Origin of the sequence: Ligaoa zhengdingensis (assembly GCF_014384885.1) — a bacterium.
In the GTDB taxonomy this organism is placed as follows: domain Bacteria; phylum Bacillota; class Clostridia; order Oscillospirales; family Ruminococcaceae; genus Ligaoa; species Ligaoa zhengdingensis.
Genome location: NZ_JACRST010000001.1, coordinates 56,157 through 113,827, shown reverse-complemented (window position 1 = coordinate 113,827; position 57,671 = coordinate 56,157). Strand labels below are relative to the sequence as shown.

The following is a 57,671-nucleotide window of genomic DNA, read 5'->3' as shown; positions in this document are numbered from 1 at the left end:
TTGTTGCAAAGAAAAAGAGAGGATGGGACGCATCCTCTCTTTCAAAATTCTATTGCTTCGGATTATGCGCGGCAAAGTTCAACTGCAACTTCTGCCGCGGTGGAAGCGTCCGGGGTGTATCTGTCTGCGCCGATCTGCTGGCAGAATGCGTCGGTTACCGGCGCGCCGCCGACCATGATTTTGACTTTGTCACGCACTCCGGCGGTTTCAGCCGCGGCCACAACGTCCTTCATAACGCCCATGGTCGTGGTGAGCAGTGCAGAGCAACAGATGACAGTACATCCTTCGTTGATAGCTGTCTCGATATATTTTTCGGGCTCGACATCGGTGCCGAGATCGATCACTTCGAGACCCTTGCCCTCCATCATCATTTTGACCAAGTTTTTGCCGATATCATGCAGGTCGCCCTTGACCGTGCCGATGCACACCTTTCCGCTCGCCTCAACGCCAGCCTCCGTCAACAGGGGCTTCAGCAGGGTGGCGCCAGCGTTCATAGCGCGCGCTGCGATCAAAACCTCGGGGACATAGACTTCGTTGTTTTTAAACTTTTCGCCGATAATACCCATGCCGGACAGCAGGCCGTCCTCCAGGATTTCCTTTGCAGAAATGCCCTGTGCGATGGCGTCCTCCACAAGCTGTTTGACGATTTTGGCCTTACCCCTTTGCAGATTCTCAGAGATTTCGGTTAAAATACTCATATAGACTGACTCCCTTTTTCTAAATTTTCTCTTTGTTTTGATTCAGCGGACTGATACGCCCGCGCGACTCGCGATATTTGCCCGGTGTGACTCCGGTCAGCTTTTTAAAGACCTTGGAAAAATAGCTCTGATCTTCAAAACCGACCAAGCCAGAGATGTCTACCATTTTAATTTTATCGGAAAGCAGCATTTTTTTGCTCTTTTCGATGCGAATCCGATTCAAATAGGTGTTAAAATTGCAGTCCATTTCCTCTTTAAAAACCTTGCTGAAATAGGAAGGAGAGAGGTAGACATAGGAGGCGACCTCCTCCAACGTAATTTTGGCTGCATAGTTTTTTCGAATATATTCGGCCGCCTTGCGGATCACATCCACGTGTTTGACATCAATAAACTTAAAGACAAGATCAGTATAGCTGTTCATCACGCCTGACAACCAATAGCAGAGCTCATCCACCGATCTGATCTGCTCAATCTGCCCCATATAACGGTGATTGAGCCGCAAAACATGGGTAGTTTCAGCTCCGCCTTCTATGGCAGCGCGGGAAAGCAGTACGATCAACTCGTAGACGCGCGTTTTAATGATCCGAAAATCGCCGCCAGAGGAAAAGAAAATGTGCCCGAGTAACTCGTTGAGCAACCTCTGTGCATTTGTCTGATCGGAATCTGCGATCGCCTGCATCAACTCATTTTCCTTCTTTAAGGGGTAAGGGGGAATGGCGTCCTGGTTTTCCAACTTGAGCTGATGGATGAATTCTCCGATCTGACCTTGGATCGCATCGGAGTTTTGCGTTTGCAGCATCTGGTTGCAGGCTGCCACATTGTTGAGAAATCCCACTGAGAAAAAGAGCAGATCGGACATCCGGGTGACCCGTTCCGGGCTGACATATGGAATCTGTTGGACGACCTCCAATATTTGTTTTGTCTGAACAGGGGAGAGGTCAAACTTTCCCATCAGGTCAAAATTGATGTAGTCGTCCACTTCCACCATCAGCAACGGACCGGCCGTGACCAATGCCACCCCTTCATTTTCGCTGAGAATCGGCGACACAAAGCAGGTGAGGCCCATCGGACAGTAATAGATGTACTTTCCACCGAACCGCTCGGCTTGCATCATACCGTAGAGGTGTGCATCCCGGCAGGCCAGCTTGGGGTCCCGTCCTTCCTTGATAACGGAACAGATTCCACATTGGGCACAACTGTAGCCGACATTATGTAAAACATTGCCCGATAAATCGGATACTGCACAACCAATTCCGGTGGAGGCACAAAAGGCGTCGGCGCATTCGGTCGCAAGTTTGAGATTAAAGTTGCCGACTGGTTCCTCAAAGATCTGCGGCATAGGAGCACCTTCCTTTTCCTTCAGTTTAGCACAGCAGTTGAACAGCATTCTTACACTTATCTTGCTTTTTTGGTAATTTTTTAAGACGATTATTTCCGCTTTTGTACATTTTTAAGGAGGCAATTCATCATTTTTCGACTGGGATCACCCGCACCGGGATCCCGTGGCGGATGCAATATAGAATGGCGGAACGCGTTCCCGGGGAGTTCATGTTCCAGAACGCAAGCACCAATTCCGCATGGCGGCAGATTTCATAATTGCGTAAAATTGGTGCGCGCCGTCCGTACCGATTGTAGTTCGGGCGCAAACACAGTAGGGGCAAAGATCGCGCTTCTGCGACCTTTTGTGCTAAAAAATCGACGCCTTTCGCTCCTCCGCTGATCAATTGTGTGGTATTTTTCGGAAGATATGGTATAATAAAGTCAGGGGTCAATCCACAGATATCGCGGGACCCAATCACTGCGACTCTCATCCAATTCCCTCCTCAGAAAGATGAAATCAAATTCATTTTAACTTGCTAGCACCGCCCTGTCAAAGAAACATTTTCGTTTTTCAAAATTGCTAACCAATTTGATTACTTTTTGCCTTTCATAAAAATCTGAGCCTCGTTAAGAATAGTTTTGTCGAACCATACTTTTAACGATGTGAGGATGAAATGAAATGAGAAAGGTAATTCACGCCGCAACAGGCATTTTGGCGTGCTGCGCCGCCCTGTTGTTGGGTTTTCTATTTTATATGAACAGCAATCTGCCCGATAAGTATATGGTGTCTGAGGGTGGAATCTTCTCCATCCCGGCCAAGGCTGAGATTACTGCAACTGTAGAGCAGACGAAGTCTTCCCGACAGGTGTTAACGCAATCAGGTAATATCTATCAGGCGCAGCTCAAACTTTTTGGCGTGGTTCCCCTCAAGCAGGTGACAGTCGAGGTTGTAGAAAAACAGATGGTGGCTGCCTGTGGTAACCCGTTTGGCATTAAAATGTTTACAGAAGGGGTTATGGTTGTCGGACTCAGCGATATGGACACCGAATCTGGGAGCGTCAATCCGGCGCGAAATGCCGGTATAAAAATTGGTGATGTGGTGATGCGTATCGATGGAAAAGAGGTCTACTCTAATGAGCAAGTTGGCGAAATAGTAGAGGCGAGCGGAGGAAAACCGCTCAAGATCAGCCTCAAGCGAAAAAATGAACCGATGACAGTGACCCTAACCCCCTGCAAAAGCACCGTGGACGGCGGCTACAAGGCCGGCATGTGGGTGCGCGACTCCTCTGCGGGAATTGGCACCATGACCTTCTATGACCCTGTGTCGGGCGTTTTTGGCGGATTGGGTCACGCTGTATGCGATGTGGACACTGGCGAAATCCTGCCGTTGATGAGCGGCGAAGCGGTACAGGTGACCATTACCGGCTGTATCAAAGGGGAATGCGGCGCACCTGGCGAACTACAGGGAAACTTTTATCAAAACGGAAAGATGGGTAACCTGTATTTGAATACGGAAACAGGTATTTATGGCACACTCAATAACAAGATTACGCCCCCCGTGCTGATGCCCATTGCCTTCCGTCAGGAAGTTAAGGCCGCTCCAGCCACCATATTGACCACATTGAATGGAAGCACGCCGCAGGAGTATGACATCTTAATTGAAAAGGTGAATTTTGGCGATAACAACCCGACAAAAAATATGGTAATCCGCATCACAGACCCCGAACTTTTGGCAAAAACCGGCGGTATCGTACAGGGAATGAGCGGCAGCCCGATATTGCAGGATGGCAAGCTGATTGGTGCTGTAACGCATGTGTTTGTCAATGATCCGACACGCGGATTCGGCATATTTGCAGAAAATATGTACTATTCCATCGACAATGTTGAAAATGCCATGTCCGCCGCATCGTGATATTTGACAAATTTTTATGTGAATGTTATAAATAATGATGATAAGAAATTTTGAAAAATATGTTGCCAAATTTGGTAATTTATGGTAATCTGTAGGGGACGGAAATAACAGAGAATTTTTGGAGGTTTATTATGGAAAGCAGGCTTAAAGTAATTATTGCGGATGACAACAAAGATTTTTCGGTGCCCTGTTCCAACTTACTGAAAACCTACGGATTTGAAACTTGTGTCCTTGAGAAGGATGGAGCCGCACTGTTAGAAAAGATTGAGGAGATCAAGCCTGATGTTGTCCTATGCGACATTTTTATGCCGTATTTCGATGCAATTTCTGTCATGAAACAGGTCAAAGCCAACGGAGTGGCAAAGCCCCTGTTTATGGTGATGTCAACTTTTGACAATCCCACCCTGCAAAAAGAGGTCATGGATTCCGGCGCATCTTATTTCTTCCTCAAGCCGTTTGACATAGAAGTGCTCGCGGAGCGGATGATTCAAATCACAGGGGCGCGCCGCCAAGGCGCCTCTGGAAACGCACCAGTGCTTCCGTTTGTGAAATCCGAACCGGATATCGAGATGATGGTGACCGAGATCATCCATCAGATCGGCGTTCCGGCCCACATCAAGGGTTATCATTATCTTCGGGAATCGATCATGCTCTGTATCGAGGATCACGATATCATCAATTCGGTGACCAAGCAGCTTTATCCAACCGTTGCGAAGCGGTTTAATACAACATCCTCCCGTGTCGAGCGCGCTATTCGCCATGCGATTGAGGTCGCGTGGGACCGCGGTGATGTGGATACCCTTAACAGCTATTTCGGCTATACCATTCACAATCAGCGCGGAAAACCGACCAACAGCGAGTTCATCGCTTTGATTTCGGATAAGCTCACTTTGCGCCTCAAAGGCATGAAAAACGATTCGGAAGCAGCCGGTGCTGTTCGCTGAAAATAAATATCTAAAGCGGGATTGCAATTAGTTTGCAATCCCGCTTTTTTTGAAAAAACAGGGTTTGTGAAAAAATGTGCAATCAATACAGTTTTAAATTTTTTCGTGATTGAATTCTTATCACTTATTTTTCGTCTGCTTTCGTTGTGTGAAGCGCTAAAAGATGCTATAATAAAGGTTAATCTGGATTTACCAAAAAACGCGTGCTTGAAACATAAGACGGTTCTATAGTACAATATTCGATAGGGGATTTTAACAGGATGAAACGGATAAAAAGTACATGATAGTTACATCGTAAGTCCCCTTGTTTCTACAATATACGGTATGCCGGGCATACCATGCAAAAAAGCCGGACAACCGGCTCGTGAGAAAGGTGTTATTCCCTGTGATTCAATATTGTAAACGCCTCAATATCATCTGCGGCCACTATGGCAGTGGCAAAACCAATCTGGCCGTAAACCTTGTGCTCGACTTGAAGCGCCAGGGGAAAGACGTCACTTTGGTTGATCTGGATATTGTCAATCCTTATTTTCGTTCGGCGGACTTCACCGAAGCCCTCGAGTCGAACGGAATCCATACCATCAACCCGATGTACGCCAATACCAATCTGGACATCCCAGCGATCGGCCCGGAGGTCGCATCCGTGCTGGAGCAAAAAGACCGCACTGCGGTGATAGATGTCGGCGGGGATGACGCTGGGGCGGCCGCGTTGGGCCGATATGCACAACAGATTTTGGAGGACGGCGATTATGCCTATTTCTACGTGATCAACCGTTGCCGTTATCTCACCCGCACACCCGAAGAAGCTGCGGAGATTCTGCGCGAGATCGAATTCACCTCCCGGCTGAAAGCTACTGGTGTGGTCAATAACTCCAATGTATCTTATCAGACAACATCTGATACTATAATCTCTTCCATAGCGTATGCAGAGGAGGTCGCCCAGAGGCTCAATCTTCCATTGGTTGCGACCGCTTACGACAGACGCCTGGGCAAGCAACTGGAAGCAGCGGGTCTGGTGTCCAATGGCTATCCGGTGGAGATTTTTGTCAACCCCCCTTGGGAAGAGAAGACAAAAGTTGAGCTATAATGAAAGTGGAGGTGTTCTTATGGCAAAGGTAACCATCAGCGAGGTTATCTGTAAGGGATGCGGGCTGTGTGTCAGTACCTGCCCCAAAAAAATTATTGAACTGGATAAAGGCAGACTAAACCCGAAGGGTTATCATCCGGCGCGGGTATTCGATCCCGCAAATTGTATTGCTTGTGCGATGTGCGCAATCATCTGCCCAGACAGCGCGATTAAAGTAGAAAAGTAGAAAGAAGGTTGTGCAGAAATGGCTGAAAAAGTTTTGATGAAGGGCAACGAAGCCCTCGCGGAAGCTGCCATCCGCTGTGGATGCAAGCGCTTTTTCGGATACCCGATCACCCCGCAGACCGAAGTCGCGGCATATATGGCGAAGCGTCTCCCCAAAATTGGCGGTACATATATGCAGGCGGAATCGGAAATCAGTGCGATCAATATGGTTTACGGTGCGGCTTCCGCCGGTGTGCGCGCTATGACATCCTCGTCCTCGCCGGGTATCTCCCTGAAAACAGAGGGGATTTCCTATCTGATCGGCAGCGATCTGCCCTGTCTGATCATCAATGTGATGCGCGGCGGCCCCGGCTTGGGCGGCATTCAACCCTCCCAGTCGGATTACTGGCAGGCGACCAAAGCGCCCGGTCACGGCGACGGCCATATACTGGTGTTCGCTCCCTCCACCATTCAGGAGATGGTGGACCTCGTATTTGATGCATTTGATCTCGCGGAGACCTATCGTATGCCCGCGATGATTTTGGCGGACGGCATGTTGGGCCAAATGATGGAGCCCGTCGTTTTCCCGGAAAAAGAGGTTGTCGAGCATGAAAAACCCTGGGCAGCCAACGGCCATCAGGGAAAACGCGAGCACAATATCATCAATTCCCTCTACCTCAAGCCTGATGAGCTGGAGCGGACCAACCGCGAACGCTTTGCGCGTTATGAGATCATCAAGGAAAAAGAGGCGCGTGTGGAGGAGTACCTCACCGAGGATGCTGATATTATCGTAGTTGCCTATGGCGCGACTTCCCGTATCGTCCGCGCCGCAGTCAAGGCTGCGCGCGAACAGGGGATCAAGGCAGGCATGGTGCGTCCGATCACCGTGTGGCCGTTCCCGGCCAAAGCGGTGGCAAAAGCCGCCGAAACCGCCAGCAGGATGCTGTGCGTGGAGATGAGCCTGGGCCAGATGGTGGAAGATGTCCGCCTGGCGGTCAACGGCAAGGTGCCGGTTGAGTTCTACGGCCGTACCGGCGGTATCATCCCCACTCCGGCTGAGGTACTGGAACAGATCAAGAAAATCGCGGGAGGTGCGAAATAATGGCAGTGGTCTATGAAAAACCCCATGCACTCACCGATGCCGTGCTGCACTATTGCCCCGGCTGTACCCACGGTATCATTCATAAATTGGTGGCTGAAGCGATTGACGAGCTCGGTTGCGAGGGAAAGACGGTTGGCGTCGCCCCGGTCGGCTGCGCGGTCATGGCTTACGACTATTTCCGCTGTGATATGCTTGAAGCGGCCCACGGCAGAGCGCCTGCGGTTGCCACCGGCTTGAAACGCAGCCTGCCTGATCGGGTGATCTTCACCTATCAGGGCGACGGCGATCTGGCCGCCATCGGCACCGCAGAGACCGTCCATGCGGCCACCCGCGGTGAGAATATCACCATAATCTTTGTCAACAACTGCATCTATGGCATGACCGGCGGCCAGATGGCGCCTACCACGTTGCCCGGTCAGGTGACGCAGACCACCCCTTACGGCCGCGACGTCAAGCTGGCCGGCTATCCGATCCGTGTCTGCGAGATGCTTTCCACCCTGGACGGCACCTACTACGCTGAGCGCGTCTCGGTGGATTGCGTGCCGAACATCCGCAAGGCGAAGGCGGCGATTAAAAAGGCGTTTCAGAACCAGATTGATGGCAAAGGATTTTCAATTGTGGAAGTGCTGTCCTCCTGCCCGACCAACTGGGGCCTCACCCCGGTGGAGGCGCTCCAGTGGCTGCGCGACAATATGATCCCGTATTATCCTCTCGGTGTCTACAAGGACAAAGACAAGGAGGCGGACAACAATGGCTGATTACAACATGGTTATGGCCGGCTTCGGCGGGCAGGGCATCCTGTTTTCCGGTAAGGTGACCGCCTATGCCGGTCTGATGGAGGAGAAAAATGTCTCTTGGCTGCCGTCCTACGGTCCGGAGATGCGCGGCGGCACGGCAAACTGCTCCGTCTGTGTTTCGGATGAACCGATTTGCTCCCCGTTGGTGGTTACGCCGAATGTGCTCATCGCGATGAACGAACCTTCCTACGATAAATTCATCGATGCTGTGGTGCCCGGCGGCACTGTGATTATCGACAGCACGCTGATCGCAAAGAAATGCGAACGCAGCGATGTCAATGTTTTTTATGTGCCCGCAACCGAGCTCGCCTCCGAAAAGGGGTTGGACGGCTTGGCAAACATCATTTTGGTAGGCAAACTGCTCAAGGAGACTTCCTTTTCAGCCTATGAATCGGTGCTGAAAGCGATCGATAAGTGCGTTTCCGCCCGCAAGGAACATCTGAAGGCAAAGAATATCGAAGCGATCAACCTAGGCATGTCCCTGTAAATAGCGCGACCCCGGCGAGCGACCTTTTGGGGCTGCCGCCGGGGATTTTTTAAAAAATTTGTTGAAAAAAATGATATCTTATGATATACTGAATAAAATTGTGTCCATAGATAAAAATAGGGAAGGGAAGATCGTCCAATGTTGTATGTTGCTTTGCGCCGCAGTATGTTGGGACGGCCATTTTTCTATTCCAAGGGATGTTGGCACTTCTGCTGATTCAGCGAGGGAGTGTCTATTTTTTTGTCCGATGGACGGGTGTGTGATCAATTTGAAAGACAGGAGGAGAGCCAAAATGAGCTCAAAAGGCGAAAAGAGGGAAAAACTGCACATTCCAGAAGAGGGGATTCGAGACGCGCGTCAACTCGGTATTCCCCGCATGTTGGTGCTGGGACTCCAGCATATGTTTGCTATGTTTGGCGCTACCGTGCTGGTTCCGCTGATCCTGGTCAATCAGTATGGGTTGCCGATGAGTATCCAAACGACGCTGCTGTGCGCGGGTTTGGGAACCCTGCTGTTCCATTTCCTGACCAAAATGAAGGTTCCGGCATTTTTGGGTTCCAGTTTCGCATTTCTCGGCGGATTTTCTGCGGTTTCCAATTTGGATAGCGGCATCTTTGCCAATATGACCGGTGAAGAGAAGCTCCCGTACGCGTTGGGCGGCGTTGTGATCGCCGGTTTATTCTACCTGGTGATGGCCCTTATCATCAAGCTGGTCGGCGTCAGACGGGTGATGGCGTTTCTTCCTCCGGTGGTGACCGGCCCCATCATCATTTCAATCGGCCTGATCCTCGCGCCCAACACCATCGTGGACGCATCCAACTGCTGGTGGCTCGCTGGGCTCGCGCTGCTCACCATCATTGTGGCGAACATCTGGGGCAAGGGCATGGTTAAGATCATCCCCATCCTGCTCGGCGTCCTGGTGCCGTATGTGGTCGCTCTGATCCTTTCGCTGCTCGGTGTCATCGATCCGACCAGCGGTGCGTATGTCAGCTTTGAAGGGGTGCGCGCAGCACAGGTGGTTGGTTTGCAGCAATTTGTTCTGCCCAAATTCAACATCAGCGCGATCCTGGTGATGGCTCCGATCGCGATTGCAACCATGATGGAGCATGTGGGCGATATCTCCGCGATCTCTGCAACAACCGGCAAGAATTTTGTGGAGGATCCCGGCCTGCACCGCACGCTCTTAGGCGACGGTCTGGCGACCAGCCTCTCTGCGCTGATCGGCGGCCCGGCCAATACCACCTATGGTGAAAACACCGGCGTGTTGGCGCTTTCCCGCGTCTACGATCCGGCGGTGGTGCGCATCGCGGCGCTGTTTGCGATCGTCCTCTCGTTCAGCCCCGCATTCGCGCAGATCATCCATTCGATCCCGACTGCGATCATCGGCGGCGTCAGCTTCATTCTGTACGGTATGATCTCCGCGATCGGTGTGCGCAACGTCGTGGAAAATCGCGTTGATCTCTCGAAGAGCCGCAATGTCATCATCGCAGCGGTGATCCTGGTGAGCGCTCTCGGCTTCACCAACGGGCTCTCCTTTACAATCGGCGGTACCACCATCACCCTCACCAGCCTGGCGATTGCAGCGATCCTCGGTATCGTGTTGAACGCTGTTCTGCCCGGCAAGGACTACGAGTTCCAGGGCGAAACCGGTGTGCAGTTCACCACCCCGCAAAAATAAAGTAAAATTCAAAAAAGAGGTCTCGGCAGACATCCTGCTGAGGCCTCTTCTCTTTGTTACAGCTTCTCGACAAAACCCCGAATGTCCTCCAGCTCATGGTAGAGCGACGCGCCAATCACGCGGGAGAGCGCCTGATTGAGCTCATCGTACTGGTTCTCGGTGGGTTCGGTGCAGCAGCTCCGATGTTCATCCAGGCGGCGAATCCGGTCGTCCAACTCGGCAATAATCTTTTTCTTAACATCCATCCTTGGGTGTTCCTCCTTTTTTCTTTTATTATTCCACCCACTTCTCCGACTTATCCGAATAAAACAGGCGCATCCTGAGAAGAAATCATCTCTCAAAATGCACCTGTTTCTTTATTTGATCAATTGTTTGACCTTATCCACTGAATTGGGGTTTCCCGCTACCACCAAGATATCGTATGGATGAAAAACCGCGTTGGGACCGGGCGAAAGATTGATGCGGCCGCCACTTTTGATGGCCACGATGGTGGCCTCGGTGTTCTGCCAGAACTCGAGTTCCCGCACACTTTTTCCGATGATGCCCGAATCGGGGGAAATTTCAAATTCATAGTTGCGCAACGGGTCGCTGCTTTTAAATCGATCGCCCAGATCGGTGATCTGATCCACCAGCGTGACAATGCGCGCATTGACCGCCTCCCGCTCGTCGAGTAAGCGCCTCAGCTCCGCTTTCAGCGAGCGGATATCCTTACCCGTCTGAAATTTCTCGATGTATTCGGTTGCCTTCTGCTTAGATAGCACTGTGGCGCCGATGTTCTGCTGCACGCTGATGATTCCCATATCCGAAAGCTGTTTAAACGCGCGGCGGATGGTCTCCTGCGAAACGCCGTATTCAGTCGACATCAGGGAACGACCGGTGAATTTGGTGTTTTCCTCCAACTCTCCGGAGGCGATTTTTGTGGCAATATCAAATGCAACTTGGGAATAGACCGGCGGTTTTGAGCTGTTTCTCATCGGTAGCACCTGCTTTGTCAAAATTTTAAAGGAAAAATATTCAAGCGCGTGCCCATTTCGTGGGCGGGGCCCATTTTTGCTGCCGCACTTGCGCGAAGCCCGGCGGCCAAAAAACTGTGTCTTTTGGCTTGCAATTATTATAGCACAAAGCAGTGAGCTTTTCATCTGTTTCGCATCACGATAGCTTTTCAACAGTGCAGGATTGGTAGACAAAATCTTGCGCTGTCCCAGACATCACCAGAGTGACCAGCTCGATCGGATCGCCTCCAGTGCGAAGCGCCTCGATCGTTTCGTAATGATCCAAAATCAGAGTGATATCGGTGCCGATCACATAGGAAGATACCGCATAGGGAAAGTCCTGCGGAAGAACGGTATTGGCGCTATGTTTGATATCTGGAAGGTTGATCGGATCCTCTGCTTTCCAAGAAAAATCCAGCAAGCCTTGCCATTCCTCGGTCAGCGGCAGGATATAGGCGCTCGTCTCCGCGGTGAATCCCCTGGAATCCGGCTTCGATTTGTTGTTTTATGCCGTTTCAAAGGCCAGGAGCAGGCTATCCATCCAGCTCTCCTCATAAGTATAGATTCCATTGATGGTATCAGATTGAACCGAGAGACAAGATGCCATATGGAAGCATTGAATTTCTAAATGACGTTGCCGTCAGGGAAGGCGTCCTCCAGACTGTCATAGTGCTCCAGCGCCGTAAAGCCGCAGAGCTGCTCCCAAAAAGCGGCGCGGGCAGCATCGTTGGGCAGTTGCTGCACCGCTCCTGTGCCGTTGAAAGCGACGGATACGCCGGTGATCTCCTTCAGGCCATCTTCCTGAATCGGCTGAAAAATCTGGATTCCGGGATTCCCGACCGGCTGTAGCCCCTGCCCACCGCCTCCGGTGCCGATATCCTCAACGATAAAATGGCCGGCATCATACTGTCTTACACGGAGTTCCAAGGTGCAGTCGCTCCATTCGTTTCCCACCTGTAGCCCGTTGGCGCTGATATGCCCAGTGCCGATGGTTTGCCAACTGTCGGGCAAGGTATAGCGGTATTTGATGCGAACCGCGAATTCTGAGAGGTCGCCTGCGAACAACCGGGCGTCGTCGATTTGATAGCTCAAAATCCGGTAGTAGTCCACGACGTTCTCCCCGATGTAACGGTCCTGTTGCTGCCGAAATAGCTGCTTCGCGATCTCAACCGGGTCGGTCTCCTTTGTAACCAGCACACTGGGGGATTCCTCGGTCGCGGCCGGTGCATAAATATATTGCATCGCACGCAGTTCGTTGTCAAAGGCGAACGCCTGTTCACAAGAATAGAAGGTATCTTCTATCTTTAAATAGGCATGATTGTTGTTTGTAGCAACCGCAATTGTGATTCGGTCCCCCTCCATGGGGTGAATCCAGATGGTATTGCCGGTTGAATAGGACTCAGCCTCCGGAATATCCTGCACTGTGAATGGGTCATTTAGGGACAGTTGACCGACTACATCGATCAGATGCTCGACGTCTTCCTGGTGAAGTACATCGATGGTGGTTCCATCCTCTGTTACAATCTGGATAAAACGCACTTGATCGGCTGTTAAAGTGCTCCAATCGGTTTTATTCTTTTGCCTGATGGAATTGGAATCGGTCGCAAAGCGGCACTTAACCAGGTATGCGCAATCCGCTACAGCCAGTTGTTCTGGGTGTTCCGCGATCTCTTCCGCCGTATACGCGGTGAGATTGCCGTCCAAGTCGCAATACAGCACGGACAACAGGAGCTCCTGATCGGGAAGGATCTCCATCTCTGTTTGTAGCGACACCTGTGAATAGCCTGAAAACTGACCGGACAAATCGGTGGTGAATTGAGAGGAAGACGTTCCGCCGTCATCCTGTAATGCGATCCTCCAATTCACCTGTTGATCGGTTTTGACGCAGGAAACCGAGATTTTCCCCTCGGTCCCGCCGACTCCATCCGCGAGAAACCCGTTGGTGTCCTCCTGTGCAACCCCGTTGTCGTAGCGCTCCAGCCAAAATTCCACGCTTTGAATGGGGTCGTCTACCGAATAGGAAAACAGATCCATTTCGGAATAGCCTCCGGTCAGTTGGAGCAGCTGCTTTTCTTCAGCGGACATCTCTATTGGCTTCAGCCAGTTTTGCGAACGGGGTTCTGAGCAGGCGACCAGTCCCCCCACCAACAGTGAACAGGCCAGCAAAAGTGAAATAGCGACGATACCGCGCCGTTTCGCCGATTGATCCAAAATTCCAGCCAAACGCGCCCGCAAGATGCGTTTTCCCCCATAAAAAGAGGTGGAAAGCGCGGTGATCTTGACCTGTTCCTTGCGCACCACCGCCAGGATCGTTTGGCTATACTGCTTACGGTAGGTAATATCCCCATCCCGCACCGCCTCTTCGTCGCAAGCGATCTCTAAGTCGCGGTTGGCAGCGCGCGTCATCGCCCATACCACGGGATTGAACCAATGAATCGCATTTGCGCACAACAGGATCAGCTTGTACCATAGATCCCCCCTGCGGCAGTGAATCATCTCATGCCGCAGAATGGCATCCAACTCCTCCGAGGTGTAATTCTCGTTGGGCAGCAGAATCACCGGTTTGATAAACCCGGTCATCATCGGGCTGGTGATGCGACTGCACACGGCGAGCTGGATAGGGCCGGCGATGCTGAGCTCCTGCTTCAATTGATCGAATGCCGCTGAGACTTCGGGCCGCGCCGCCGCTTTGCTATGGCGCCGTACGGTTCGGCGGAATATTCCATAGGAGCAAACCTGCCATCCCAACACACAGACGGATCCGGTCAACCACAAAATCGCCAGCAGATCGGTGGTATCCAGCGCCGCACGGCTGGATGGTTGCGGTACATAAGGCTCGGGCATCGCTCCCTGCTGCGGGATTTGTTGTGCCGGGACGGGGCTGTCAACCGGCTGAGCAGGTGATTGCACGTGATAGGGCAGGGCCTGCGTCGGGGTGTGTAGGGTCACCGGCGGACTGGGCAGGGTGATATTCAATGGAACCAACAAGCGCACCGCGAGAATGAGCCAGGCCCAATAGCGCCATTTCACCGAATAGATCCTGCGCAACAGAGGAGTGAGCAGCAGCAACAACAATCCGACCGCCGAGGTGGTCATTGTGACTTCCAGTATCGTGCGGAATAAATTGTTCAGCATTGCTACCCCTCCTTGGTATTTTCTTCAATAAATTGCGCGAGCTCCTCCAAATCTTCCTCGGAGATAGTGTGACCCTCGTACAGAGATGCCACCAGACTGCGGAAGGAATTGCCGTGCAAGCGCTCTAGAAAGGAACGGCTTTCGCTTTGCAGATAGGTCTGCTCCTCCACAAGCGGGTGATATTCATTGAACCGGCCGCGCTTCTCACAACATAAAAAGCCGCGGTCGCATAATCGGCTGAGTAGATTCAGCACGGTTGTTATCCCCCAGGTCTTGTGACCCTTGAGGCGTTCCATGAGGTCGGCCGAGGTCACCGGGCCGTCGGCGTGCCAGATCAATTTCATCAGTTCCAGCTCAGCATCGGGCAGGCGCTGGTTTTGCGACTGTAGTTTGGTCATAGCATCTCCTTCTTTCGACAAGTGTAGAATATCTTGTTTTTATTTTACAACTGTCGAACAAAAATGTCAACGAAAAATTCTAAAAATGGATTTGGAAGGAACTTTTGCCTTTCGGTTGACGCTCCGCAGAAGATGGGATATACTTTGTACGAGGTCGAACCCGCTCCGCACAAGCTATTTTGCGTTCGATATCGGGGGTTTGGTATGAAATTAGTGGAAGTAAAATCGCGGCCTTCGCGGCATCGAATCGCCGCAGTGGTGTTTTGGTGTGCGCTGGTTCTGCTGATTGTGCTGATGGGATTGCAACTGTTGGGTGGTTTGACCATTGTCGGCCGATGGACCCTGCCGCTCATCAATTTTGTCGTATTGCTTGCAGCATTTCTAGCGCTGCGCGGCAAGCGTTTCTGGTTGCGTGCGCTGCTAATTTTGGTGCTGTTGGGCAACCTCGCCTTTTTTCTGGTCTCCAATGACGGCGCGGAATATCGTTTTATCTCCCCGCAGGGCAGCAACACATTGGTAATCCGGGAAAAGAGCGCGTTGGTGAGCTCTGGACAAGCCGAGCTCTACCGCAAAGAGGGCATCTTCCTGCGCCGGTTGGAAGGGAATATCTCAGCGTTTGACAGCTATCAGCCGTTTGCACAGGGGCAATACCACCTGGAATGGGTGGATGAAGAAACGGTGCTGCTCGCCTATTACAACGGGCACGGTTACCAGCAGATGGAAATCAATCTATAGAAAGGGGGACGCTTGATGCCTGCCATTCCCAACGATATGCTGGAAACTCCAGCCACAATCAGCGGCCAGCTCATGCAGAAGCTGGACGAGCTCCTCTCTTATTTTAAAAATGGATTCGGCGAGTTCTTATGGAACCTGATTATGGTAGTTGCAATTCTGATGCTGGCCAAGCTGGCGCTGGCGTTGGTTTCTACTATGACCAAATCGGCTATGCAGAAGGAAAAATATCACCGCACCCCCGAGCAGGGCAAACGGGTGAATACCATGATGACGCTGCTGCGCAGCGCGGCGCGCTACGCCATCTATTTCATCGCCATTCTGCTCATTCTACGGGAGTTCAATCTGTTTGAGAGCATGAAGGGCCTCGTAGTCACCGCCGGTATCGGCAGCCTGGCGATCGGTTTTGGTGCGCAAAGCCTGGTCAAGGACGTGGTGACCGGCTTCTTTATGATGTTTGAAAACCAGTTCTCGGTAGGCGACTACATCAAAACTGAGGATGCAGAAGGGACAGTGGAGGCCACTGCGATGCGCGTCACCTATCTGCGCACCTTTGAAGGGGAACAGGTAATCATCCCCAACGGCTCGATCTCGCGGGTGGTCAACTATTCACGCGGGGATAATGTAGCTGTTATCACCATCTCCACCGCTTATGAGGCCGACACCCGCGCGGTACTCGAGGTGATCGAGCGGGCGGTCAGCCGGTATGCGCGTGAGAATCCCGATCTGGTGAAGGAGCCTCCGATTGTACAGGGCATCACCGCTTTTGCTGCATCCAGCGTGGATATCGGCGTCATCTGCAAAGTGAATACCATGAAACAATGGCAGGTGGAACGCGGGATGCGTCTGGCGGTCAAGGAGGAATTCGACCGTTGCGGGATAGAATTTCCCTATCCGCATGTCGTCACCATGCAGTACACGCCGTCTGAACATCAACCGATGCAAAATTTCAAACATGATGAGGGAACAACTCGCAGCGACCTGCCGGAATGGGCCAATGTGGAAGACGATTGATTACGACTGCAATCAGCTATCGCAAAGAGGTAGCTGGTTGCAATTTTTATTTCCCAAGCAATGGATATTGACATCGCACAGGAAATGATATATTTTAGATAAGCTAAACAAAGAATTCCATTTTCAATTGGAGAAATTTACATGAATGATTTGGAAGCCTACAACCGACGCGGAGCGATGTTTCACCTGACTTGGCCGATCTTCATTGAATTGACCCTGCAAATGTTGGTGGGCAACATGGACCAGATGATGGTAAGCCAATATTCGCAGAATTCAGTCGGAGCGATCGGCAATGCAAATCAAATTTTAAATGTGCTGCTGCTCACTTTCAGTGTCATCAGTATGGCATCTACCATTTTGGTATCGCAATATCTTGGCTCGGGTAATCAACGCCGTGTGGCCGAAACCTATACCATCGCTATCGTGGTGAACCTCGCCTTCAGCCTGATTGTCAGCGTCATTTTGGTCGGTTTTCATGAGCCGATCTACCGTTTGATGCAGGTGCCGGATGCGTTGATGGAGGAATCCAGCCAATATATCAGCACCATCGGTTCCTGCATTTCGTTGCAGGCGATCTTTCTGACCTTTTCCGCATTCTTTCGCAGCAATGCCTGGATGAAAGAATCGATGTATGTCTCGGTCGCCATCAATCTGCTCAACATCGCCGGCAACGCTATCCTGATCCCGCGCATCGGCGTAGTGGGCGCGGCGATCTCCAGCAATATCAGCCGATTGCTCGGCGTGGTGCTGATCGTTTTCATCTTTGTCCGCAAATCTTCTATCCATATCTCCCTGCGGTATCTCAAGCCCTTTCCCCGGCGCCAGCTCAAATCCCTGCTGGCCATCGGTCTGCCGTCGGGCGGGGAGTCGTTGTCCTACAACATGACGCAGATCGTCATCATGAGCTTTGCCAACACCTTCGGTACCGTGACTATCAACACCAAGGTATATGCGAGCATGTTCGCTATGCTCTCTTTTCTGTACGCTTCCGCTATCGGGCAAGCGCAGCAGATCGTGGTGGGATATTTTATCGGCGCTAAAATGTATGACGACGCTTACCATGGGGTACGCCGAACCCTGCGTTCTGCGGTGGGCGTTTCATTGTGCATCTCCTTGCTGTTGTTCGCTGGCAGCAACCTGATCTTCGGCATCTTTACCAGTGACCCGCAGGTGATCGCCCTCGGTCGGATCATTATGGGGATTGAAGTGGTTCTCGAGTTCGGCCGTGCAATGAATATCGTATTGGTGCGCGCATTGCAGGGGACAGGGGACATCAAATTTCCTACGCTGATCGGCGTTTTATGCCAGTGGGGGATTGCGGTGGGCGGTTCCTTCCTGTTCGGTATCGTGTTCCAATGGGGTCTCGTCGGTATCTGGGCGGCGATGGCGCTCGATGAATGCACGCGCGGCGTAATCTTCCTGATCCGCTGGAAAAGTGGAAAATGGAGAACTAAGGGTTTAATCAACGCCTGAACATCTGCAAAGCGGAATCCCTTTACAGCATTAATTTAATCGGTTATAATAGGAAAAGAAGCGAACCCAGTAGACATAACCGCTAAGTTGTCCCGCATAGCCTTAATTTGGGGTGATACGGGATGAATTTGATACAAAAAAAGTTTTTGCTCACTGCAACGGTGTTATCCTTCTTGGGGCTTTCTGTAGCCTATGGCGTGATGTTGGAGATGAACCAAACGCAACCGGTTCTGATGACCACGCCGGAATCGCTCCCCACTATCGTGATCGATGCGGGCCATGGCGGTATCGACGGCGGCGCTGTGGGAGTGCACAAGGAGATCGAAAAAGACATTAACCTGGCGATCGCCACAACTCTGAACACCATGCTGCAGGCGGGGGGATACCCCACCGTGATGGTGCGGAATTCCGATATTTCGATTCACGACCCGCAGTATACCTCCGTGCGCCAGCAGAAGGTTTCAGACATCAAAAATAGACTGAAGCTCGCGGAGGAGACCCCTAACGCGATTTACATCAGCATCCATCAGAATCAATTTGAACAGAGTCAATATCATGGGGCGCAGATGTTCTACAGTGTCAACAACCCCGAAAGCCAGATCTTGGCGGAGACGCTGCGTATGCAGTTTAAAACCCTGCTACAACCGGAAAATGAGAGGGAGACCAAGCCCGCTCAAAAGAACTTATATATACTGCACCATGCGACCTGTCCAGCCGTTCTGGTGGAATGCGGCTTTTTGTCCAACCCCGATGAAGCCTCGCTGCTCGCCACAGAGGATTATCAGCGGCAGGTTGCGTTTACCATCTACACCGGACTTCTAAATTATCAACAAAATGGTGCTGCTGGCCTTATGCAAGATGATGAGGACGTTGATTAGGCACAGCGGCATGGACCGCAGGAGGATGTATCGATGGCAGGAAAAATTAAAACCGTGTTTGTGTGCAATCAGTGCGGCTTTGAGACACCAAAATGGTATGGCAAATGCCCCGAATGCGGCGAATGGAACAGTTTTGTGGAGGAGACGCGGTCGGCCGCGCCGGTGAAATCATCCAGTCTCGCCAGCGCGCGGCAAGCGCTTCCGACCGTTTCCTACGATGCGGGCAGTGTCTCACAGCTCGCCGCTGTGGATTCCAGCGAGGATCAGCGCTATCGAACTGGCCTGCATGAATTTGACCGTGTGCTGGGCGGTGGACTGGTGCGCGGCAGCCTGGTGTTGCTGGGCGGCGACCCCGGTATTGGAAAATCCACCCTGCTGCTGCAAATCTGTCAGCAGCTCGGACAGGACTTGAAGGTGCTGTATGTGTCTGGTGAAGAGAGCAGGGCACAGGTGAAGCTGCGCGCCAACCGGCTGGGCGTCGTCACCCCCAATCTGCTGTTGATGGCTCACACCGATATCGAATATGTGGTCAGCGCGATCCAAGCAAACAAGCCGGAGGTCGTCATTGTCGATTCGATCCAGACCATGAGCGCTTCCCACATCAATTCCTCCTGCGGCAGCGTCTCTCAGGTCAAGGAGTGCACACAGATTCTGGCGCGGCTTGCCAAGGATTACAATGTCTCGATTTTTATTGTGGGGCATGTCAACAAGGATGGGGCGATCGCTGGACCTAAAGTGTTGGAGCATATTGTGGATACGGTGCTTTACTTTGAAGGGGAACGCAACCTCTTTTACCGTATTCTGCGTGCGGCAAAAAACCGTTACGGCTCTACCAATGAAATCGGCGTCTTTGAAATGAGTGGTTCCGGTCTGTGCGAGGTTGAGAATCCCTCCATGATGTTGCTTTCCGGAAAGCCAAGCGGCGTTTCAGGCACCTGTGTCGCCTGTGTAATGGAGGGCTCCCGCCCGATCCTGGCGGAAATTCAGGCGCTGGTGGCCAAATCCAACTTCGGTGTCCCGCGCAGAATGTCCACTGGCTTTGACTACAACCGTGCGGCGCTGATCATCGCGGTGCTTGAGAAGCGGGGCGGCTTTTTCTTCGGCAACCTGGACGCCTATATCAATGTGGTGGGCGGCCTGCGGTTGGACGAGCCCGCCGTCGATCTGCCGGTCGCGCTGGCTCTCATTTCCAGCCTGTTGGATCGGCCGATCGACGACAAAATAATCGCTTTCGGTGAGATCGGTTTGGCGGGTGAGCTGCGCTCTGTCACCGCCGTGGAGCAGCGGCTGAGGGAGGCCGAACGAATGGGTTTCGAGCGCTGTATCCTGCCCCAATCCTGCCTCAAGGGGCTCAAACGGGAACAGTTTGGCATGGAAATTGTAGGGATTCGGTCGATCGGGGAAGCATTCTCCTATGTTAAATTATAAAAATAACCCGGTAGACAAAAGTAACTGTCTGCCGGGCTATTTTTAGGTTGTTGTTTCTGTCGAGCCAAGGATTTGAACTGGTTCAGAGCCGGGCTGAACATAATAGAGGCAACCGTTCTCTTTGACTTTCTGGGGATCGGTGACACGGGTGATGCCTTCCAAGCAGCAATATCCATCCCGCTGATTTTGGCAGTTTCGATCGCAGGGAATCATCGACATCAGGAATCTTTCGCCCCTTTCCAGCAGCGGCTCGAAAACTTTCTTTTGTTCTCATAAACCGGCGCTTGCAAGACAAAATAAGTCTTGTGAAGAAAGCTGAAAGGAATGCCGCCTATGAGAGTGAAAGTCCTACTGTCCGCATTGACCCTATTTTTTGTTCTGTCCATCGCATTTATACCTTCGATGATCCTCTCCACGGCGACGAGAGTGGAGGTCACTCCGGTTAGGAAGCAAAACTATCAGGACACGGTGTACTGCAACGGCGAAATTATCGAAAAACGTGTCAAAGAAATCTATCTGGATACGCCGGTGATTGCAGAACAGATCAGCGTTGAGGTGGGGGATCGGGTTTGGAAAGGGCAGAGGCTGGCTTCGATTGACACCAAGCTGACCCAGACCGCCCTCGCCAACGGCGTGAATGCCACTGAACTGGACTACCCGGAAACCGCTGAGCTCTCCGCCGATGTAGCGACATTGGCGGCCCAGGTCGGGCTCAGTGGAACAGATATCCAAAGCGCTTTGAATCAATATCAGGAAGCGACAACCGCAGAAACACAATCATCGAAATCCACCTTTATTCCCAATGAAATCACAGCTCCAATGAACGGCATCGTCACTGCGATTAATCTACAAACCGACGTTCTTACCCGGACCAGTAAACCCGTGCTGGTGGTCAGCGATGACAGCGCGTACGCTGCCCGGGTCTCGGTCAACGAAGCCGATGTGGCGAAGTTGAGGGTCGGCAATTCTGCGGTCATCACCGGCACAGGCTTTGGGGATCATAAATATTCCGCAGTTGTCAGCAAGATCTATCCCACCGCCCGCAAATCGATCAGCGGAACCACGCAACAGGTCGTGGTGGACGTGGAACTGCAAATCCAGAAGGCAGATGAGCGGATCAAACCTGGATTCTCCGCCAAAGCGGTGATTGCGACTGAGGACGCAGGGGAGCGGCTCACCGTGCCATACACGGCGGTCTGCCAGGGGAATGATAACCGCGAATATCTCTATGTCTTTCAAAACAACCATCTGCAAAAGCGTTATATTGAAACCGGGATTGAACTGGCTGATTCCGTTGAAGTGGTGTCGGGTGTGAAGCTGGGGGAAGCCGTGGTGACCAATCCGGGCGATATCAAAGATGAAAGCCGCTTTGCCTATACTTTAACAGGAAAGGCGGGAGCGGTATGAGGGATACAGTCAAATGCGCTCTGCGCAATCTGGGCCGCCAAAAGTCCCGCACTGCGCTCACCATCACCAGCATCGCCATCGGCGTGACCTCTGTGGTGTTGATCTCGACCATCGGTGCGGTGGGCAAAAACGCAGTGAACCAGGAGTTTAACAGCCTTGGCATCGGCTCCCTCGCTGTAAGTGTCGACAAGCAGCGCACCGATATGAAACTCCAGGAAGGCGATCTCAAGGCGATCGAACAGCTGGAGGATGTGGAGAGCGCGGTTCCGATCATGATGGAGTATTCCAGCCTTTCGATGCGCGGATTGGTTGCCAATGTCGCCATCTGGGGTGTGGACGCTGGAGCCAATCAGATCATGCAATTAGAACCGCTCTATGGCAACCTGTTTCGCCGCGGGGATATCGTGGAGCAAAAAGCGGTGTGTCTGGTGGACACCAATACCGCTGTCGGCTTTTACGGCCGCGAGAATATTGTGGGCAAAAAATTGAAACTCTCCATCGGCGGAGGATATGAAGAATTTGAAATCATCGGTGTGGTGAATTCAGGCGGCAATGCGATGCAGAGCTTGATCGGTGAATACCTGCCGATGTTTGTTTATGTGCCTTATACAACGATGCAAACCTATGCTGGCCTGGATGGGTTCGAACAGATCGCGGTGAAAGTGAGGGATGAAATCGATACCGAGGTCGCCGCAGAGAAAATTGTGCGCGGTTTGGAAATACGCAACGAGCATCTCGGCGCGTTTAAAGCGGAAAATATTGCCAAACAAAAGGAGAAGCTCGACCACATGATGGAGCTGATCGCTGGAATTCTCTCTGCGATCGCCGGAATTTCCATGGTGGTCGCAGGGCTTGGTATTATGACGCTGATGTTGGTCAATGTAAACGAGCGCACGCGGGAAATCGGCATCAAAAAATCTATCGGTGCCAGCCGTTCCGTAATCCTATGGGAATTTTTAATCGAAGCTGCGGCCATATCATTACTCGGTAGCCTAATTGGAACCGCAGCAGGTGTAGCGTTGGCAGCGGCTGGCTGTTGGATGTTCAAAATAGAATTTTTACTAAACTATAAAATGATATTATTTTCGGTTCTGTTTGCGGTAATCTCAGGCGTCATATTCGGTGCGTATCCATCCTGGATTGCAGCCAAGCTCAAGCCGGTGGATGCGCTTCGCTATGAGTAAGTCTCCTTAACAGCGGGCAATTTGTGTGGTATACTAAAAGAAATTGAAAAAGTTCTCCCCTATAATTTCTCTAAATTTTTATTTAGCGAAATTAGTGCGTAAAAAAGTTCCACACAAATAAAGGATGATGACACTCTATGAATCAAAACCTGCTGGATGACTGCCCCTCCTACCTGCGAGATTTTTTATTTTATATGGAAACCATCAAGGGCCGCTCTACCAAAACGGTTGAGGCCTATTATATCGACCTGCGCACTTTCTTGCGGTTCTTAAAGCGATTCAGGGGTCTTGCGCCGTCGAATCTCGAATTTTCCGAAATCAGAATTGCGGATATCTCAATCGATGCGATCCGATCGGTTACTCTGTCGGATGTCTATGAATTTCTCAACTACACCTTGTCCGATCGGAAAAATGGCGCGAAGACCCGTTCCCGCAAGGTCTCTTCCCTGCGCTCTTTTTTTCACTATCTGACCACTAAGGCAAACCTGCTGGAGGAAAACCCCGTGCTCAATTTGGAGGTACCGGCAACTCGAAAGACCCTGCCGAAATATCTCTCGCTGGAGGAAAGTTTAGAGCTGCTCACCAGCATCGACGGCAAGGACAAGGAACGCGACTACTGCATTGTAACCCTCTTTTTAAACTGTGGAATGCGCCTCTCTGAACTGGTCGGGATCAACCTCTCGGATATCAAGGAAGATCACACGCTGCGAGTGGTCGGCAAAGGAAACAAAGAGCGTGTGATCTACCTCAATCGCGCCTGCTTAGATGCGCTCGAGGACTATCGGCGGGTGCGTCCGGTGGTGCAAACATCGGATAAAAACGCCCTATTTCTTTCAAAGCAAGGGCGGCGCATCAGCAACCGGCGGGTCGAACAAATTGTAAACGATTGCCTCAAACGCGCCGGACTCAGCGGAAAGGGTTATTCTGTCCACAAGCTCCGTCACACCGCCGCAACATTGATGTACCAACACGGCGGCGTGGATGTCCGCCTGCTCCAGGACATTCTGGGGCACTCAAATTTGGGGACTACGGAGATCTACACCCATGTCTCCAACAAGCAGCTCGAGGAGGCCGCGGTCAAAAATCCTCTCTCCAGCGTGAAGCCGCGCGGTAAAAAGAAAGACGCCGAGGAATAACCCTCAGCGTCTTTTTATTTACAATTATGTTCTTTTTACAGCATCTTTTTAACCGCAGCGACGATACCGTCTGCGCACAGCCCAAACTCTTTGAGCAAATCGACCGCGGGACCCGAATGGCCGTAGCAGTCGTTGACGCCGAGCTTTACAACGGGGGTCGGGCACTCCTGCGCCAGCGCTGCGCACACCGCATCGCCCAAGCCGCCGATCACATTGTGTTCCTCCACCGTAAGGATCTTGCCGGTTTCCTTCGCAGCCTTCACGATCAGGTCGGTGTCCAGCGGCTTGACAGTGTGGATGTTGATGAGTCGGGCGTCGATCCCCTCCTCTTCCAACGCCTTGACCGCTTTGAGGGCCTCCGAAACCATCAGGCCGGTGGCGACAATGGTTATATCCTTGCCGTCGCGCAGCGTAATCCCTTTGCCCAATTCAAACTGGTAGCCGTTATCTGGATCGTTGAAGCTCTCGACTGCCAAGCGCCCCAGACGGATGTACACCGGCCCATAATGATCCGCCGCCGCTTTGACAGCAGCCAGCATCTCGTAATGATCCGACGGGTTCAGCACCACCATGCCGGGGATCGTGCGCATCAGAGCAATATCCTCGCAGCACTGATGGGTTGCACCATCCTCACCCACAGAAATTCCCGCGTGGGAACCTACAATTTTGACGTTCAACTTGGGATAACCAACCGAGTTGCGAACCTGCTCGAAAGCACGTCCGGCCGAAAACATCGCAAAGGATGCTGCAAAGGGAATCTTACCGCAGGTGGCCAGACCGGCCGCAATACCGATCATATTGCATTCTGCAATGCCGCAGTCGATAAACCGCTCCGGGAATTTCTTTTTAAAGATGACGGTTTTGGTCGCCTCCGCCAGGTCCGCATCCAGCACGACCACATTCGGATTCTGTTCCGCCAATTCAGTGACTGCCATTCCAAAACTTTCGCGGGTTGCTTTTTTCATCATATCAGCCATTGTTATTTGCCCTCCAATCCGCTCAGAATCTGCTTCAGATCGTTCATTGCGATCTCATACTGCTCTGCATTCGGGGCTGCACCGTGCCAATTCACTTTATTTTCCATGAACGACACCCCTTTGCCCTTCACCGTTTTGGCGATGATGGCCGTTGGTTTTCCCTTTGTTTCCCTGGCCTTTACAAAAGCGGCTTCCAACTCGTCAAAGTTGTGGCCGTCTATCACAATCGTCTCAAAGCCAAATGCCGCAAACTTGCTGTCCAGCGGCTCGGGTCCGACCACTTCGCTGACCGGTCCATCGATCTGGAGTCCGTTGTTATCTACAATCACGCAGAGGTTGTCCAGGTGGTTGAACGCTGCGAACATCGCCGCCTCCCAGACCTGCCCTTCCTCGCACTCACCGTCGCCCAGCAATGTGTAGACACGGTAGCTCTTGCCGTCCAACTTGGCCGCTTTGGCCATGCCGCAGGCCGCGGAAATCCCCTGGCCCAACGAGCCGGAGCTCATGTCTACACCCGGCGTCCCCTTCATATCGGGGTGCCCTTGCAGCATCGCTCCGATGTGACGCAACTTTTTGAGCTCATCCGTCGCAAAATAACCCTTGAGCGCCAAGGCTGCATACAGGCCCGGAGCACAATGGCCCTTGGAGAGGACAAAACGATCGCGCCCTTCCATCTTGGGATCGGTGGGATCCACATTCATTTCCGCAAAATACAAATAAGCGTAAATATCCGCAGCGGAAAGAGAACCGCCCGGATGTCCGGATTTGGCGTTGAAGACGCCTTCGATCGCGCCCATACGGATTTTACAGGCCGCGATTTGCAGTTGCTTTCTTTTCAGGTCATCCATTTTCCTTCCTCCAATAATTTTTTATTTTAACTGTTGCCATGGGTTATCAAATAATCGATGAGGTCGCCCACTGCGCCTTCGCTGCTGTCGCAGACGATTCGATCTGCGAGCCGTTTTGCCGCTCCGATCGCATTTTCAGGGGCAGCCGAGAAACCAGCCGCCTGCAACAGGGAGAGGTCATTCTCATAATCGCCGATACCGATGGTGTGTTCCACCGGAATGCCCAACTGCTGCGCAACACGCAACAGCCCCTCCCCTTTGGATACGCCTCTGGGCACCATCTCATAAAAACTCCCGCTGGAGGCCAAAAACGAAACATCGGGGTATCGCTGTGCCTGTGCGAACGCGCGAAAGGCAGGCGCGTCCTCCACGGAGGTGACAAACAGCGCCTTTCGCCAACGCATCGCTGCAATCTGTTCCAGCTCGGCCCAGGGCACAGCATATTTGGAATAACGCGGATCGGACAGTTCCATATCCTCCCGCCGGTAGACCTCATAGACGCCGTTATCTTCGGTCATCAGACGGACGCTCAGAAGTTCGCGGCGACACTGCAGCTCTTTGACATAACGGATTGCAGTCTCATTTAAATATTGCTCGTAAGTGAATCGTTCCGCCACCGGATCGTAGATGCAGCCGCCATTCACCAAAATCAGCGGTGTGCGGATTTCAAACGCTTTCACCAGATGACGGACGATTTGAAGATGGCGGCCTGTCGCCAGGGTGAAACGTCCGCCTTCCTGTTGAAAGCGGCGAACTGCGTCCAGGTTGCGCTGGGGAATCACATTGTATTCGGGGCAAATGGTACCGTCGATGTCGGATACCAACAGCCAATTTTCAAATTTCATATGCTTCACCTCATTCCTTTAAGGTCGCCAGAAATTTGGTGAAATAGTCGGGCAGCGGAGAGGTAAATTCCAAGTATTCTCCGGTTACAGGATGCTGAAAACCGATTATCCTTGCATGTAGGCATTGCCCATTGAGGGCAGCGATCACTTTTTGGGGACCATAGACGTCGTCACCCGCCACTGGATGACCGATATACGCCATATGAACACGAATTTGATGGGTACGCCCGGTCTCCAACCTGCAACGAATGTGGGTGAATCCCTGATATCGTTGAATCACTTCGTAATGGGTCACGGCATGGCGAGAGCTGTGCTCGGTCACGCACATCTTTTTGCGATCCACCGCATGGCGGCCGATCGGGGCGTCCACCGTTCCAGCATCCTGTTTAACAGTTCCATAGACAACGGCCTCGTAAACACGTGTAAAGGTATGAGCCTTTATTTGTTCGGCAAGCGAAAGATGCGCGCGATCTGTCTTGGCCACAATCAGTAATCCACTGGTGTTTTTGTCGATGCGGTGGACGATTCCCGGGCGGATCACCCCGTTGATCCCGGAAAGCTGTCCCGCACAATGGTGCAAAAGCGCATTGACCAAAGTTCCGTCGGGATTCCCGGCAGCTGGATGCACCACCATTCCTTTGGGTTTATTGACCACCAGCAACTCGCCGTCCTCATATACAATATCCAACGGGATTTTCTGTGCGGCAACGTCCAATTGCTGTGGGTCAGGCACAGTAACCTCCAAACGATCCCCTGCACGCAGCTTGTAGTTTTTGTTAACCGGCTTGCCGGCAGCCAGAACCGCCCCATCATCGCACAAGCGCTGCGCCATCGTGCGGGTGACCCGACCGTCGCTGTGGTCGGCCAACCAACGGTCGATGCGCATCGAAGCATCCTGAGGCTCAATCTCAAACAGCAGATTCGTTGGCATTGCCGTCTCCACTTTCTTGTATTGTTTTTTTGTGCTTCTTTTCTTCCCAAAAGAGGATATAAAACGCCAAGAGGATGGTACCCACTACAACACAGCAGTCGGCAAAGTTGAACACCGGAAAATGAATCAACCGGAAATCGATGTAGTCCACCACAAAGCCGCGGCCAATGCGATCAATCAGATTGCCGACGCCTCCCGCAATAATCAGTGCGATCGACCAAATTGCCATTTTTTCCTTGACTTTTCCGGACAACAGAACAACGATAGCTGCAATCGCCACCACTGCAGTGATTCCGACCAAAAACCAGGTCTGTCCTTGAAGCATACTGAAAGCAGCTCCTCTGTTTTCCACATAGGTCAGATGCAGCACATCCTGAATCAGCGGGATAGTATCCACCGCAGTGAGGGTGTCGAGCGCCCAAAACTTGATTGCCTGATCTACGCCGATCAAAATCAACGCAGAGATCAAAGCGATGATAACCAAATACAGTTCCTCCAATCACACCGAAAAATCGATGCACCGAAATTTGCGGTGTGCCCAGCGACCCACCGCAAATTTCAGAATATTATTATTTGAGCACCGAAGCGCAGCGGGCGCACAGCGTGGGATGATCCTCACACTGGCCGACTGTTTCGCTGTAAATCCAGCAACGCTCGCACTTCTGGCCGTCAGCGGGCAGAACCGAAATGGTAAGCGCCTCGGTTTCCCCTGTGAATTCGCCGTCTCCGCCCTGCTCCACCGAAACTGAAGAAACGATGAATGCGCTGGCCAGCTCCTGCTGCACCGAAATAAGGAAATGGTAGAGATCGGTGTCCGCGCAGTGGAGCACAACTTTGGCTTCCAGCGATTTTCCGATTTGTTTGGCGTTGCGCTTCTGCTCCAGCGCCTTGTTGACATCGTCACGAACCGCATGAATGCGATCCCATTTGGCTATAAATTCATCCGACACGCTGACATCGAAGTGATCAGGCATCTGGTTAAACATCACCGATTCCGCATCCTCGCCCTTGCCGTGACGCATCGAGGCCCAAATTTCCTCCGCAGTAAACGGGATGATCGGGGCAATCAGGCGGGTCAATCCACTAAGGATTGTATGGATCGCAGTCTGGGCGCTGCGGCGCTCCTTCCCTTCTGTCTTTTCGCAGTAGAGGCGATCCTTGATGACATCGAGGTAGAAGTTGGACATATCGATGGTGCAGAAATTGTGCACCGCGTGGAACGCCACATGGAAATCAAAGGTCTCATATGCCTCTTTCACCTTTTCCGTCAAGGCGTTGAGCTGCACAATCGCCCATTTATCCAGCTCCATCATATCTGCAAACGGCACCGCGTCGGTGTCGGGGTTGTAGTCGTAGACGTTGCCCAGGATGTAGCGGGCGGTATTGCGAATTTTGCGGTACTGCTCGGAGAGCTGCTTGAGGATTTCCTTGGAAATACGGATGTCCGCATGATAATCGGAGGAGGCCACCCACAGGCGCAGGATATCCGCACCGTACTCCTTGATGATATCCTCCGGCAGGATGCCATTGCCCAACGATTTGGACATCTTCTTGCCCTCGCCGTCGACCACCCAGCCGTGGGTGCACACCGCCTTGTAAGGCGCTGTTCCCTTCCAAGCGACAGCGGTGAGCAACGAGGACTGGAACCAGCCGCGGTACTGGTCAGCGCCCTCCAAATAAAGGTCGGCCGGCCAGTGCACATCATCGCCGCGTTCAGTGAGAACCGAAGCGTGCGTACATCCCGAGTCGAACCACACATCCATGATGTCCTTTTCTTTGGTAAAGTGCTTGCCGCCGCAGTGCGGGCAGGTGAAGCCCTCGGGCAAAATCTCCTCCGCCGATTTCAGATACCAGGCATCCGACCCTTGCTCGTGGAACAATGCGGAAACCGCATGGATGCTTTCGTCGTTGACCACATATTTGCCGCAGTCGTCGCAGTAGAAGATGGGGATGGGCACACCCCAGACGCGCTGGCGCGAGATGCACCAGTCGCTGCGGTCACGCACCATATTGGTGATGCGCCCCTCGCCCCAATCGGGAATCCACTGAACCTTTTCGATGGCGTTGACCGTCTGATCTTTAAAATCTTCTACCGAGCAAAACCACTGCTCGGTGGCGCGGAACAGGATGGGGCTGTGGCAGCGCCAACAATGAGGATACTGGTGGATGATCTTTTGCAGCGCGAATAGCGCGCCGTTGGCATCCAGATATTTGGCAATGGCCTTGTTGGCTTCGTCGGTGCTGAGGCCTGCGAACTGGCCTGCCTCCTCGGTGAGACGGCCCTCGCTGTCCACCGGCACGATGATGGGGATTTCGGGATAGTGGTTGACACAGACCTCGAAATCCTCCACGCCGTGGCCGGGCGCGGTGTGAACGCATCCGGTGCCGCTCTCCAGGGTGACATGATCGCCCAGGATGATCGGAGATACACGATCCAAGAAGGGATGCTGGTAGGTCAAATATTCCAACTCGGTGCCGGGCATTGAGGCCACGATCTCATAGGAATCGATCTTGGCCGCCTGCATCGCGGAGGGCACCAGATCGGTCGCCATCACATAGTATTCCCCGTTCGCCATGACGACGCTGTATTCGTAGGCTCCACCCAAGCAGATCGCAAGGTTGCCGGGAAGCGTCCACGTGGTTGTGGTCCAGATCACAAAGAAAACTTTGGAGGGGTCGAGACCCAGAGCGGAAAACTTGCCCTTGTCGTCCACGCAGCGGAACTTGACATAGATCGAATGGCAGGGATCCTCCTCATACTCGATTTCCGCCTCCGCTAGCGCGGTGTTGCAGGTGGGGCACCAGTAGACCGGCTTCAGGCCCTTGTAGATGTATCCCTTTTTGGCCATCTCGCCAAAGATTTCGATCTGTTTGGCCTCCAGTTCCGGCTGAAGGGTGAGGTAGGGATGATCGTAATCGCCCAGCGAACCGAGCCGCTGGAACGATTGCTTCTGCAAATCGACATAGCTCAGAGCAAACTCCTTGCACCCCTTGCGCAACTCGACGGCCGAAAGTTTAGTCTGATCGCCGCCGATTTTTTTGCGCGCTTTGAGCTCGATCGGCAGGCCGTGGGTATCCCAACCGGGAATATACGGCGCCTTATAGCCGGTCATGTTCTTGCTGCGGACGATGATGTCCTTGAGCACCTTGTTGAGCGCTGTGCCCAAGTGGATATCGCCGTTGGCATACGGCGGGCCATCGTGCAGCACATACAGCGGACGATCGGCGTTCTTCTCGATCATCTTGTCGTAACGGCGGGTCTCCTCCCAGGTTTTGAGCATGCCGGGCTCGCGCTGCGGGAGCGCCGCCCTCATGGCAAAATCTGTTTTCGGCAGGTTTAAGGTCTGATTGTAGTCCTGAGCCATTTGATCTAATCTCTCCTTAACATTTTTGTCGAACCAAGCAACAAAATTATTCGCGCTTTAAGTCGTAACCGGCGCCAAACTTGAGGGTGCCAAACTTCGACTTCTTTTTATTTGAAGAAGAGGGGGCGCCGTCGCCGTGCCCCTCTTCATCATCGCTGAAGTCCTCATAATATTCGTCTGCGTAGGGGGATTTTTTCACAATCTCCTCGGTATCGCGGTGCGGGAGGGAATCCTTCGCCGCCTTGGGGGCGGGCTCTTCGTAGTCATGCTCCGCATAGTCCCCTTCCTTCGGTTCGGGACGCGCGGTAAAATCGGTGGCCTGTGCTTCCTCCTCGCTAACCGCCTCCTGTTTCTCTTCCGTCGGTTCGGGCTCTTTAGCTGTTGCACTCTCGCTGGCTTTTTCAGCCGCCGCCTGCGCTTTCTCCTTATTGATCTGATCAGGCAGGCTGCTGATCAACTCCAAATGCTGCTTATAGGTAGCGAGCAGTTTGCTTTTAAAGGATGCAACATCCTTCTGCAGGCGCACATATACCAGCTTTTCCTTCTCCACCTGGTCGTGCGCACCGGCGATTAGACGCTCTGCCTTGACATTGGCCTCACGGATAATCAGCTCCGCCTTGGCTTTGGATTCCCGGACGACGCTGTCGCCGAGCTTTTGCGCGCCCAACAGGGCGGAACGCAGGCTCTCTTCATCGCTGCGGTACTCCTCCAATTTTTCTGCGAGCACCTCCAGTTTTTTGAGCAGCACCGCGTTTTGCTCCTCCAGTTCCTCAAAGCTGTTGGCGACCTCATTCAAAAAGGCGTCCACCTCGTCGCTCTTATATCCGCCGAATGCGGCATGGTCAAACCTCTGTTTGGCGATGTCATTCGAAGTCAGCATTTAGATATCCCCCTATAAATATTTTTTGCAAAGCACCTGGATACGCCCCTTTCGGGTGACGTTTCCCGCCTCGGCCACAGAAAATTTACCATATCCCCGGATGCTGACCGTATCGCCCGCTTGGACCGCGCGGGAGTTGCTCTGGATGATTTCATAATTCTGCGTCACCAAGCCCTGCGCGATGAGTGCGGCCGATTTTTCTCTGCTCAATTTCGTCAGGACGGACACGATGCAGTCGAGGCGAAGACTGCTGACCGTATCCTTTATTTCAAGAAAATGCTCCTCCAAGGGCAGTTCGCTGGGCAACGCGTTTTCACAGCGCACGCCGACCCGCCCCACCTTGGCGAGCTCTTCCAGAATAATCGGAAGAACAGGGCGCAGGACAAACAGAACCGCAATCCCCTCCCCAACCAAGATATCCCCCACCGATTCACGGGTAATGTTGAGGCCCATCAGCGACCCTAAGAAGTCGCGATGGGAGAGCTTGTCCTGCGCGCGATAGCGCAGAGTGACCGGCTGGATGCAATCGAAGAGTGCAGCCGGTTCCTGCATCAGATCGGTATAATCGGGAAATGCGCCGAGCACTTTGCGCGCGGCGCTTTCAAATCCCCCAAAAAAGAGATACTGATGAAAATGTTGTTGAGCGGCAAATGCTTTGACCAGCTCCTGCTGCCGCTCATCCAGAAAGCCGGTATATTTTGGGCGCCCATTGCTATCCGCCGTTCGAAAGGCATCCGCCACACGCGCCAAAAGGTAGCGGTCATCCTGTGTGAGATTTTGCAGATTCATCATCAAAAATAGACTCCGTTGTTCTCCAGTTCGTCGAGCAGATCGCCCATGATGTCGACATTATACGGCGTGATGATATAGGTGCTGCTCGCCACCCGTTTGATCTGGCCGTTGTTGGCATAGGCCACACCGCTCAAAAAGTCGATCAACCGGCGGGAAACGTCCTTGTTGGTGGACTCCAGGTTGAGCACCACCGTGCGTTTCTCATTGAGATGGTCGGCCACCGCGCTTGCATCCTCAAAGCGCTCTGGTTTCACCAGCACAACCTGAAGCTGTGTGGTGGCATGGATATTGACAACCTTGTTGTTGTTCCGTTTCGGTATGTCGGCGGTGTAGGCAGGCGCGGTATTTGTGTTCGGGGAGGAGGTGGCGTAAGGCTCGTTGTCGGGGCCCACATCATATTCCTCTTCTTCATAGTCGTCGTAGTCGTCCTCCGGAAATCCCATGAAGTCTTTGAATTTGTCCATCAGTCCCATCGATTCAGCCCTCCAATTGTTTACGGGGACCGAACAGCGCGGTCCCAACCCGTATCATATTCGCCCCACATTCTATTGCAGTTTCATAATCGCCGGACATTCCCATTGAAAGAATATCCATATCGATATTATCTAATGTTTTGGCCCTGATGTCAAGAAACTCTTTGTGTAGAATGCTAAAATATTGCTCGCTTTGTTTTCTATTTTCACAAATCGGCGGAATGGTCATCAAACCGCGCACTTTTATATGCTCTAATCCAGCCAAACCCAGCAGCAGAGGCTCCAGTTCGTGGGGTGCCACCCCACTTTTGCTCACCTCCCCGCCGATGTTGACCTCCACCAGCACGTCCATTACGTGGCCAATCTTGGCGCACTGCCGGTCGATCTCAGCAGCCAGCTTCAAGCTATCCACCGACTGTATCAGCTCCACTTTGTCTACAATATACTTCACCTTGTTGACCTGAAGGTGGCCGATAAACTGGACGGCGGCATGTTCCCTGTCGTAGCCGTCGTATTTTGCAGTCAGTTCCTGAACGCGGTTTTCCCCGATGCAGCGGATGCCGCATGCGATCGCCCAGTTGATGGTCGCCACATCCTGCGTTTTGGTCGCCGCCAGGATGGTGATATCTTCATAGCTCCGCCCGCTGCGTTGGGCGGCCAGCCTGACCCGCTCCTGCACATCTTCGATGTTCCGCTTTAACTGCTCATCCCTGATCGACTGGTTTTCCATCTTGCAAATCAGTTCCTTTCACAACAATGTCGTCAAACCATTGAACCTGATTCTGGTTGTATTCATCGATAGCGCTGAGAACAAAACCCGCACCCTCATAAATCACATCGATGGTCTTGAATTTGATTTCGCTGCCGGTGTTGACGTACACGCCGCGTTCGCCATCCACAAAGCGTACCGCCTGATCGGGGATTTTCAGGCCGGTATACATCCCAAAGTTGAGCTGTACCGAAGGATTGCGCAAACGGGTGAGCTGCGGGCACATATAGCTGCATTGGAACGTCACAATCGCCTGCTTTTCCCCCTCCGGCACCCGGATGGATTGGATGACTGCGGGAACCTCACGAAAATCGGGGATCGAGAAATCGATGCTGAGTTTCTCCCCCTCCTTCCATGTAACCGCCTCGTCCTCCGGGATCAGCGCCACAAAATACCAGGCATTAAAGCTGATAATTTTACCGAGTTCGGAGCTCTCCTGTTCGTATTTACCATCGATGTAGCCCTGAACCTGGTCTACAGTGAGCACATCCAGCTCGTCCACCGTGAGCTCCTGCTCCATTCCGTCCACATAACTGGAAAAGTAGCCGACCCGGTCTGAGGTGATCACCTGAGATCCGCCCGAGACCGACTGCTCCAACTGCGATTTTTCCCGCTCCAGCCGGTCAATCTTGCTGGAAAAATTGGATACCGCACCGGTTGCGAGCTGCCTCTTATTGAGATTGGTCAGCAGCTCGGCCTTGTCCTCGGCGCTTTCCAGCAGGTCGCGCGATTCGTTGCAGTCGATAATCGCATAGAGGTTCTCGTTGATCTGCTTGGAGATCGCCTCGGAATTAAGAAAGTAGTTGTTGCCCGGCTTTTGAATTGCCTCCAACTGGTTTAATTCTTCCTCTAGGCTTTGGATGCGGCGCTTGTTGGTCACATCCTCCTTGGTGGCATAAATTTCAGCGATCGGGGTGCCATAGGTGACCTTCATGCCATCCTCGCCGAAATAAGCCACCACGCCCGAGCTTCCCCCCTCTACCGGTTGCTCATCGCGAACAAGCAGACCTTTGACCCGCAATGTGTCCTGCACAGTGTAGCCAAGCACCGTTTCTGTCTTGATGGGGGAATAATAGTAGCGATATCCCTGGTAACCCACATAGATCAGCAGGAACAGCGCCATCAGCGCAGTCAATATTTTTCCGGACAGGGTTTCCATAGGTGCACTCCTTGCTTATACTTCCGGTTCGGAGATAGTCATTTCGATCACCCTAGCCGGAATGATGGTAGAAATGGCGTGTTTATAGACTAAATTCTGTTTGTCCTCGCAGTCCAAAATCAGTGTGAAGCTGTCAAACCCGCGCACCAGCCCTTTGAGCTGGAATCCGTTGGTGAGGTATACTGTCACCGGAGTTTTCTGTCTGCGAACCTCATCCAAAAAGATGTCCTGTAATGCCCCATTTTTCATAAAACCGCTTCCCCCTTTTCCTGTTCGTACCGCTGCGCCGCCGCATCCAGCAGCGGCGCAAATCCGTCATATTCATCCACATTCAGCCAGCGGATACGATCGTCCCGGCGAAACCAGGTCAACTGCCGCTTGGCATAGCGCCGCGTTTCCTGTTTTACCCGTTCGACCGCTTCTTCCAGCGTTCCGTTTCCATCCAGATAAGAGAAAAACTCCTTGTAACCAATCGCCTGCATCGAGGTTTTGGAATAACCCATCCTCTGCAAAGCGCGAATCTCCTCCAGCAGTCCGCTCTGCACCATCTGATCCACCCGCCGGTCGATGCGCGCGTAGAGCGTCCGCCGGTCGGCAAAGTTGAGACCCAGCATACAAACCCGGTAGGGAGACGGCTCCGCGCGTGAAAGCCGTTGGTGCTCACTCATGGGGATTCCGGTGAGCCGATAAATCTCGATGGCGCGGATTATCCTGCCCTGGTTGTTTGGGTGGAGCTTGTCCGCAAGTGCAGGATCGATCTCACGCAGCATTTCCCAAAGGTATTGGTTGCCCCGTTCCCCGGCCAGTTGTTGCAGCTCCATGCGCACCGCTTCACTGCTTGGGGTGGGGGTGAAAGCGATGTTGTCCACCAAACTGCTGACATATAAGCCGGTGCCCCCCGCCAGAATGGGCAGCTTACCGCGACCGTCGATCTGTCGAATCGCCGCGCGGGCGTGCTCCACATACTCAGCCACGCTGAACGATTCCCCTGGCTCGACGAAATCCAGGCAGTGGTGCGGAATGCCCTCCTTCTCTGCAGGGGTGGGCTTCGCAGTGCCGATATCCATATGGCGGTATACCTGCATCGAATCGGCCGATACAACCTCGCCGTCATATCGCTTCGCGAGTTCGATCGCGAGCTTTGTTTTGCCCGACGCGGTGGGTCCGACCACACACAACAATGGGATTTTTCTTTCCATACCGATCCTCACCTTACACCCGGCCGAATTGCTTTTCCAGCTCGTGGCGGGTCATGGTGACACAGACCGGGCGGCCGTGCGGACAATGCTGAATCGTACCGTCCTCCTCCAGAACCGCCACAATAGCGGAGAGCTCAAGCGGTGTGCTCCTGTTTCCGCCTTTCACCGCCGTGCGGCAGGCGACCGAATGGTACAGGCTGTCGAGCACCTCCGGCGTGATATCGCGTCGATTTTCTTTGAGATTTGCACACAGCTCGGACACCACTGGCGCCACGTCGCCATCCGACAACCACATGGGCGCGGTGCGCACCAACAGGGAGCCGTCGCCAAAATCCTCCGCGTCAAAGCCGCAGCGGGCCAATAAATCGAGGTGCTCCACCGCGGCGTCATATTCCTCGCGCGCGAGGGCAACCGCCTTTGGGGCGAGCAGCGTCTGGCAAAACTGGTCCCGCTCCTCCGCCTTTAGGCGGTTGAACAAGATGCGCTCATGCGCCGCGTGCTTATCCACCACCAGCATTTTGTCCCCGTTTTGCAGCAGGATGTAGGTGTCCCACAACTCGCCCACCAGGCGCGCGTTGGCGTACTGGCTCACAACCGGCGCCGTCTCGCTGAATGCTGAAAGGCCGAACTGTTCTTCCGGAGGTGGATCGTTGAACAGTTTCTTCTGCGGCAGCAGCGTTTCTTTCTGTAAAGGTTTAGAGCTTGTCACATCTGTCTTTTCCTGATAGAGAGGCGCAGAAGGGGGCGTCACGCGGAACAGGTCATCCCGCTTGTGCAGGGTTAACGGCTTGTCCAGCGCTCCCTCCATTGTAGCGCGCTCTTTGGGCGAAACCGCGCGGATTGTGCCGCCTGGTTCGCATTTTTGCTGCCCAAAAGCTCTTTGAAATTCTTGTGCGCTCATGCGCTGCGGTTCGCTCTCTCGCTTAGGCTGGTGAGCCGCAGGTTGATTTTTGAGCCGTATCTCCGGCGCATTCAACCCAGCCAGGGAATTTTTTACCCCAAAATAGACCAGATCGAAGATCGGCTTTTCATTCTGAAAGCGAACCTCGATCTTCGCTGGGTGTACATTGACATCCACAGTGTGAGGCTCCACCGTCAAGTTGAGGATACAGGCCGGGAAACGTCCGACCATCAACGCCCCCTTGTAGGCCTCCTCCAGCGCAGCCGCGGCCGTGCGGCTTTTGACGAAGCGCTTGTTGATAAAAAAGTTCTGCATCGAGCGGTTGGGCCGGCTGAATTCCGGCTTGGATACCAAGCCATCGACAGCAAAACCTCCGTTTTGATAGTGCACCTCGGTGAGCCCCTTAGTAAACTCGCGGCCGTAGACAGCGTAGACTGCCGACAACAGGTCGCCGTTGCCTGGCGTATTGAGCTTGAGCTCCCCATCCTTAATCAGTTGAAATGCAATATTGGGGTGTGAGACTGCGATTTTATCGAGCACTCCGGCCACAGCGTTCGCCTCGCTCACGTCTTTTTTGACAAATTTGAGGCGCGCCGGCGTGTTGTAAAACAGGTCGCGGATGATAATGGTCGTGCCCTTGGGGCAACCGGCGGGCTGATTCTCCCGCTCCTCGGAGCCCTCGATCACATAGCGCGAACCCTCCAACTCCTCCGCACGGCGAGTAAGCAGCTCCACCCGCGCCACCGCGGCGATTGAAGCGAGCGCCTCGCCGCGAAACCCCATGGTCAAAATGCCGTCCAGGTCGGATTCGTCCTGAATCTTGCTGGTGGCATGGCTTTGAAACGCCTCGGACAGATCCTCGCGGTAGATACCGCTGCCGTTGTCAGTAACCCGGATAAAGGTCATGCCGCCGTTCTTGATCTCCACTGTGATGGCGGTGGCGCACGCATCGATGGCATTTTCCACCACCTCTTTGACCACTGAGGCGGGGCGCTCCACCACCTCGCCCGCCGCGATCAGCTCCGCGACATGCCGGTCCAAACGATGTATCACGCCCATGGGGCGTCCCTCCCTTCGCTGTATCGATTAAGTGAGCAGCTTTTTCAGTTCATATAGGGTGTTGAGCGCCTCTATCGGCGTCAAGGTATTGACATCCATCTGGCGCAGGCGCTCCACAACCGGGCTTTCCGCGAGCGGCAGCAGGGAAATTTGCCCGTCGTCCGCCTCCTCCAGCTTCGGTTTTCCCTCCCTGATACGTGCCGCCACAGGGTTGCCGTTTTCCAGGTCGGTGAGAATCTCGTGCGCGCGCTCGATAATCGCATCGGGGATGCCGGCCAGCTTGGAAACCTCGATGCCGTAGCTGTCGTCCGCTCCGCCCCGCACAATGCGCCGCAGGAAGGTGATGTCATCTCCGCGCTTCTTCACGGCGATATTGTAGTTTTTCACCGAGGACAGTTCCTCCTCCAGCTCGGTCAGCTCGTGGTAGTGGGTGGCGAACAGGGTTTTGGCCCCCACCTTCTTCTTGTCCGCGATGAATTCGATCACGGCCCGCGCGATGCTCATGCCGTCGAAAGTGGAGGTGCCGCGGCCGATCTCGTCGAGGATCAACAGGCTCTTAGCGGTCGCGGATTTTAAAATCTGGGCGACCTCGTTCATCTCCACCATAAAGGTGGACTGACCGGAAGCCAGGTCGTCCGATGCGCCAACGCGGGTGTAAATGCCATCCACGATGCCGATCTTGGCGCTTGATGCGGGGACAAAGCACCCGATCTGTGCCATCAGGACGATCAGTGCGACCTGCCGCATGTAGGTGGATTTACCGGCCATATTGGGGCCGGTGATGATGTTGATCTGGTTCTCTTTACAGTCGAGGTAACAGTCGTTGGACACAAACGGCGCGCCGGTGAGCAGCGCCTCCACCACCGGGTGGCGGCCGTCTCTGATAATCAGCTCGTCCGAAACGGTGATATCCGGGCGCACATAGCCGCGCAGGGAGGAAACCTCCGCAAAGGCGGCGAACACATCCAGCCGTGCAATGGCTGAAGCCGTGGCCTGCACCCGGTGGAGCTGGCTTGCTACAAAGGTGCGCAGCTCGTCGAACAACTGCTGCTCCAGACGGATGATCTTTTCGTTGGCGCCGAGGATCTTCTCCTCGAGCTCCTTGAGCTCCTCCGTGATGTAGCGCTCGCAGTTGGCGAGCGTCTGCTTGCGGATGTAATGAGCGGGCACAAGCTCGGAATTGGAGCGCGACACCTCGATGTAATAGCCGAATACGCGGTTGTACCCGATTTTCAGCTTGGAGATACCGATCTTTTCCCGCTCGTCCGCCTCGATTTTGGCGAGATACTCCTTCGTGTTGTACACGATGTCCCGCAGGCCGTCGAGCTCCTCGTTGTACCCCTTTTCGATCACGCCCCCCTCCTTGGTATTGATCGGGGGCTCATCTTTAACCGCGCTGTGAATCCGGCTGTGGATATCCTCCAGCAGGTCGATTTCATTATGTATCTGTGTCAAATAAGCCGATTGGAACCCGCTCACCGCCTCTTTGAGCGGCGGCAGCTTGGAGGCGGTAAATTCCAGCGACTTGAGGTCGCGGGGAGAGCAATTTCCGAACACCACCTTGGTCATCAGCCGCTCAAGGTCGAAGATGCCCGCAAGCATTTCGATGAGTTCCCCCCGCTGCATACTGCATCGAAACAGCTCCTCCACCGCATTGAGGCGCTTATTGATCACAGTCGGATTGACGAGCGGCTGCTCGAGATAGGAGCGCAGCAGCCGCTTACCCATCGCCGTTTTGGTTCTATCCAATACCCACAGAAGTGAGCCGCGCTTCTCGCCCGAACGCATCGTTTCGGTGAGCTCCAGGTTCCTGCGGGCGGTCATATCCAAATTCATATACTGCTTGTCGTTGTAATAATCGATGGCAAGCAGACGTTCCAGGCCGGTCTTTTGGGTGTTTTCCAGATAGTGAAGCAACATCCCCACCGCATAAGTGCAGTAGGGCTTGTCATCTAATCCGAGCTGAGAAAGCTCGCCCACTTGGAAGTGCCTGCAAATCGAATCCTGCGCCATCGCGATGACGGTCTCGTCGTCATCCGCCAGATTGGTTGAACAACCCAGCTTCTCTTTGATAAAAGAAGTCACAACTTTATAGTCGAGAAAGCTCTGATTGAAGATGATTTCGCTGGGCATAAAGCGGCCCAGCTCGGAGATCAGCTTTTGCTGATGATCGCGGCCCTGATACTGGGTGGCCTTGATCTCGCCGGTGGAGATGTCGGTGAAGCACACACCAAAGCCGCGGATATCGCAGAAGATGCTGGCGATAAAATTGTTGGTCCCCTCGTCCAGCATACTGGTCTCGACGATGGTGCCGGGCGTGATCACGCGGATCACGTCCCGCTGTACCAAGCCTTTGGCGAGCGCTGGGTCCTCCATCTGCTCGCAGATGGCGACCTTATAGCCCTTCTTGATCAGGCGCGCGATGTACGCCTCCGCACTGTGGTAAGGGACGCCACACATCGGCGCGCGCTCCTCCTGGCCGCAGTCGCGGCCGGTCAGCGTCAGCTCCAATTCCTTGGAGGCCAGCAGGGCGTCGTCGTAGAACATCTCATAGAAATCGCCCAGGCGGAAAAACAAAATATGGTCCTTGTGGTTCTCCTTGAGTTCAAAATACTGATGCATCATCGGCGAAAGTTTGGCCATAAATCTTTACCTCCTGGGCGATTATGTTGTCATATCAAGTTCTGTCTATCTCTCAGTGGCAGCCGCCGCAGGAACCGCAGTTGCCGCCGCAATCGTGGGCTTCCTCCACCAGGAACGGATCCTCGCCGTTGACGCTGGCCGTCAAAATCTGATTGATAAAGCTCATCATGCTGTCCACAGCCTGTTTGGTGGCGTTAAACTCAATCATGGTGGGATTGCTCATCACGGTGTCGTAGAGCTCCTTGAGTTCCTTGTCCAACTGCTCCAGCTTGGCCTGATCAGGTTCGGAGGCGGTCACCGCGTTGCTCAAATCCATGCGCTTCAGATTAAACTTGCCGATCAAATCCTGCAGCTCGGTGTCGTTGTCAGCTTTCTCCTTGGCGGCGGCAAACAGCTTATACCCGTCGTCCTCCTGAATGGCTTTTCCCAGTTCCCGGGTGAGTTTAATTACATCCATGGTATGAATCCTTTCTTCCGCGCGTATGATAAACTTTATTGATTTTATATGAGCATCCGCATCCGCCCCGCGCGGCGGCCGACACGAAAATCAAACAAAAAAACTAAAGCACCGGCTCGCCCTCCACAGCCCAGTTGAGCGCACGGGTAATGCGCACCGGTACGAAACTGCCGATCAAGTCCTGATCCGCCGGGAAATTGACGATGGAGCTATTGTCGGCGTGGCCGGTCAGCCAGCCAGACTTGTTCTTGGCTTCCCCTTCGGCCAATACCCGCAGAACCTTGCCCACGCGGGCTTCGTTGTGCCGGATGCCGATCTGCTCCTGCGTTTCGAGCAGCTCCTGGAACCAGCGTGACTTCTCCTCGCCCGGCATCGGATCCTCCATCTGCGCTGCACGGGTTCCCTCCCTGGGGGAATAAATAAAGGTGTAAAGCGAATCGTATTCCACCTCACGGATCAGCGCCAGGGTCTCGCAAAAGTCCTTGTAGGTCTCCCCGGGAAAGCCCACGATGATGTCGCTGGTAAAGCTCACACCGGGAATTTTTTTTCGCGCATAGTCGATCAGCTCGCGGTACTGCTGTAAGGTATAGTGGCGATTCATCTGCTTTAGGATGCGGTCGCTACCGCACTGCACAGGCAGATGGATATGCTTACACAGCTTGTCGCACTCCGCAATGGCGTCGATCAGCTCATGGGTACAGTCCTTGGGGTGGCTGGTCATAAACCGAACGCGGAAGTCACCTTCGATCTCATTTATTTTTCGCAAAAGTGAGGCAAAAGATACCGGCTCGTCCAACCCTTTTCCATAGGAGTTGACGTTCTGCCCGAGCAGAGTGAACTCCCGGTAGCCCTTTGCCGCCAGCTCCCGCACCTCGTTCAGAATCGGACCAGGCCGCCGGCTGCGTTCCCGCCCCTTCACATAGGGGACGATGCAGTAGGTGCAGAAGTTGTCGCAGCCGTACATAATCGGAATCCACGCCTTGAAGTCGCCGTCGCGCCGGATCGGCAGTCCCTCTGCGATGATATTTTCGGTTTCCTCTATGTGGAATACCCGCTTTTGGCTCGACAGTACCTCGTGAACCATTTGCGGAAAGCGGTGGATTGCATGAGTGCCGAACACCAGATCCACATGGGGGTAGCTCCGTTTCATCCGGGCCGCCACCTGTTCCTGCTGAGTCATACAGCCGCACAGGGCAATAATCATATCGGGGCGGCGGCGCTTGTTGTGCTGCAGTGCTCCGACATTGCCGAACACGCGATCCTCAGCACCCTTTCGGATGGCGCAGGTGTTATAAAGGATAAAATCCGCATCGTCTGGGGAATCGGTGAATCCATAGCCCATCTGGGCAAGCATTCCCTGGATGCGCTCCCCCTCCGCCACGTTGGCCTGGCACCCGTAGGAATGCACATGCGCAAGCGGCGGATGATCGTATCGTTGGGCGAGAAGCTCCCGCACCCGCTTCATATATTCAAACTGGAGGCTGAGCTCCGCCTGAGACAGTTCCGTTTTCATCTGTGTGGACAAATCGCATCCTCCCGGGTATTTAATGTATCATCAAATTATATCATTTTTTGACCTTTTATTCAAGCGGCACACTTCCAAAAACGCCGGGCTGCGAGACAAAAAGGGCCGCCCAGATAGGCGGCCCAGCGGCAATTAATACTTCAGACGTGTAAAGTTGATGTCCTCGGAAAAGTTTTTGAAATTGTAAAGCAGGAGGATTTCATCGAACTCATTCTCCGCCATAAATTCGCTCATATTGAAAGGAATGGCGCGCAGGTCCAACACCACCACTTCGTCGTAATTGTAGGTGAGGTAGGGCACCATCGAGTTGCCGTAGGAATCCTTGATGACCAGGATGCGACTGGTTTTGCCCTCGCTGTGATAGCGGTTGTTTTCGCTTTGGATCACCGTGACACCGTTGTTGCCATAGAGGAACGCCGCGTACTTATCTCGCGTTTCAAACTTATCCTGCCAATACAGTCCGGTCACTGGGACCTCCTGTTTGTTGCTGTCGAAAATCGTGGTTCCTCCATCGATGGTGACGCTGGTGGTGGGAATGTCCATCCAGGTGATGATATCTGGCACCGCGTTAAACAGTTTGGATTTGGAAAAATAGGTCCCGTAGAACCCTTTGACCTCGTTAGCGGTCAGGCTGTCGTACTCCACTGGCTCCATTCCGCGCGAACGGACGTAGTCGCTATAGGCGAGGTACGCCCCGTAGGTAGTCCAGTGATGGTCGGTCATATAGTAAATATAGTTGTCCTTGTGTTCCAAAAGCGATTCTTTCAGCGACAGGGTCGCGGCCCCTGTGCCCCCCACCTCAGCATACCACTTGTCGATGTAGGCGAACTGGTCCACCAGCGCCAAGCCGTAGGGCAGCTTATCAGATAACACCGCATAGGAATTGGGAATGACGGCGAAGGTGGCGGGCGTATCGCTGTAACGGGTAAAAAACTCCTTCACATTTGACAGATTCTGTTTAATGCGCTCCTCATCCAGGCGGTCGAGCTTGTCGAACATATAGTGGTCCTTCCCATAGACCACCGAGTTGTTTTCCTGCTTGCCGATCAAATATTCGGTTCTGGATTTGAGGCTGATCCAGTTGTCACGCAGCACAAACTGGTCGTTGATATAGGTCTCGTAGGTGCTGGTGTACTTGCCGTTCATCAAAGATTTGACTGTAAAGGTCGGCTTAAGCTGCAAGTAGCGATTTTCCATCTCGGAAAACTCCCGCCGGCTGACGAACATATCGAGCACCGAAAGGACGGCGATAAACGCCGCGAAAAGGAGCACCAGCGGATATTTTGTGATCTGTTTCATGTCGCTGTCTCCTTTCATCAGAATCGGAAGTAGAGGAACGGATTGTAGGTGGCATCCACCAGATAGGCCACCGACAGCACAAGGATCAGCGCCAACACGCAGATGTCAATCCATTCCACATCCTTAAATTTTTGATAGAGCTTTTCCACCGCCGGCGTGGAACAGAAGATCGCCACCACAATGGTGATGAGGTAACCGCGCAGATAATAAACCCAATCCACACCGCCGTCAAAGGCGAACAGCTTCTGCAAAAAGACGCCTAGCTGAGAGAGGTCGGTGATGGCAAAGATCGCCCAACTGATGAGCAGCAGCGCGACGGCGTAGACGTGCGGCCAAACCTTGCCTCGGTTGAGATGCGGAAGCAGCCACGCCTTTTCGACGATCAGCAGGACTGCAAAGAATACGCCCCACAGCAGGAAGTTCCAACTTGCTCCGTGCCAAAAGCCGGTGGCGGCCCAGACGATAAACAGGTTCAAATACATGCGCGCCTTACCCTTGCGGTTGCCACCCAGGGGGATATAGACATATTCGCGGAACCAGGAGCCCAACGTCATGTGCCAGCGCCGCCAAAATTCCGTCATGCTTTTGGAGATGTAGGGCAGATTGAAGTTTTGAGGAAAGTCGAAACCTAGCATCTTACCCAGACCGATGGCCATCAGGGAATAGCCGCTGAAATCGAAATAGATCTGGAGAGAAAACGCCAGGATTCCCATCCAGGCGAGCGGGGTTGAAACGTTGGTGAACCCAAGGCGTTGCACTTCGTCCCACAGGGAACCGATGTTGTTGGCAATGAGCACCTTTTTTCCCAGACCAAAGATAAACCACCGGATTCCCTCCTGAATCTGGGGCAGATTGATGGTGCGGGTTTTGAGCTCGCGGTTGATGTCGGTATACTTGACAATCGGGCCCGCGATCAACTGCGGAAAGAGGCAGACGAAGGCGCCAAAATCGATGATGTTGGTCTCCGCCTTCACATCGCCGCGGTAAACGTCGATGGTGTAGGATAGGGTCTGGAAGGTGTAAAAGCTGATACCCAGGGGAAGCGTCAATTTAAGCAGGCCGATCGAAAGCCCAGTTGCCGCATTAAAATTCTCGATGAAGAAGTTGCTGTACTTGAAAAACATCAGCATACCGATGTTAAAAACAACGGAGATAATGAGCCCCAGCTTACAGACCCACTTTTTGGAGCGATTGGCCTCGATCAAGCGTCCGCAGAAGTAGTCGCACAGGATGGAGGCAATCATGATGGGAAAATATTTGGGCTCGCCCCACGAGTAGAACACCAAGCTCAGCAACAAAATCATCAGATTTTTGAACCTGCGCGGGGTGATGTAGTAGAGCAAAAATGCCACTGGCATAAAACGGAATAGGAACAAAAGGCTGCTGAATACCATTGGTTCAATCTCCTGTCTGTGTTTAATTCCAAAGCGCCGGAAAACGGCTGCCTGGAAAAACAGCCGAAAAGAAACAAGGCCATCTCTTCAACCGACGGCCTTGTATGGGGCACGGTATCACTTTAGCAAATTTTGCCGCAAAAAGCAACCATGCCCCTGTTAATTATTCGTTAAAATAACGGTTGACGACCGCCTCAGCCCGCGCAATTTCATTGGACGCACCCTTTTCCGGGTCGCCCAGCATGATTAAAAAAACATAGTCGCCCTTTACCAAGACCTTGCCCGCTTTGGCTATCTCCAGCGGCCCGGGGAGATACTGCTCAAAGGTCTGCTGCAACTGGGCGCGCCGGTTCTCCAGCGCTTGCCGCACCGATTCAGCCTTGCCCTCCTTTGCCTTGACAGCGACGAAGTTATCAGCCGAGGTCATGGTAACGGCGAAATCCCCGGCATACTCCTCCACGCTGTCCGGCTCGATGCTGTACAGATTTTCCAATGTCTCGTCGTCCAACTTGGAGGGCATCTGGACATAAAAATCCCCCATCTCCTCCGCCACCGCATCTACGATCTGCTGCAAGGTGGTATCGTTGTCCTTCAGTCCGGTCTTTTTCTCCGTACACCCCGCCGCAATGCCCAACAGCGCGGTCATGGCCAGAAACATGGCCAGTGGTCTCTTCATTTGATCTTTCCTCCCCTTTTTCACTCGCTACACGAACGAAAGCTGGCATTATTCTTTCCAAAACAAGGGAGGTTATACCAAAAGCCGTTTCTGACAAGAAAGCGGGGAGATCGCCCTCCCCGCTGTGAACATTAATTGTTATGGTGCAATAAAATTGCTCAAAAACTCACGTGTACGCTGGTTCTTTGGCTGTTGGAAGATTTCCTCCGGGGAGCCCTCCTCCAGAATCAAACCGTCGTCCATAAACAGCACCCGGGTCGCCACATCGCGTGCAAAGGACATCTCATGCGTGACCACAATCATCGTCATGTGCTCTTTGGCGAGCTGCCGGATCACCCCAAGCACCTCGCCGGTGAGCTCCGGGTCGAGCGCCGACGTCGGCTCGTCGAACAGCATGATCTCCGGGCTGAGCATCATGGCGCGTGCAATCGCAACGCGCTGTTGCTGCCCACCGGAGAGCTGAGCGGGCATCGCATCGGCCTTTGGCAGCATCCCAACCTTTTGCAGCAGGCTGTCGCACAGGGCATGTGTCTGCGCCTCGTCCACCTCTCGGTGCATCAGGCGATAGGGCATCTCGAGGTTTTTGCGCACGGTCAGATGCGGAAACAGGTTGAAATTTTGAAAGACCATCCCCATCTTTGCGGTGATTGATTTGACCTGCTCCTTGGAGGAATACTTTCCATCCCGGATCATATCGTCCCCATCCACCGAGACGGTACCGCCGCCGATCTGCTCCAACCCGATCAGGCATCGCAGCATGGTGCTCTTGCCGGAACCTGAGGAGCCGATGACCGCGATTACGTCCCCTTTCTCCACGTCAAAGCTCACATCCTTGAGCACATCGAGTGCGCCATAGGATTTTTGCAGATTTTTAACAGAAATAAACGGCATCGGTCATCCCTCCTTTTCGTAGTTGATCTTCGCTTCCACCTTTTTGAAGGCGTAGGTCAGCACGGTATTCATCACCAGATAGATGACCGCGGCGATGACAAAAAAGAAGGTGTTTTTGTCGCGGCTGACTGCCGTCTTTGTGAGATGCAGAATTTCTGTAACGCCAATGGTGAACACCAACGCGGTGTCTTTGACCAGCGTGACGGCCTCGTTGCCGATCGACGGCAAGGCCACGCGCACCATCTGTGGGCAGATTACGCGCATCATCGTCTGCACCTTGGACATGCCCAACACCTTGGCCGCCTCATACTGCCCCTTATTGACTGCCAGCAGGCCGCCGCGGAAGATCTCGGCGAAATAGCATGCGTAGTTAACCACAAAGGTGACGCAGGACGCCGTGAAGCGTTCCATCCGCAAAAAATCTCCGATCAACGGCAGATACGGCAGACCGAAATAGACAAACAAGAGCTGTAACAACAGCGGTGTGCCGCGCACTATGTAGATGATCCCGTTCATCACCCAGCGCACCGGTCCAATTTTGGACCGGGCAATCAGGGTAAAACAGAAGCCCAGCGGCAGCGACAACAGGATCGTGACCAAAAACAGGGAGATCGTCGTGCCTGCGCCGGTCAGTATGTTCAAGGTGGTGTTCCATATGTTCTGAAAATCCATCCGGTTTGCTCCTTCAAATTAACAGTGGTGTCCGTCCCAAAACTTGCTAAAACAGACAAAACCGGATTTATCATCCGGTTGTCTGGTTCTTATTTAGGGTTTTACCACGATCACCTGATTGTTGGCGAGATACGGCGCGGTCATCAGCATCGTTTCCTGGCGCTCAGGGGTGATGGTGAACGCGTTCCAGATGCAATCGATGTTGCCAGTATCCAGCTCCAGCTCTTTGGAGGCCCAATCGATCGGCTGCAAAACTACCTCGTAACCGATGCGCTTGCCTACCTCTTTGGCGAGGTCGATATCGAAACCGACGATCTCGTTGTTTTCATCGCGGAAGCCCATCGGCGGGAAGCTGTCATCCAGGCCGACAACCAATTTCTTACCGGTTGTGTCGGGGACAATCGGCTCCGCAGGAGCCTCAAAATTGTTGACAAAGATATCCTTGCCAAACCATTTTTCCGAGATTTGCGCGGTGGTGCCGTCCGCCTGCATCGCACCTAACGCGGCGACGACTTTGTCGTGCAGCTCGGTGTTGTCCTTTTTAAAGCCGATGCCGTAATCCTCAGCCGCCAAGGAATCGTCCAGCACCTTGAAGCCCTCGGGGTCTTTGGCCGCATAATAGTTGGCGACCACCTCGTCGAGAATCACCGCATCCACACGGCCCGCTGTGAGGTCGTTGAGCGCTGCGATGTTGTCGGGGAACTTGACCACTTCCTTCACCTTGGAGGCGATCTCATCTCCCGCCAAAGCCGCTTCTGCTGAGGAGTCAGCTTGCAGCGCAACGACCTTGCCCTCGAGGTCGGCCTTACTCTCAATCTTTGCATTTGCTTTCGATCCGCAGCCGGCGAGCAAGCCGACGGACATGGTGAGCGCCATCAGGCAAACAAGAATCTTTTTCATCCCGTCAATCTCCATTTCCATTTAAAATAAGGGGTTTGAATAAAAACATTATATCAATTTAGCGTGCTAATGTGGTAGCAGAAGAATACGGCGCAATCGATGATTAATCGCTTTTTCCTTGCTTTTTCTCTCAGATTCTCTTTCTGACGCAGTTTTACAAAATATTTTTCCTGTCCTCTGCAAAAAAGGGACATGCGCTTTTTCGCACATGTCCCCTTGCTATTTTGTTGGGAATTATTCCTCTACAGGAGCAGCTTCCTCAGCTTCCGCCGGAGCCTCTTCCGCGGCAGCCTCCTCAGCCTCAGGCTCAAGCAGGGCCTTCATCGACAGGCTGATGCGTTTCTTCTCAAAGTCAATCTCAGTGATCTTGACCTGCACCTCGTCGCCTACCGACAGCACATCGGAAACCTTGTTGACGCGGTCGAAGGAGATCTGAGAAATATGGATCAGGCCGTCCACACCGGGAATGATCTGTGCAAAGGCGCCAAAGGTGGTGATCGAAACGATCTTGACCGTGGCAACCGAACCAACCGGATAATCCCGTTTGATGATCTCCCAGGGGTTGTCCTCAGCCTTTTTGAAGCCCAGGCTGATCTTTTTATTCTCACGGTCAATATCCTTCACATAGACCTCCAGCATATCGCCGACCTTGACGACCTCGGAGGGATGTTTGATTCTGGACCAAGAGAGCTCGGAGATGTGAACCATGCCGTCCACGCCGCCCAAGTCGACAAACGCGCCGTAAGAGGTGAGCGATTTGACCTCGCCAGTGTAGGTTTTACCCACTTCGACATCCGCCCAGAACTTCTCCGCAGCTTCCGCTCTGGCTTTGAGCACCACATCCTTGATCGAACCGATCGCGCGTTTGCGGCCTCTCTCCTTCTTCAGATCGATCACCTTAAACTGAACCTCTTTTTTCAGCAGAGACTCGAGCTCTTCATTGCGGGACAGGGTCGCTTTCGAGGCAGGAACAAAGATTCTTGCCCCGTTGGACTGGACAATCACGCCGCCCTTGACCACTTCGACCACAACGCCGTCGAGAACCTCGCCGGTCTCATAGGCATTTTCGATCTTCTCCTGACCGGCGATCTGGTCAAGACGTTTCTTCGACAACATAACCGTGCCCTCAACATCATTGACACGAACCACCAGCAGCTCGATCTCATCGCCCTTTTTCACCAGGTCTTCGAGCTTCGCATTCGGATCGTCTGTAAATTCCGAGATCGGAACGTAACCGGCATGTTTGGTACCGATATCTACCTGCAGTTCATTGGGGGCAATCCCAACGACAACGCCTGTCTCCTTCTTCCCGTTATATGTACTTTTGAAGGATTGATCCAACAATTCCTCAAAGCTAGCCTCTTCCTCTTGGTTCTTCAAAATCTCACTCATCGTATTTCGTACCTCCTTAATTATGCAAGCCGGGGTGGAAGCCCCAGCTGTAACACCAACCTTGGCGACCTGCGCAAAATTGTAATCATACAACTCCTGCGCGCGCTCCACAAGAATGGAGCGGGTAAATTCCCTGCAAATTTGAAACAGCTTTGCAGTATTGGAGCTTGTGCGCCCGCCGACCACAATCATCAGGTCGGATTTTTGGGCGAGCTCCCGCGCCTCTTCCTGACGTTTCACGGTAGCAATACATATTGTATCAAATATTTCGAGATTTGTACACACTTTTTTTGCAGATTCTACGCAATTTTCCCATTCCTGTGTATGAAATGTAGTTTGTGCCACCATACAACACGATTTTTCGCAAATATTTGGTGTATTATAACAAATCTGCAACAATTCATCGGCTGTTTTGAAAAAATATACCGGACCGGTACAATGTCCAAAGATTCCCTGCACCTCCGGATGTTCCCGGTCTCCCGCGATCAGAATGGTGGAACCTGCTGCGCTTTTCTCTTGGACGATCCGATGAATTTTTGCCACAAAGGGGCAGGTGGCGTCCACACAAGAAAGCTTACGCGCCGCAATCTCATCGTAAATTTGCCGCGTTACGCCGTGTGAGCGGATAATCACCACCGCATCGTCCGGCACATCCGAAAGATCGTCCACCGCCCGTACCCCCTGCGCCTCCAATTGGGCCACCAGCTGGGGATTGTGGATGATCGGGCCAAGGGTGCACACCTTGGGTGAGCTCCGCGCGCATTCAAACGCCAGATCGACTGCGCGGTTGACGCCAAAACAAAAGCCCGCGGTCTTTGCAACGGTAATCTCCATCTATTAATCCTCCAACAGCGCGCCGATGGCCGACATAATGCGGGTTGTGGCCGCTTTGATATCCGAGGGCTTGTTGTCGACGATCGTCAGCTCGGAGTTGGGAATCAGCTTTCCATAGCGGATGACAATTTTCGAGCGGAACTTGACCGGTTCGGTGTATTTGATGCCGACCGGCAGCACGTCGGCACCGGACCGGGAGGCGATCAGAGAAATCCCAGACTTGCCGCGCAGCAGCTTGCCGTCCTTGGAGCGCGTCCCCTCTGGAAAGATCGCCAGCACCCTGCCGCTCTGCAAAATTTCAATCGCGTGGTCGATTGCGCTGGTGTCCCCTTTTCCGCGTTCCACCGGAAACGCGCCCAGCCTTTTGATGAGGAAGCCCAACACAGGCACATGAAACAGCTCAGCCTTTGCCATAAAGTAGAGCTGGAATTGGCCTTTCCAAGCGATATAAAGCGGATCCAGGTTGGTGCGATGGTTGGAGCAGATGATATATCCGCCGTGATCCGGCAGATTCTCGACCCCCTCCACTGAGATACGATGCCAGATGCGCATAGCGGTCCCCAACAGGATTCTTCCTAAACGAAATAGCAAGCTCATAATAGCGATTTAATCCCCTGTCCTTATGATGTTTTGAGCAGCGCCGCTTCTACAACAGCGATCAACTGCGCGATCGATTGTTCACAGGTGTTGCCGGTAGTGTCCACCAGGATTGCGTCCGGCGCTTGGCACAGCGGTGCGATGGCACGATGGCTGTCGTTGTAATCCCGTTTGCGCACATCCTCCAACACCTCGGCAAAGTCGGTGTGAATCCCTTTCCCCATCAGCTCCTGCCTCCGCCGCTCCGCGCGGTCCTCCGGCGATGCGGTGAGGAAAATCTTCACCTGCGCCTGAGGCAGCACCACCGTGCCGATGTCGCGGCCGTCCATCACCACATGGCTGGCTGCGGCGAGATTGCGCTGCTGATCGAGCAGAAATGCCCGCACCGGCGGCAACGCGGACACATCGGACGCCGCCATCGAGAGCTCCGGCGTGCGAATCCTGTCGGAGACATCCTCGCCGTTTAAAAACACGCGCTGTTCCCCATCCACAAAGCGGATGGTAACGTCGATCTTCGGCAGCTGCGGAACGACCTCCTTCTCCTTGGACGGATCGACGCCATGTTGCAGCATGTAATAGCCCACAGCCCGGTAGAGCGCCCCGGTGTCCACATAGATATAACCCAGGTGCCGCGCCAGCGCCCGCGCGATGGTGCTCTTCCCCGCGCCGGCCGGCCCGTCGATTGCAATGGCAATCATGAATTCTCCCAACCCCCATCTGTCTGACTTTTTGCGCTCTCCCCAGCCAACACGCCGGTAGAAAACGCAATCTGTAGATTAAATCCGCCCGTATAGGCGTCTACATCCAGCACTTCACCTGCAAAGTATAATCCCTTTACAAGTTTCGATTCCATCGTTTTGGGGTTAATTTCCTTGACTGAAACCCCGCCTGAGGTGACGATCGCCTCCTCAATCGGACGGAAGGCCTTCGGTGTGATGCATAAATGTTTCAGCAGCTCCACCAAGGCGCGGCGCTGTTCCCTGGTGATCTGGTTGACCTTGCGGTCGCCCGGGATGCCGGAGAGCTGAACCGCCACCGGAATCAGCTTGCGGGGCAGCAGCTCCGACAAGCTGTTGAGAAAATCGCGGTTGAGATTTTTTCCAAAGTCGCGGAGCAGGCGCGCATCGAGCTGCTCTGGAGAAAGTCCCGGCTTGAGATCGATCGCCAAGGTATAGTCGTCCAGGTGGGCGGCGTCCATGTGGCAGCTCGCGCTCAACACCAGGGGGCCAGAAACACCGAAATGGGTGAACAGCATCTCGCCCAACTCGTGAAACAGCACTTTACCCGCGCGGTTGGTGAGCGTCAACGTGACATTTTTAAGCGAAAGGCCCATCAAATCTTTGCACCAGGGCTCGTTTGTAATAACGGGAATCAGGGATGGGGTTGGAGGGCAAACCGTATGCCCCGCCTGTTTGGCCAGCAGATAGCCATCTCCGGTGGAGCCGGTGGTTGGATAGCTCATGCCGCCCGTCGCAACGATCACCTGACCGGTCGAAATCACGTTGCCGTTTTCCAGTTTTATGCCGCATATCGCGCCGTCCCGGAGCTGGAGCGCCGTACAGCGACCCGACAGCAGCTCCACGCCGCCGTCCCGCAGGTACCTGGACAGCGCGTCCACGATATCAACCGATCGGTCGGACACCGGAAAGACGCGGTTTCCTCGTTCTGTCTTTAAGGGGACGCCCAGCGCTTCAAAAAACTCTATGGTGTCGCGGCAGCTAAAGCGGTTGATCGCACTGTAAAGAAAGCGTCCGTTGCCTTTGACCGCCTGGATAAACGCTGTATTGTCGCAATTATTGGTGACATTGCAGCGGCCCTTGCCGGTGATCATCACCTTGCGGCAGATGCGCGGATTGCGCTCGAGCAGCGCAACGGAAAGCCCGCGCTTTGCCGCTGTTCCAGCCGCCATACAGCCAGCCGCGCCCGCGCCCGCCACGACCAGATCATATTTTTGTGACATCGATATCGTGTGTCCCCTCTATTTTTTCGTAGACGTTGTATTCGTCCCAAATCCGTTCCAGGCGGGAGAAGGTCGCCGAAATTTCATTCTTTTTTCGCAGCCCAACCGCCACGATCAGCGCATTGATCAAGCTGAGAGGTGCGACGAGCGAATCCACAAACGAAGCCATATCGCTGCGCGCCAGCAGCACCGTGTCGGAAATGCTTGCAATGGGCGACTGCGGGCTGTCAGTGATTGCAATCACCTTGGCTCCGCTGTCGGTGGCGAATTTTGCACCGTTGTAGGTGCGCTGGGAATAGCGCGGAAAGGTGATGCCGATAAAGACATCCTGCGGCCCGATGCGCAGAATCTGTTCAAACATTTCGCTCGAGCTGTTGGTATTGATCAGACGCACATCGTCGAGGATGTGGTTAAAATAAAAGTAAAGAAACCGGGAGAGCGCAGAGGAACTGCGGATGCCCAGGATGTAAATGGTGCGCGCATTGCAGAGCGCATCCACCGCGTTGTTGAAGGTCTGGGTGGAGGACTCCTCCAACGTCCGGCGGATATTTTCAATATCCGAGCCGAGCACCTTCGAGAGCACGTCTGAACCGCCGATCTGTTCGGTGGTCACCTCCATGCGCTGTACCGCCGTGAGCCGGTTGCGGATCAATTCCTGCAAGGCGCGCTGCAACTGAGGATATCCCTCGTAGCCCACCTCAGATGCAAACCGCACTACGGTGGATTCGCTGACCCCCACCGTGCTGCCCAGACGAGATGCGGTCATAAAGGCCGCTTTATCGTAATGATTGATGATATAATCGGCGATCATCCGCTGCCCTTTGGAAAAACCGCCCATCATTTCACCAATCAAAGTGATCAGGTCTTTATTCAAAATGAATCACCTCGTTCTCTATTCTATCCTTTTCTCCCAGCGAAATCAAGTAAAATGCGGGAATAAACGGCAAAAATGCAGGGGTTTGCTGTGAAAATTGCAGTTTTGCATAAAAAGGCCACCCGGATAGATCTATCCGGATGGCCTCGAGCTATTTTTCTGTTAAGAGAGGTAGGCGACGATCGCATCGCCAATTGCATTGGCCATGTTGAACATACCGCGGCGGCTCGCCATATCGTCGAGCTCCGAGGGATTGGTGACGAATCCCATTTCCACCAGCACAGAGGGCGCGCAGCTGTTGAGGGTCACACGGTAGTTGCTGAACTTCGCGCCGCGGGAAGCCCGCCCGGTTTCGGCGACGATATGATTGAGCAGCGTGTTGGAAAAGGCTTTCGCGTTGCTCTCATAGTAATAAATTTCCACGCCTTTGGGCTTGAGACCATTTTGGTTGGTGCCGATGCTGTTGCAATGCAGCGAAAGGAAGAAATCCGCCTTGCCCTCATAGGCCGGATTCATGCGCGGCCCGAACTCGATCTTCTGGTCGCTTGTCCCACTGCCCGAGAGCAACACCTGCGCGCCCAGGGACTCCAGACGTTTCTTCACAGCGATCGCGGTATCCGCGGTGATATCGCTTTCATCCACGCCGAGGCCGTTCATAATGCCGAGCGCCCCTGGATCGGTGCCGCCGTGTCCCGCATCCAGCGCCACGATGATTCCCGCGAGCGGCCGGCTGCTGTCCCCGGAAAGGGACGGGCGGTATTTGCAGTAGATGGTGGTGACATTGTCCTTATATTCCACTACATAACCCCAGAGGGTGCGATTGGGGTTGCGGGTGAAGGTGATGGTGGAGTCCCCATTGGACTCGGTGACGCTCGCCCCGGTAAACAGCTTGCTGTCGCCGGTCGGGATGCTCCCGATTCCGGTGGTGTGATGCAGCGTTACCACCAACTGGCCGTCGCTACGCGAGGTGGTCGCCACCGGCTGAGAAGTTCCGGTAATGATAAAGCGCTCCCCATATGCGGTGGAGCTGAAGGATACATTGCTGACCTTGTTGGTCGCCCGGCCGCTGGTCAACGGCTTGGTGGTATCCTTGTTGATCCAGCCGCCCATCCCGAGCTTGTACATGCCTGCGTTGGAATCGACCACATAATCGATTGCCCCGGCCTTGGCGGTGGTGACAAAGCCACTGTCGGTGTTGCCCTGTTGAAAGATGCTCGAAGAAGTCTCGGTCACCTGCACCAAAAGGGTCTCGCCGCCTGCAAACAGCTTGCCGTTTGAGGTGTAGGTCTTGGTGGCGCCATTCCAGTTCATGGTGTAGGTCACCTTGCCGAGATCGGTGGTTTTTCCGTAGGCGGGCACCGTATAGGTGGCCTTAAAGGTAGCTGGAATGCCGGATTGCGCGGCCGCAACCTGGCGCATCGTGTAGCTCTGGCCGTTCACGGTTGCAGTGACAGACGCGCCGGCCGGCGCGATACACTGAAGCGTCACCTCAGTGCCAGCCAGTTCACCCACATCGCAGGAGGGATACATCGAAGACACCCGATTGGTGGTGGCCAAGCTGGCCCCATAACCGGCCCCCTGCGTGATGGTGACGGTCTTTGCGGAACCGTCATCCTGGGTGAACTTGAAGCGGTTCTCGCCGGACGAAAGGGACACATAAACGCCGAAACTTCCGCTGATGCCGCGGTCGGTTACCTTCTCCCCGTTTAAATAAAGGGGCAAATCGGGGTTGGAAGAACCGGTGATATAATAAGCGGTCGCACTGGTTTTCACATCCTGGGATGGCCTCGTGACACTCAGCTTGCGGGGCATCGAGGTTGAAACATGGCTGGTTATGTAATCGAAATCGTTGTAGTTAGCCGCATAGGCAGGGACGACAAAACCTCCCGTCAACAGGCCGACAGCCACCAGCACAGATACCGTTTTTTGGACGATTTTTATCATTTTTGCTCTCCCCTTTCCATAAAAAGACAAAAGAAATAGTTAACATTACCCTTATTTTAACATAGAATTCGACAGGAAAGTATGTGGAAATTGTAAACAATGAATCGGTAAATTATGACAAAAGCGACCCATATCATCTAAAAACACGATGATATGGGTCGCTCGATGAAAAATATCCTTTACCGGGTTTGCTCCAGCTTAGCCAGGGCCTTCTGCTCAAAGCGTTCCTTATTGAGAATAAAGCGCGTGTGCGTCCCCTCCCCGATCGGTCCGCATTCGTCGCTTGCGAACACAACGAAGTCCACTTTTTTGCCGTCCACCGCTGTGATCCTGGCGGTTGCGGTCACCTTCATGCCGACCGGCGTTGCCGCGCTGTGGCTGGTGGAAATCGACGCTCCGACCGAGGTCTGCCCCTCGGACAGCAGCGGCTTGAGGCAGGCCACCGCGGCGCCCTCCATCAGAGCGATCATCATAGGGGTTGCGAACACGCCGACATCCCCGCTGCCAACCTCGGCTGCGGTCCGGTCTTCGCTCACCACCCAACTGAGGGTTGCTTCCCGGTTGATCCATTCTTCCATAAAAAGTTACCTCCTGTATCGATCCGTCTCCTCTTCACTGAGGCATTTCCATTATACAGGCAAACTTTATATCGATCAACCTCATTTTGCCGCGATTTCGCACGGCGCTTTGGCAAAAATGATCTGATCGCGGAAGTCGCAGAGCAGGTGATCTCCTTCCCGCACCCTGCCGCTCAGGATTTCTTCGGCGAGACGGTCCTCCACGATGTTCTGAATTGCACGTTTGAGTGGACGGGCGCCGTATTTGCTATCGAACCCGGTTTGAACCAGGTGATGCAGCAGTCCGTCGGAAAATTGGAGGCTCACCCCGCGGGTGAGCGCGCGCTGCCGGACGGTCTCCAATAGATGCACCGCGATCTGTTCGGTCTCAGCCTGGGTGAGACGGTGGAAGACGATTGTTTCATCGATACGGTTGAGAAATTCTGGACGGAAGCTCTTCTTCAGTTCGCCCAGGACGCGCACTTTCACCGCTGCGTCGTCGGGCACCGCCGAGCTGTGGCTGAATCCGAGCGACTGATGCTCCGTAATGAGCTGCGCGCCGATATTGGAGGTCATGATGACGACGCAATTTTTGAAGTTGACGGTGCGCCCCTGCGCGTCGTTGAGCATCCCATCATCGAGAATTTGCAACATGATATTGAAGATATCGGTATGCGCCTTCTCAATCTCGTCAAACAGCAGGACCGAATAGGGCTTGCGGCGCACCTTCTCAGTGAGTTGGCCGCCCTCGTCGTATCCGACATAGCCGGGCGGCGAACCGATCAGACGCGACACCGTGTGCTTCTCCATAAACTCCGACATATCCACGCGGATGAGCGCCTTTTCGTCCGC

Annotated in this window: 54 protein-coding genes and 2 pseudogenes (1 of these 56 only partly in view); 16 read left to right on the top strand and 40 right to left on the bottom strand. The window is 53.5% G+C overall.

What is annotated here, in order from left to right; all coding sequences use genetic code 11:
• Positions 1–62 precede the first annotated feature (62 nt).
• From H8711_RS00585 to H8711_RS00575, 3 genes are all read right to left on the bottom strand, one after another.
• On the bottom strand, positions 63–698 hold the full coding sequence (locus H8711_RS00585; RefSeq protein WP_249281585.1) for a corrinoid protein: 636 nt from the start codon (positions 696–698) through the stop codon (positions 63–65).
• A gap of 19 nt (positions 699–717) precedes the next feature.
• Positions 718–2,037 (bottom strand): helix-turn-helix domain-containing protein, encoded by a 1,320-nt coding sequence (locus tag H8711_RS00580; protein WP_249281584.1) that lies wholly within the window; start codon positions 2,035–2,037, stop codon positions 718–720.
• Positions 2,038–2,164: 127 nt separating this feature from the next.
• Positions 2,165–2,509 (bottom strand): DUF2493 domain-containing protein, encoded by a 345-nt coding sequence (locus H8711_RS00575; RefSeq protein ID WP_249281583.1) that lies wholly within the window; start codon positions 2,507–2,509, stop codon positions 2,165–2,167.
• 188 nt (positions 2,510–2,697) lie between these two features.
• Between H8711_RS00575 and spoIVB the strand changes: the two genes are divergently transcribed.
• From spoIVB to H8711_RS00535, 8 genes are all read left to right on the top strand, one after another.
• Positions 2,698–3,930, top strand: a complete 1,233-nt coding sequence (gene spoIVB / locus H8711_RS00570; RefSeq protein ID WP_249281582.1) for a SpoIVB peptidase — start codon at positions 2,698–2,700, stop codon at positions 3,928–3,930.
• Between the two features lie 131 nt (positions 3,931–4,061).
• Positions 4,062–4,874: a sporulation transcription factor Spo0A gene (spo0A, locus tag H8711_RS00565; RefSeq protein WP_249281581.1), complete on the top strand. Its 813-nt coding sequence runs from the start codon at positions 4,062–4,064 to the stop codon at positions 4,872–4,874.
• A 385-nt stretch (positions 4,875–5,259) separates the two neighbouring features.
• On the top strand, positions 5,260–5,961 hold the full coding sequence (locus H8711_RS00560; RefSeq protein ID WP_249281580.1) for a nucleotide-binding protein: 702 nt from the start codon (positions 5,260–5,262) through the stop codon (positions 5,959–5,961).
• Positions 5,962–5,980: 19 nt separating this feature from the next.
• A complete protein-coding gene (locus tag H8711_RS00555; RefSeq protein WP_249281579.1) occupies positions 5,981–6,187 on the top strand; it encodes a 4Fe-4S dicluster domain-containing protein in 207 nt (68 codons plus the stop codon).
• Positions 6,188–6,205: 18 nt separating this feature from the next.
• Positions 6,206–7,267, top strand: a complete 1,062-nt coding sequence (locus tag H8711_RS00550) for a 3-methyl-2-oxobutanoate dehydrogenase subunit VorB (protein WP_249281578.1) — start codon at positions 6,206–6,208, stop codon at positions 7,265–7,267.
• Positions 7,267–8,025: a thiamine pyrophosphate-dependent enzyme gene (locus H8711_RS00545; protein WP_249281577.1), complete on the top strand. Its 759-nt coding sequence runs from the start codon at positions 7,267–7,269 to the stop codon at positions 8,023–8,025. Before H8711_RS00550 ends, H8711_RS00545 begins: the two co-directional genes overlap by 1 nt.
• A complete protein-coding gene (locus H8711_RS00540) occupies positions 8,018–8,551 on the top strand; it encodes a 2-oxoacid:ferredoxin oxidoreductase subunit gamma family protein (protein WP_249281576.1) in 534 nt (177 codons plus the stop codon). Before H8711_RS00545 ends, H8711_RS00540 begins: the two co-directional genes overlap by 8 nt.
• Positions 8,552–8,843: 292 nt before the next feature.
• Complete coding sequence (locus tag H8711_RS00535) at positions 8,844–10,229, top strand: uracil-xanthine permease family protein (RefSeq protein ID WP_249281575.1); 1,386 nt, start codon at positions 8,844–8,846, stop codon at positions 10,227–10,229.
• Between the two features lie 56 nt (positions 10,230–10,285).
• On the opposite strand, the gene H8711_RS00530 is transcribed toward H8711_RS00535, so the two are convergent.
• From H8711_RS00530 to H8711_RS00510, 5 genes are all read right to left on the bottom strand, one after another.
• Entirely contained in the window at positions 10,286–10,474 is a 189-nt protein-coding gene (locus tag H8711_RS00530) for a hypothetical protein (RefSeq protein WP_249281574.1), read from the bottom strand.
• Between the two features lie 111 nt (positions 10,475–10,585).
• The gene (locus H8711_RS00525) at positions 10,586–11,203 is read right to left on the bottom strand and encodes a GntR family transcriptional regulator (RefSeq protein WP_249281573.1); all 618 of its coding nucleotides are present in this window, start codon (positions 11,201–11,203) and stop codon (positions 10,586–10,588) included.
• Positions 11,204–11,378: 175 nt separating this feature from the next.
• Positions 11,379–11,642 carry a hypothetical protein gene (locus H8711_RS00520; protein ID WP_249281572.1) on the bottom strand — a complete coding sequence of 88 codons (264 nt, stop codon included), beginning with the start codon at positions 11,640–11,642 and terminating at the stop codon, positions 11,379–11,381.
• Positions 11,643–11,845: 203 nt separating this feature from the next.
• On the bottom strand, positions 11,846–14,356 hold the full coding sequence (locus tag H8711_RS00515) for a M56 family metallopeptidase (RefSeq protein WP_249281571.1): 2,511 nt from the start codon (positions 14,354–14,356) through the stop codon (positions 11,846–11,848).
• Positions 14,357–14,358: 2 nt separating this feature from the next.
• Positions 14,359–14,754, bottom strand: coding sequence for a BlaI/MecI/CopY family transcriptional regulator (locus tag H8711_RS00510; protein WP_249281570.1), 396 nt, complete (start codon positions 14,752–14,754; stop codon positions 14,359–14,361).
• 204 nt (positions 14,755–14,958) lie between these two features.
• On the opposite strand from H8711_RS00510, the gene H8711_RS00505 reads away from it, so the two are divergent.
• From H8711_RS00505 to H8711_RS00470, 8 genes are all read left to right on the top strand, one after another.
• Positions 14,959–15,489, top strand: coding sequence for a hypothetical protein (locus H8711_RS00505; RefSeq protein ID WP_249281569.1), 531 nt, complete (start codon positions 14,959–14,961; stop codon positions 15,487–15,489).
• Positions 15,490–15,504: 15 nt separating this feature from the next.
• Complete coding sequence (locus tag H8711_RS00500; RefSeq protein WP_249281568.1) at positions 15,505–16,500, top strand: mechanosensitive ion channel family protein; 996 nt, start codon at positions 15,505–15,507, stop codon at positions 16,498–16,500.
• 141 nt (positions 16,501–16,641) lie between these two features.
• Entirely contained in the window at positions 16,642–17,973 is a 1,332-nt protein-coding gene (locus H8711_RS00495) for an MATE family efflux transporter (protein ID WP_249281567.1), read from the top strand.
• A gap of 122 nt (positions 17,974–18,095) precedes the next feature.
• Positions 18,096–18,851, top strand: a complete 756-nt coding sequence (locus tag H8711_RS00490; protein WP_249281566.1) for an N-acetylmuramoyl-L-alanine amidase — start codon at positions 18,096–18,098, stop codon at positions 18,849–18,851.
• Positions 18,852–18,884: 33 nt separating this feature from the next.
• The gene (radA, locus tag H8711_RS00485) at positions 18,885–20,279 is read left to right on the top strand and encodes a DNA repair protein RadA (protein ID WP_249281565.1); all 1,395 of its coding nucleotides are present in this window, start codon (positions 18,885–18,887) and stop codon (positions 20,277–20,279) included.
• Between the two features lie 333 nt (positions 20,280–20,612).
• Positions 20,613–21,686 carry an efflux RND transporter periplasmic adaptor subunit gene (locus H8711_RS00480; RefSeq protein ID WP_249281564.1) on the top strand — a complete coding sequence of 358 codons (1,074 nt, stop codon included), beginning with the start codon at positions 20,613–20,615 and terminating at the stop codon, positions 21,684–21,686.
• Positions 21,683–22,870 (top strand): ABC transporter permease, encoded by a 1,188-nt coding sequence (locus tag H8711_RS00475; RefSeq protein ID WP_249281563.1) that lies wholly within the window; start codon positions 21,683–21,685, stop codon positions 22,868–22,870. The genes H8711_RS00480 and H8711_RS00475 overlap by 4 nt, the downstream gene beginning before the upstream one ends.
• Before the next feature lie 137 nt (positions 22,871–23,007).
• Positions 23,008–24,006: a tyrosine recombinase XerC gene (locus H8711_RS00470; protein ID WP_249281562.1), complete on the top strand. Its 999-nt coding sequence runs from the start codon at positions 23,008–23,010 to the stop codon at positions 24,004–24,006.
• Between the two features lie 35 nt (positions 24,007–24,041).
• Here the strand turns inward: H8711_RS00470 and H8711_RS00465 are convergent, their stop codons facing one another.
• The 32 genes and pseudogenes from H8711_RS00465 to H8711_RS00310 form a co-directional block, all read right to left on the bottom strand.
• A complete protein-coding gene (locus H8711_RS00465; protein WP_249281561.1) occupies positions 24,042–24,983 on the bottom strand; it encodes a transketolase family protein in 942 nt (313 codons plus the stop codon).
• A gap of 2 nt (positions 24,984–24,985) precedes the next feature.
• On the bottom strand, positions 24,986–25,831 hold the full coding sequence (locus H8711_RS00460) for a transketolase (protein ID WP_249281560.1): 846 nt from the start codon (positions 25,829–25,831) through the stop codon (positions 24,986–24,988).
• A 26-nt stretch (positions 25,832–25,857) separates the two neighbouring features.
• Positions 25,858–26,676, bottom strand: coding sequence for a Cof-type HAD-IIB family hydrolase (locus tag H8711_RS00455; RefSeq protein WP_249281559.1), 819 nt, complete (start codon positions 26,674–26,676; stop codon positions 25,858–25,860).
• Between the two features lie 10 nt (positions 26,677–26,686).
• Positions 26,687–27,607 carry an RluA family pseudouridine synthase gene (locus tag H8711_RS00450; protein ID WP_249281558.1) on the bottom strand — a complete coding sequence of 307 codons (921 nt, stop codon included), beginning with the start codon at positions 27,605–27,607 and terminating at the stop codon, positions 26,687–26,689.
• Positions 27,585–28,091 carry a signal peptidase II gene (gene lspA / locus H8711_RS00445; protein WP_249281557.1) on the bottom strand — a complete coding sequence of 169 codons (507 nt, stop codon included), beginning with the start codon at positions 28,089–28,091 and terminating at the stop codon, positions 27,585–27,587. The genes H8711_RS00450 and lspA overlap by 23 nt, the downstream gene beginning before the upstream one ends.
• Before the next feature lie 85 nt (positions 28,092–28,176).
• The gene (gene ileS / locus H8711_RS00440) at positions 28,177–30,972 is read right to left on the bottom strand and encodes an isoleucine--tRNA ligase (protein ID WP_249281556.1); all 2,796 of its coding nucleotides are present in this window, start codon (positions 30,970–30,972) and stop codon (positions 28,177–28,179) included.
• A gap of 46 nt (positions 30,973–31,018) precedes the next feature.
• Entirely contained in the window at positions 31,019–31,852 is an 834-nt protein-coding gene (locus H8711_RS00435; protein WP_249281555.1) for a DivIVA domain-containing protein, read from the bottom strand.
• A 12-nt stretch (positions 31,853–31,864) separates the two neighbouring features.
• Positions 31,865–32,644 (bottom strand): YlmH family RNA-binding protein, encoded by a 780-nt coding sequence (locus tag H8711_RS00430; RefSeq protein ID WP_249281554.1) that lies wholly within the window; start codon positions 32,642–32,644, stop codon positions 31,865–31,867.
• On the bottom strand, positions 32,644–33,117 hold the full coding sequence (locus H8711_RS00425; RefSeq protein WP_249281553.1) for a cell division protein SepF: 474 nt from the start codon (positions 33,115–33,117) through the stop codon (positions 32,644–32,646). The genes H8711_RS00430 and H8711_RS00425 overlap by 1 nt, the downstream gene beginning before the upstream one ends.
• Before the next feature lie 4 nt (positions 33,118–33,121).
• Positions 33,122–33,847 (bottom strand): YggS family pyridoxal phosphate-dependent enzyme, encoded by a 726-nt coding sequence (locus H8711_RS00420; RefSeq protein ID WP_249281552.1) that lies wholly within the window; start codon positions 33,845–33,847, stop codon positions 33,122–33,124.
• Complete coding sequence (locus H8711_RS00415) at positions 33,822–35,045, bottom strand: biotin/lipoyl attachment domain-containing protein (protein WP_249281551.1); 1,224 nt, start codon at positions 35,043–35,045, stop codon at positions 33,822–33,824. The genes H8711_RS00420 and H8711_RS00415 overlap by 26 nt, the downstream gene beginning before the upstream one ends.
• 15 nt (positions 35,046–35,060) lie before the next feature.
• Positions 35,061–35,294, bottom strand: coding sequence for an RNA chaperone Hfq (hfq, locus tag H8711_RS00410; RefSeq protein ID WP_249281550.1), 234 nt, complete (start codon positions 35,292–35,294; stop codon positions 35,061–35,063).
• Positions 35,291–36,244: a tRNA (adenosine(37)-N6)-dimethylallyltransferase MiaA gene (gene miaA / locus H8711_RS00405; RefSeq protein WP_249281549.1), complete on the bottom strand. Its 954-nt coding sequence runs from the start codon at positions 36,242–36,244 to the stop codon at positions 35,291–35,293. Before miaA ends, hfq begins: the two co-directional genes overlap by 4 nt.
• 13 nt (positions 36,245–36,257) lie before the next feature.
• On the bottom strand, positions 36,258–38,204 hold the full coding sequence (mutL, locus tag H8711_RS00400; protein ID WP_249281548.1) for a DNA mismatch repair endonuclease MutL: 1,947 nt from the start codon (positions 38,202–38,204) through the stop codon (positions 36,258–36,260).
• A gap of 27 nt (positions 38,205–38,231) precedes the next feature.
• Positions 38,232–40,847 (bottom strand): DNA mismatch repair protein MutS, encoded by a 2,616-nt coding sequence (gene mutS, locus H8711_RS00395; RefSeq protein ID WP_249281547.1) that lies wholly within the window; start codon positions 40,845–40,847, stop codon positions 38,232–38,234.
• Positions 40,848–40,899: 52 nt separating this feature from the next.
• Positions 40,900–41,304, bottom strand: coding sequence for a YlbF/YmcA family competence regulator (locus tag H8711_RS00390; protein ID WP_249281546.1), 405 nt, complete (start codon positions 41,302–41,304; stop codon positions 40,900–40,902).
• A 103-nt stretch (positions 41,305–41,407) separates the two neighbouring features.
• On the bottom strand, positions 41,408–42,829 hold the full coding sequence (gene miaB / locus H8711_RS00385; protein WP_249281545.1) for a tRNA (N6-isopentenyl adenosine(37)-C2)-methylthiotransferase MiaB: 1,422 nt from the start codon (positions 42,827–42,829) through the stop codon (positions 41,408–41,410).
• 132 nt (positions 42,830–42,961) lie between these two features.
• A complete protein-coding gene (locus tag H8711_RS00380; RefSeq protein ID WP_249281544.1) occupies positions 42,962–44,128 on the bottom strand; it encodes a DHHW family protein in 1,167 nt (388 codons plus the stop codon).
• Between the two features lie 17 nt (positions 44,129–44,145).
• On the bottom strand, positions 44,146–45,522 hold the full coding sequence (locus H8711_RS00375) for an MBOAT family O-acyltransferase (RefSeq protein WP_249281543.1): 1,377 nt from the start codon (positions 45,520–45,522) through the stop codon (positions 44,146–44,148).
• Positions 45,523–45,685: 163 nt separating this feature from the next.
• Positions 45,686–46,198, bottom strand: a complete 513-nt coding sequence (locus H8711_RS00370; RefSeq protein ID WP_249281542.1) for a DUF4358 domain-containing protein — start codon at positions 46,196–46,198, stop codon at positions 45,686–45,688.
• 138 nt (positions 46,199–46,336) lie between these two features.
• Positions 46,337–47,089 carry an amino acid ABC transporter ATP-binding protein gene (locus H8711_RS00365; protein WP_249281541.1) on the bottom strand — a complete coding sequence of 251 codons (753 nt, stop codon included), beginning with the start codon at positions 47,087–47,089 and terminating at the stop codon, positions 46,337–46,339.
• Positions 47,090–47,092: 3 nt separating this feature from the next.
• Complete coding sequence (locus H8711_RS00360; protein WP_249281540.1) at positions 47,093–47,761, bottom strand: amino acid ABC transporter permease; 669 nt, start codon at positions 47,759–47,761, stop codon at positions 47,093–47,095.
• A gap of 102 nt (positions 47,762–47,863) precedes the next feature.
• Positions 47,864–48,139, bottom strand: a pseudogene (locus H8711_RS00355) (transporter substrate-binding domain-containing protein); the annotation flags it as partial.
• Positions 48,140–48,214: 75 nt separating this feature from the next.
• Positions 48,215–48,625 (bottom strand): annotated as a pseudogene (locus tag H8711_RS00350) (type 2 periplasmic-binding domain-containing protein); the annotation flags it as partial.
• Between the two features lie 270 nt (positions 48,626–48,895).
• Positions 48,896–50,887, bottom strand: coding sequence for a bifunctional 4-hydroxy-3-methylbut-2-enyl diphosphate reductase/30S ribosomal protein S1 (locus tag H8711_RS00345; protein ID WP_249281539.1), 1,992 nt, complete (start codon positions 50,885–50,887; stop codon positions 48,896–48,898).
• A 3-nt stretch (positions 50,888–50,890) separates the two neighbouring features.
• Positions 50,891–51,451, bottom strand: coding sequence for a lysophospholipid acyltransferase family protein (locus tag H8711_RS00340; RefSeq protein WP_249281538.1), 561 nt, complete (start codon positions 51,449–51,451; stop codon positions 50,891–50,893).
• 56 nt (positions 51,452–51,507) lie between these two features.
• Positions 51,508–52,182: a (d)CMP kinase gene (gene cmk / locus H8711_RS00335; protein ID WP_249281537.1), complete on the bottom strand. Its 675-nt coding sequence runs from the start codon at positions 52,180–52,182 to the stop codon at positions 51,508–51,510.
• Positions 52,179–53,444, bottom strand: a complete 1,266-nt coding sequence (locus H8711_RS00330; RefSeq protein ID WP_249281536.1) for a BaiN/RdsA family NAD(P)/FAD-dependent oxidoreductase — start codon at positions 53,442–53,444, stop codon at positions 52,179–52,181. Before H8711_RS00330 ends, cmk begins: the two co-directional genes overlap by 4 nt.
• A complete protein-coding gene (locus H8711_RS00325) occupies positions 53,428–54,318 on the bottom strand; it encodes a MurR/RpiR family transcriptional regulator (RefSeq protein ID WP_249281535.1) in 891 nt (296 codons plus the stop codon). Before H8711_RS00325 ends, H8711_RS00330 begins: the two co-directional genes overlap by 17 nt.
• Positions 54,319–54,480: 162 nt before the next feature.
• On the bottom strand, positions 54,481–56,262 hold the full coding sequence (locus tag H8711_RS00320) for an N-acetylmuramoyl-L-alanine amidase (RefSeq protein WP_249281534.1): 1,782 nt from the start codon (positions 56,260–56,262) through the stop codon (positions 54,481–54,483).
• A gap of 179 nt (positions 56,263–56,441) precedes the next feature.
• Positions 56,442–56,840, bottom strand: coding sequence for a thioesterase family protein (locus H8711_RS00315; RefSeq protein ID WP_249281533.1), 399 nt, complete (start codon positions 56,838–56,840; stop codon positions 56,442–56,444).
• A gap of 81 nt (positions 56,841–56,921) precedes the next feature.
• Positions 56,922–57,671, bottom strand: partial view of an ATP-dependent Clp protease ATP-binding subunit gene (locus H8711_RS00310; protein ID WP_249281532.1) — the final stretch only. Its footprint extends 1,716 nt past the window's final position; only the last 750 of its 2,466 coding nucleotides appear in the window; its start codon lies off the right edge, out of view; its stop codon occupies positions 56,922–56,924.

Coding starts and splice junctions, on each gene's coding strand:
- H8711_RS00585 (WP_249281585.1), bottom strand. CDS start 698: ATGAGTATTTTAACCGAAATCTCTGAGAATCTGCAAAGGGGTAAGGCC.
- H8711_RS00580 (WP_249281584.1), bottom strand. CDS start 2,037: ATGCCGCAGATCTTTGAGGAACCAGTCGGCAACTTTAATCTCAAACTT.
- H8711_RS00575 (WP_249281583.1), bottom strand. CDS start 2,509: ATGAGAGTCGCAGTGATTGGGTCCCGCGATATCTGTGGATTGACCCCT.
- spoIVB (WP_249281582.1), top strand. CDS start 2,698: ATGAGAAAGGTAATTCACGCCGCAACAGGCATTTTGGCGTGCTGCGCC.
- spo0A (WP_249281581.1), top strand. CDS start 4,062: ATGGAAAGCAGGCTTAAAGTAATTATTGCGGATGACAACAAAGATTTT.
- H8711_RS00555 (WP_249281579.1), top strand. CDS start 5,981: ATGGCAAAGGTAACCATCAGCGAGGTTATCTGTAAGGGATGCGGGCTG.
- H8711_RS00550 (WP_249281578.1), top strand. CDS start 6,206: ATGGCTGAAAAAGTTTTGATGAAGGGCAACGAAGCCCTCGCGGAAGCT.
- H8711_RS00545 (WP_249281577.1), top strand. CDS start 7,267: ATGGCAGTGGTCTATGAAAAACCCCATGCACTCACCGATGCCGTGCTG.
- H8711_RS00540 (WP_249281576.1), top strand. CDS start 8,018: ATGGCTGATTACAACATGGTTATGGCCGGCTTCGGCGGGCAGGGCATC.
- H8711_RS00535 (WP_249281575.1), top strand. CDS start 8,844: ATGAGCTCAAAAGGCGAAAAGAGGGAAAAACTGCACATTCCAGAAGAG.
- H8711_RS00530 (WP_249281574.1), bottom strand. CDS start 10,474: ATGGATGTTAAGAAAAAGATTATTGCCGAGTTGGACGACCGGATTCGC.
- H8711_RS00525 (WP_249281573.1), bottom strand. CDS start 11,203: ATGAGAAACAGCTCAAAACCGCCGGTCTATTCCCAAGTTGCATTTGAT.
- H8711_RS00515 (WP_249281571.1), bottom strand. CDS start 14,356: ATGCTGAACAATTTATTCCGCACGATACTGGAAGTCACAATGACCACC.
- H8711_RS00510 (WP_249281570.1), bottom strand. CDS start 14,754: ATGACCAAACTACAGTCGCAAAACCAGCGCCTGCCCGATGCTGAGCTG.
- H8711_RS00505 (WP_249281569.1), top strand. CDS start 14,959: ATGAAATTAGTGGAAGTAAAATCGCGGCCTTCGCGGCATCGAATCGCC.
- H8711_RS00500 (WP_249281568.1), top strand. CDS start 15,505: ATGCCTGCCATTCCCAACGATATGCTGGAAACTCCAGCCACAATCAGC.
- H8711_RS00495 (WP_249281567.1), top strand. CDS start 16,642: ATGAATGATTTGGAAGCCTACAACCGACGCGGAGCGATGTTTCACCTG.
- H8711_RS00490 (WP_249281566.1), top strand. CDS start 18,096: ATGAATTTGATACAAAAAAAGTTTTTGCTCACTGCAACGGTGTTATCC.
- radA (WP_249281565.1), top strand. CDS start 18,885: ATGGCAGGAAAAATTAAAACCGTGTTTGTGTGCAATCAGTGCGGCTTT.
- H8711_RS00480 (WP_249281564.1), top strand. CDS start 20,613: ATGAGAGTGAAAGTCCTACTGTCCGCATTGACCCTATTTTTTGTTCTG.
- H8711_RS00475 (WP_249281563.1), top strand. CDS start 21,683: ATGAGGGATACAGTCAAATGCGCTCTGCGCAATCTGGGCCGCCAAAAG.
- H8711_RS00470 (WP_249281562.1), top strand. CDS start 23,008: ATGAATCAAAACCTGCTGGATGACTGCCCCTCCTACCTGCGAGATTTT.
- H8711_RS00465 (WP_249281561.1), bottom strand. CDS start 24,983: ATGGCTGATATGATGAAAAAAGCAACCCGCGAAAGTTTTGGAATGGCA.
- H8711_RS00460 (WP_249281560.1), bottom strand. CDS start 25,831: ATGGATGACCTGAAAAGAAAGCAACTGCAAATCGCGGCCTGTAAAATC.
- H8711_RS00455 (WP_249281559.1), bottom strand. CDS start 26,676: ATGAAATTTGAAAATTGGCTGTTGGTATCCGACATCGACGGTACCATT.
- H8711_RS00450 (WP_249281558.1), bottom strand. CDS start 27,607: ATGCCAACGAATCTGCTGTTTGAGATTGAGCCTCAGGATGCTTCGATG.
- ileS (WP_249281556.1), bottom strand. CDS start 30,972: ATGGCTCAGGACTACAATCAGACCTTAAACCTGCCGAAAACAGATTTT.
- H8711_RS00435 (WP_249281555.1), bottom strand. CDS start 31,852: ATGCTGACTTCGAATGACATCGCCAAACAGAGGTTTGACCATGCCGCA.
- H8711_RS00430 (WP_249281554.1), bottom strand. CDS start 32,644: ATGATGAATCTGCAAAATCTCACACAGGATGACCGCTACCTTTTGGCG.
- H8711_RS00425 (WP_249281553.1), bottom strand. CDS start 33,117: ATGGGACTGATGGACAAATTCAAAGACTTCATGGGATTTCCGGAGGAC.
- H8711_RS00420 (WP_249281552.1), bottom strand. CDS start 33,847: ATGGAAAACCAGTCGATCAGGGATGAGCAGTTAAAGCGGAACATCGAA.
- H8711_RS00415 (WP_249281551.1), bottom strand. CDS start 35,045: ATGGAAACCCTGTCCGGAAAAATATTGACTGCGCTGATGGCGCTGTTC.
- hfq (WP_249281550.1), bottom strand. CDS start 35,294: ATGAAAAATGGGGCATTACAGGACATCTTTTTGGATGAGGTTCGCAGA.
- miaA (WP_249281549.1), bottom strand. CDS start 36,244: ATGGAAAGAAAAATCCCATTGTTGTGTGTGGTCGGACCCACCGCGTCG.
- mutL (WP_249281548.1), bottom strand. CDS start 38,204: ATGGGCGTGATACATCGTTTGGACCGGCATGTCGCGGAGCTGATCGCG.
- mutS (WP_249281547.1), bottom strand. CDS start 40,847: ATGGCCAAACTTTCGCCGATGATGCATCAGTATTTTGAACTCAAGGAG.
- H8711_RS00390 (WP_249281546.1), bottom strand. CDS start 41,304: ATGGATGTAATTAAACTCACCCGGGAACTGGGAAAAGCCATTCAGGAG.
- H8711_RS00380 (WP_249281544.1), bottom strand. CDS start 44,128: ATGAAACAGATCACAAAATATCCGCTGGTGCTCCTTTTCGCGGCGTTT.
- H8711_RS00375 (WP_249281543.1), bottom strand. CDS start 45,522: ATGGTATTCAGCAGCCTTTTGTTCCTATTCCGTTTTATGCCAGTGGCA.
- H8711_RS00370 (WP_249281542.1), bottom strand. CDS start 46,198: ATGAAGAGACCACTGGCCATGTTTCTGGCCATGACCGCGCTGTTGGGC.
- H8711_RS00365 (WP_249281541.1), bottom strand. CDS start 47,089: ATGCCGTTTATTTCTGTTAAAAATCTGCAAAAATCCTATGGCGCACTC.
- H8711_RS00360 (WP_249281540.1), bottom strand. CDS start 47,761: ATGGATTTTCAGAACATATGGAACACCACCTTGAACATACTGACCGGC.
- H8711_RS00345 (WP_249281539.1), bottom strand. CDS start 50,887: ATGGAGATTACCGTTGCAAAGACCGCGGGCTTTTGTTTTGGCGTCAAC.
- cmk (WP_249281537.1), bottom strand. CDS start 52,182: ATGATTGCCATTGCAATCGACGGGCCGGCCGGCGCGGGGAAGAGCACC.
- H8711_RS00330 (WP_249281536.1), bottom strand. CDS start 53,444: ATGTCACAAAAATATGATCTGGTCGTGGCGGGCGCGGGCGCGGCTGGC.
- H8711_RS00320 (WP_249281534.1), bottom strand. CDS start 56,262: ATGATAAAAATCGTCCAAAAAACGGTATCTGTGCTGGTGGCTGTCGGC.
- H8711_RS00315 (WP_249281533.1), bottom strand. CDS start 56,840: ATGGAAGAATGGATCAACCGGGAAGCAACCCTCAGTTGGGTGGTGAGC.